This window comes from Brevundimonas sp. LjRoot202, from assembly GCF_964253355.1.
In the GTDB taxonomy this organism is placed as follows: Bacteria; Pseudomonadota; Alphaproteobacteria; order Caulobacterales; family Caulobacteraceae; genus Brevundimonas.
Genome location: NZ_CAXUQW020000001.1, coordinates 50,094 through 105,000, shown reverse-complemented (window position 1 = coordinate 105,000; position 54,907 = coordinate 50,094). Strand labels below are relative to the sequence as shown.

The 54,907-nt window shown below is 69.2% G+C and carries 54 protein-coding genes and 1 tRNA gene (2 of these 55 only partly in view); 27 read left to right on the top strand and 28 right to left on the bottom strand.

Annotation, left to right across the window (positions count from 1 at the left end; translation table 11 throughout):
* The 5 genes from ACSQ1L_RS00615 to ACSQ1L_RS00595 form a co-directional block, all read right to left on the bottom strand.
* Positions 1-646: the 5' portion of a carbohydrate ABC transporter permease gene (locus ACSQ1L_RS00615; protein ID WP_435990934.1), read on the bottom strand. The gene continues 314 nt to the left of window position 1, outside the view; the window shows 646 of its 960 coding nt (coding positions 1-646); it begins with the start codon at positions 644-646; the stop codon falls past the left edge of the window.
* Positions 646-1,917: a sugar ABC transporter substrate-binding protein gene (locus ACSQ1L_RS00610; RefSeq protein ID WP_435990932.1), complete on the bottom strand. Its 1,272-nt coding sequence runs from the start codon at positions 1,915-1,917 to the stop codon at positions 646-648. Before ACSQ1L_RS00610 ends, ACSQ1L_RS00615 begins: the two co-directional genes overlap by 1 nt.
* Positions 1,914-3,371: a glucoamylase family protein gene (locus ACSQ1L_RS00605; RefSeq protein ID WP_435990930.1), complete on the bottom strand. Its 1,458-nt coding sequence runs from the start codon at positions 3,369-3,371 to the stop codon at positions 1,914-1,916. The genes ACSQ1L_RS00610 and ACSQ1L_RS00605 overlap by 4 nt, the downstream gene beginning before the upstream one ends.
* Before the next feature lie 77 nt (positions 3,372-3,448).
* Positions 3,449-6,496 (bottom strand): TonB-dependent receptor, encoded by a 3,048-nt coding sequence (locus ACSQ1L_RS00600; protein ID WP_435990928.1) that lies wholly within the window; start codon positions 6,494-6,496, stop codon positions 3,449-3,451.
* The gene (locus tag ACSQ1L_RS00595) at positions 6,493-7,569 is read right to left on the bottom strand and encodes a LacI family DNA-binding transcriptional regulator (protein ID WP_435990926.1); all 1,077 of its coding nucleotides are present in this window, start codon (positions 7,567-7,569) and stop codon (positions 6,493-6,495) included. Before ACSQ1L_RS00595 ends, ACSQ1L_RS00600 begins: the two co-directional genes overlap by 4 nt.
* 257 nt (positions 7,570-7,826) lie before the next feature.
* Between ACSQ1L_RS00595 and ACSQ1L_RS00590 the strand changes: the two genes are divergently transcribed.
* Entirely contained in the window at positions 7,827-9,188 is a 1,362-nt protein-coding gene (locus ACSQ1L_RS00590; RefSeq protein WP_435990924.1) for a GH1 family beta-glucosidase, read from the top strand.
* A 4-nt stretch (positions 9,189-9,192) separates the two neighbouring features.
* Here the strand turns inward: ACSQ1L_RS00590 and ACSQ1L_RS00585 are convergent, their stop codons facing one another.
* Positions 9,193-10,713 carry a carboxylesterase/lipase family protein gene (locus ACSQ1L_RS00585; protein ID WP_435990914.1) on the bottom strand — a complete coding sequence of 507 codons (1,521 nt, stop codon included), beginning with the start codon at positions 10,711-10,713 and terminating at the stop codon, positions 9,193-9,195.
* A 124-nt stretch (positions 10,714-10,837) separates the two neighbouring features.
* Here ACSQ1L_RS00585 and ACSQ1L_RS00580 point away from each other — a divergent pair, with 124 nt between their 5' ends.
* On the top strand, positions 10,838-12,358 hold the full coding sequence (locus ACSQ1L_RS00580; protein WP_435990912.1) for an HWE histidine kinase domain-containing protein: 1,521 nt from the start codon (positions 10,838-10,840) through the stop codon (positions 12,356-12,358).
* Complete coding sequence (locus ACSQ1L_RS00575; RefSeq protein WP_435990910.1) at positions 12,355-12,729, top strand: response regulator; 375 nt, start codon at positions 12,355-12,357, stop codon at positions 12,727-12,729. The genes ACSQ1L_RS00580 and ACSQ1L_RS00575 overlap by 4 nt, the downstream gene beginning before the upstream one ends.
* Here the strand turns inward: ACSQ1L_RS00575 and ACSQ1L_RS00570 are convergent.
* The 3 genes from ACSQ1L_RS00570 to queF are packed head-to-tail and all read right to left on the bottom strand — an operon-like array spanning position 12,726 to position 15,746.
* Positions 12,726-14,315 (bottom strand): phytoene desaturase family protein, encoded by a 1,590-nt coding sequence (locus tag ACSQ1L_RS00570; protein WP_435990908.1) that lies wholly within the window; start codon positions 14,313-14,315, stop codon positions 12,726-12,728. The two genes, ACSQ1L_RS00575 and ACSQ1L_RS00570, sit on opposite strands and share 4 nt — an antisense overlap.
* Before the next feature lie 25 nt (positions 14,316-14,340).
* Positions 14,341-15,249 carry a DUF817 domain-containing protein gene (locus ACSQ1L_RS00565; protein WP_435990906.1) on the bottom strand — a complete coding sequence of 303 codons (909 nt, stop codon included), beginning with the start codon at positions 15,247-15,249 and terminating at the stop codon, positions 14,341-14,343.
* A gap of 35 nt (positions 15,250-15,284) precedes the next feature.
* Positions 15,285-15,746 carry a preQ(1) synthase gene (gene queF, locus ACSQ1L_RS00560; RefSeq protein ID WP_435990904.1) on the bottom strand — a complete coding sequence of 154 codons (462 nt, stop codon included), beginning with the start codon at positions 15,744-15,746 and terminating at the stop codon, positions 15,285-15,287.
* A gap of 130 nt (positions 15,747-15,876) precedes the next feature.
* Between queF and ACSQ1L_RS00555 the strand changes: the two genes are divergently transcribed.
* The 7 genes from ACSQ1L_RS00555 (at position 15,877) to ACSQ1L_RS00525 (ending at position 19,758) form a co-directional block, all read left to right on the top strand.
* A complete protein-coding gene (locus ACSQ1L_RS00555) occupies positions 15,877-16,803 on the top strand; it encodes an NAD(P)H-dependent flavin oxidoreductase (protein WP_435990902.1) in 927 nt (308 codons plus the stop codon).
* Positions 16,804-16,829: 26 nt separating this feature from the next.
* Positions 16,830-17,534 (top strand): TorF family putative porin, encoded by a 705-nt coding sequence (locus ACSQ1L_RS00550; protein ID WP_435990900.1) that lies wholly within the window; start codon positions 16,830-16,832, stop codon positions 17,532-17,534.
* 39 nt (positions 17,535-17,573) lie between these two features.
* Entirely contained in the window at positions 17,574-17,783 is a 210-nt protein-coding gene (locus ACSQ1L_RS00545) for a hypothetical protein (protein WP_435990898.1), read from the top strand.
* Between the two features lie 162 nt (positions 17,784-17,945).
* Positions 17,946-18,158, top strand: a complete 213-nt coding sequence (locus ACSQ1L_RS00540; protein WP_168049003.1) for a cold-shock protein — start codon at positions 17,946-17,948, stop codon at positions 18,156-18,158.
* Positions 18,159-18,365: 207 nt separating this feature from the next.
* Positions 18,366-18,983, top strand: a complete 618-nt coding sequence (locus tag ACSQ1L_RS00535; protein WP_435990896.1) for a fasciclin domain-containing protein — start codon at positions 18,366-18,368, stop codon at positions 18,981-18,983.
* A 225-nt stretch (positions 18,984-19,208) separates the two neighbouring features.
* On the top strand, positions 19,209-19,421 hold the full coding sequence (locus tag ACSQ1L_RS00530) for a cold-shock protein (protein ID WP_168049007.1): 213 nt from the start codon (positions 19,209-19,211) through the stop codon (positions 19,419-19,421).
* Positions 19,422-19,497: 76 nt separating this feature from the next.
* A complete protein-coding gene (locus tag ACSQ1L_RS00525; RefSeq protein WP_435990894.1) occupies positions 19,498-19,758 on the top strand; it encodes a hypothetical protein in 261 nt (86 codons plus the stop codon).
* A 70-nt stretch (positions 19,759-19,828) separates the two neighbouring features.
* Here the strand turns inward: ACSQ1L_RS00525 and ACSQ1L_RS00520 are convergent, their stop codons facing one another.
* The 4 genes from ACSQ1L_RS00520 to ACSQ1L_RS00505 form a co-directional block, all read right to left on the bottom strand.
* Complete coding sequence (locus ACSQ1L_RS00520) at positions 19,829-20,992, bottom strand: cystathionine gamma-synthase (protein ID WP_435990892.1); 1,164 nt, start codon at positions 20,990-20,992, stop codon at positions 19,829-19,831.
* Positions 20,989-21,747, bottom strand: a complete 759-nt coding sequence (locus tag ACSQ1L_RS00515; protein WP_435990890.1) for an alpha/beta hydrolase family protein — start codon at positions 21,745-21,747, stop codon at positions 20,989-20,991. The genes ACSQ1L_RS00520 and ACSQ1L_RS00515 overlap by 4 nt, the downstream gene beginning before the upstream one ends.
* Before the next feature lie 15 nt (positions 21,748-21,762).
* Entirely contained in the window at positions 21,763-23,166 is a 1,404-nt protein-coding gene (locus ACSQ1L_RS00510) for a pyridoxal-phosphate dependent enzyme (protein WP_435990888.1), read from the bottom strand.
* Between the two features lie 79 nt (positions 23,167-23,245).
* Complete coding sequence (locus ACSQ1L_RS00505) at positions 23,246-23,389, bottom strand: hypothetical protein (protein WP_435990887.1); 144 nt, start codon at positions 23,387-23,389, stop codon at positions 23,246-23,248.
* 127 nt (positions 23,390-23,516) lie between these two features.
* Here ACSQ1L_RS00505 and rnr point away from each other — a divergent pair, with 127 nt between their 5' ends.
* The 5 genes from rnr to ACSQ1L_RS00480 all read left to right on the top strand — a co-directional run bounded on the left by rnr (position 23,517) and on the right by ACSQ1L_RS00480 (position 29,782).
* Positions 23,517-25,844 carry a ribonuclease R gene (gene rnr / locus ACSQ1L_RS00500; RefSeq protein WP_435990885.1) on the top strand — a complete coding sequence of 776 codons (2,328 nt, stop codon included), beginning with the start codon at positions 23,517-23,519 and terminating at the stop codon, positions 25,842-25,844.
* The gene (locus tag ACSQ1L_RS00495; RefSeq protein ID WP_435990883.1) at positions 25,841-26,566 is read left to right on the top strand and encodes an NUDIX hydrolase; all 726 of its coding nucleotides are present in this window, start codon (positions 25,841-25,843) and stop codon (positions 26,564-26,566) included. Before rnr ends, ACSQ1L_RS00495 begins: the two co-directional genes overlap by 4 nt.
* A gap of 85 nt (positions 26,567-26,651) precedes the next feature.
* Positions 26,652-27,476 carry a hypothetical protein gene (locus tag ACSQ1L_RS00490; protein WP_435990881.1) on the top strand — a complete coding sequence of 275 codons (825 nt, stop codon included), beginning with the start codon at positions 26,652-26,654 and terminating at the stop codon, positions 27,474-27,476.
* A 14-nt stretch (positions 27,477-27,490) separates the two neighbouring features.
* On the top strand, positions 27,491-27,898 hold the full coding sequence (locus ACSQ1L_RS00485; RefSeq protein ID WP_435990879.1) for a DUF5990 family protein: 408 nt from the start codon (positions 27,491-27,493) through the stop codon (positions 27,896-27,898).
* Positions 27,899-27,943: 45 nt separating this feature from the next.
* The gene (locus ACSQ1L_RS00480) at positions 27,944-29,782 is read left to right on the top strand and encodes a sulfotransferase (protein WP_435990877.1); all 1,839 of its coding nucleotides are present in this window, start codon (positions 27,944-27,946) and stop codon (positions 29,780-29,782) included.
* Here ACSQ1L_RS00480 and ACSQ1L_RS00475 read toward each other — a convergent pair whose 3' ends face one another.
* Complete coding sequence (locus ACSQ1L_RS00475; protein ID WP_435990875.1) at positions 29,783-30,373, bottom strand: hypothetical protein; 591 nt, start codon at positions 30,371-30,373, stop codon at positions 29,783-29,785.
* A gap of 126 nt (positions 30,374-30,499) precedes the next feature.
* Between ACSQ1L_RS00475 and rpmG the strand changes: the two genes are divergently transcribed.
* Positions 30,500-30,667, top strand: a complete 168-nt coding sequence (gene rpmG / locus ACSQ1L_RS00470; RefSeq protein ID WP_003164451.1) for a 50S ribosomal protein L33 — start codon at positions 30,500-30,502, stop codon at positions 30,665-30,667.
* Between the two features lie 81 nt (positions 30,668-30,748).
* Positions 30,749-30,928, top strand: a complete 180-nt coding sequence (locus ACSQ1L_RS00465; RefSeq protein WP_435990873.1) for a hypothetical protein — start codon at positions 30,749-30,751, stop codon at positions 30,926-30,928.
* A 6-nt stretch (positions 30,929-30,934) separates the two neighbouring features.
* On the opposite strand, the gene ACSQ1L_RS00460 is transcribed toward ACSQ1L_RS00465, so the two are convergent.
* Both ACSQ1L_RS00460 and ACSQ1L_RS00455 read right to left on the bottom strand, forming a co-directional pair.
* Positions 30,935-32,296 carry a PleD family two-component system response regulator gene (locus tag ACSQ1L_RS00460; RefSeq protein ID WP_435990871.1) on the bottom strand — a complete coding sequence of 454 codons (1,362 nt, stop codon included), beginning with the start codon at positions 32,294-32,296 and terminating at the stop codon, positions 30,935-30,937.
* Positions 32,293-32,679, bottom strand: coding sequence for a response regulator (locus ACSQ1L_RS00455; RefSeq protein ID WP_435992475.1), 387 nt, complete (start codon positions 32,677-32,679; stop codon positions 32,293-32,295). The genes ACSQ1L_RS00460 and ACSQ1L_RS00455 overlap by 4 nt, the downstream gene beginning before the upstream one ends.
* A 218-nt stretch (positions 32,680-32,897) precedes the next feature.
* On the opposite strand from ACSQ1L_RS00455, the gene ACSQ1L_RS00450 reads away from it, so the two are divergent.
* From ACSQ1L_RS00450 to ACSQ1L_RS00440, 3 genes are all read left to right on the top strand, one after another.
* Positions 32,898-34,145, top strand: a complete 1,248-nt coding sequence (locus tag ACSQ1L_RS00450; protein ID WP_435990869.1) for a DNA polymerase IV — start codon at positions 32,898-32,900, stop codon at positions 34,143-34,145.
* Between the two features lie 812 nt (positions 34,146-34,957).
* A complete protein-coding gene (locus ACSQ1L_RS00445; protein WP_435990867.1) occupies positions 34,958-35,416 on the top strand; it encodes a RidA family protein in 459 nt (152 codons plus the stop codon).
* The gene (locus ACSQ1L_RS00440; RefSeq protein WP_435990865.1) at positions 35,413-36,564 is read left to right on the top strand and encodes a GNAT family N-acetyltransferase; all 1,152 of its coding nucleotides are present in this window, start codon (positions 35,413-35,415) and stop codon (positions 36,562-36,564) included. The genes ACSQ1L_RS00445 and ACSQ1L_RS00440 overlap by 4 nt, the downstream gene beginning before the upstream one ends.
* Before the next feature lies 1 nt (position 36,565).
* Here the strand turns inward: ACSQ1L_RS00440 and ACSQ1L_RS00435 are convergent, their stop codons facing one another.
* Positions 36,566-36,922, bottom strand: coding sequence for a phage holin family protein (locus ACSQ1L_RS00435; protein ID WP_435990863.1), 357 nt, complete (start codon positions 36,920-36,922; stop codon positions 36,566-36,568).
* A gap of 104 nt (positions 36,923-37,026) precedes the next feature.
* Between ACSQ1L_RS00435 and ACSQ1L_RS00430 the strand changes: the two genes are divergently transcribed.
* A complete protein-coding gene (locus tag ACSQ1L_RS00430; protein WP_435990861.1) occupies positions 37,027-37,464 on the top strand; it encodes an HIT family protein in 438 nt (145 codons plus the stop codon).
* Between the two features lie 44 nt (positions 37,465-37,508).
* Positions 37,509-37,584 (top strand) — tRNA-Thr (locus ACSQ1L_RS00425).
* A gap of 6 nt (positions 37,585-37,590) precedes the next feature.
* Here the strand turns inward: ACSQ1L_RS00425 and ACSQ1L_RS00420 are convergent.
* The 3 genes from ACSQ1L_RS00420 to ACSQ1L_RS00410 all read right to left on the bottom strand — a co-directional run bounded on the left by ACSQ1L_RS00420 (position 37,591) and on the right by ACSQ1L_RS00410 (position 40,358).
* Entirely contained in the window at positions 37,591-38,100 is a 510-nt protein-coding gene (locus ACSQ1L_RS00420; protein ID WP_435990859.1) for a hypothetical protein, read from the bottom strand.
* A 75-nt stretch (positions 38,101-38,175) separates the two neighbouring features.
* Positions 38,176-40,047, bottom strand: a complete 1,872-nt coding sequence (gene feoB / locus ACSQ1L_RS00415; RefSeq protein WP_435990857.1) for a ferrous iron transporter B — start codon at positions 40,045-40,047, stop codon at positions 38,176-38,178.
* Positions 40,047-40,358 carry a FeoA family protein gene (locus ACSQ1L_RS00410; protein WP_435990855.1) on the bottom strand — a complete coding sequence of 104 codons (312 nt, stop codon included), beginning with the start codon at positions 40,356-40,358 and terminating at the stop codon, positions 40,047-40,049. The genes feoB and ACSQ1L_RS00410 overlap by 1 nt, the downstream gene beginning before the upstream one ends.
* Before the next feature lie 139 nt (positions 40,359-40,497).
* On the opposite strand from ACSQ1L_RS00410, the gene ACSQ1L_RS00405 reads away from it, so the two are divergent.
* Entirely contained in the window at positions 40,498-40,989 is a 492-nt protein-coding gene (locus ACSQ1L_RS00405) for a c-type cytochrome (protein WP_435990853.1), read from the top strand.
* Position 40,990: 1 nt separating this feature from the next.
* Here the strand turns inward: ACSQ1L_RS00405 and ACSQ1L_RS00400 are convergent, their stop codons facing one another.
* From ACSQ1L_RS00400 to ACSQ1L_RS00385, 4 genes are all read right to left on the bottom strand, one after another.
* Positions 40,991-44,164, bottom strand: a complete 3,174-nt coding sequence (locus ACSQ1L_RS00400; RefSeq protein WP_435992473.1) for an efflux RND transporter permease subunit — start codon at positions 44,162-44,164, stop codon at positions 40,991-40,993.
* Positions 44,164-45,279 carry an efflux RND transporter periplasmic adaptor subunit gene (locus tag ACSQ1L_RS00395; protein WP_435990851.1) on the bottom strand — a complete coding sequence of 372 codons (1,116 nt, stop codon included), beginning with the start codon at positions 45,277-45,279 and terminating at the stop codon, positions 44,164-44,166. Before ACSQ1L_RS00395 ends, ACSQ1L_RS00400 begins: the two co-directional genes overlap by 1 nt.
* Before the next feature lie 124 nt (positions 45,280-45,403).
* Positions 45,404-46,180, bottom strand: a complete 777-nt coding sequence (locus ACSQ1L_RS00390) for a hypothetical protein (RefSeq protein ID WP_435990849.1) — start codon at positions 46,178-46,180, stop codon at positions 45,404-45,406.
* Entirely contained in the window at positions 46,177-46,941 is a 765-nt protein-coding gene (locus tag ACSQ1L_RS00385; protein WP_435990847.1) for a class II aldolase/adducin family protein, read from the bottom strand. Before ACSQ1L_RS00385 ends, ACSQ1L_RS00390 begins: the two co-directional genes overlap by 4 nt.
* 143 nt (positions 46,942-47,084) lie before the next feature.
* Between ACSQ1L_RS00385 and ACSQ1L_RS00380 the strand changes: the two genes are divergently transcribed.
* The 3 genes from ACSQ1L_RS00380 to ACSQ1L_RS00370 all read left to right on the top strand — a co-directional run bounded on the left by ACSQ1L_RS00380 (position 47,085) and on the right by ACSQ1L_RS00370 (position 49,542).
* A complete protein-coding gene (locus tag ACSQ1L_RS00380; RefSeq protein WP_435990846.1) occupies positions 47,085-48,179 on the top strand; it encodes a DUF2336 domain-containing protein in 1,095 nt (364 codons plus the stop codon).
* A 46-nt stretch (positions 48,180-48,225) separates the two neighbouring features.
* Positions 48,226-48,999: an NAD kinase gene (locus ACSQ1L_RS00375; protein ID WP_435990844.1), complete on the top strand. Its 774-nt coding sequence runs from the start codon at positions 48,226-48,228 to the stop codon at positions 48,997-48,999.
* A 66-nt stretch (positions 49,000-49,065) separates the two neighbouring features.
* Positions 49,066-49,542, top strand: coding sequence for an Hpt domain-containing protein (locus ACSQ1L_RS00370; protein WP_435990842.1), 477 nt, complete (start codon positions 49,066-49,068; stop codon positions 49,540-49,542).
* Positions 49,543-49,597: 55 nt separating this feature from the next.
* Here the strand turns inward: ACSQ1L_RS00370 and ACSQ1L_RS00365 are convergent, their stop codons facing one another.
* Both ACSQ1L_RS00365 and ACSQ1L_RS00360 read right to left on the bottom strand, forming a co-directional pair.
* The gene (locus ACSQ1L_RS00365; protein ID WP_435990840.1) at positions 49,598-50,740 is read right to left on the bottom strand and encodes a DUF2336 domain-containing protein; all 1,143 of its coding nucleotides are present in this window, start codon (positions 50,738-50,740) and stop codon (positions 49,598-49,600) included.
* A gap of 82 nt (positions 50,741-50,822) precedes the next feature.
* Positions 50,823-51,623, bottom strand: a complete 801-nt coding sequence (locus ACSQ1L_RS00360) for a transglycosylase SLT domain-containing protein (protein ID WP_435990838.1) — start codon at positions 51,621-51,623, stop codon at positions 50,823-50,825.
* A gap of 195 nt (positions 51,624-51,818) precedes the next feature.
* Here ACSQ1L_RS00360 and ACSQ1L_RS00355 point away from each other — a divergent pair, with 195 nt between their 5' ends.
* Positions 51,819-52,553: a TonB family protein gene (locus ACSQ1L_RS00355; RefSeq protein ID WP_435990836.1), complete on the top strand. Its 735-nt coding sequence runs from the start codon at positions 51,819-51,821 to the stop codon at positions 52,551-52,553.
* Here the strand turns inward: ACSQ1L_RS00355 and ACSQ1L_RS00350 are convergent.
* Both ACSQ1L_RS00350 and ACSQ1L_RS00345 read right to left on the bottom strand, forming a co-directional pair.
* The gene (locus ACSQ1L_RS00350; RefSeq protein WP_435990834.1) at positions 52,531-53,556 is read right to left on the bottom strand and encodes an NAD(P)/FAD-dependent oxidoreductase; all 1,026 of its coding nucleotides are present in this window, start codon (positions 53,554-53,556) and stop codon (positions 52,531-52,533) included. The genes ACSQ1L_RS00355 and ACSQ1L_RS00350 overlap by 23 nt on opposite strands.
* A gap of 38 nt (positions 53,557-53,594) precedes the next feature.
* Positions 53,595-54,907, bottom strand: partial view of a phosphoenolpyruvate carboxykinase (GTP) gene (locus ACSQ1L_RS00345; protein WP_435990832.1) — the 3' portion only. Its footprint extends 535 nt past the window's final position; 1,313 of the gene's 1,848 nt are visible here — the last part of the coding sequence; the start codon falls outside the window, past its right edge; its stop codon occupies positions 53,595-53,597.

Sequence of the window (54,907 nt, the reverse complement as noted above, 5' to 3'; positions counted from 1 at the left end):
CCTCGTACAGGTCGTCCGGCACCGTCTGAAGAACGGCCAGGAAGATCAGCATGTTGTAGCCGAAGATCTTCCAGACGACGAACATCAGGATGGCGGGGATGGAAGTCGACGGCTGGCCCAGCCAGTCGACCGGCGGCAGGCCGACGCTCGAGATGGCCCAGTTGATGACCCCGTAGCGGGTGTGCAGCAGGTAGTTCCACAGCACCGCGGTGGCGACCAGCGTGGTCACATACGGCGCGAAGAACATCACCCGCCACAGCGGCCGCCATTTCACCACCCGCGCATTCAGGATCACCGCCGCCGCCAGCGACGCGGCGATCGACAGCGGCACGCCCAGCACGGCGAACAGGCCGGTGTTCCTCATCGCCCCCCAGAACAGCGGATTGGCGAACAGCCGCTCGTAGTTTTGCAGGCCGATGAAGCGGACGTTGTTCAGGTCGGCCAGCGCATAGATGTCGAAATCGGTCAGGCTCAGCAGCAGGGCCGAGAACACCGGGATGGCGAAGAAGACGCCGATGGCGATCAGCGCCGGCGCCACGAAGCCCCAGGCGGCGCGTTCGCGGGCTCGTCCGGCCCGGCCGCCTGCCCAGGCCGTGCGGACGGCGGCGGGAACGGCGGTCTTGGCGGCGTCGAAGGCGACCGGCATCAGGCTCTCCCCCGCTCGATCATCCAGCGCCGCTTCTCGAGCAGCCGGTCGGCCCGGCGGTCGATCTCGGCCCCGGCCGCCTGTGGCGTATATTCACCGCGCACCATCCGCTCGGCCACGATCTGCATCTCGGTGACGATGCGCTCCCACTCCGGGACCTTGGGCACGGCCTCTGCCCGCGACAGCTGGCTCTTGAAGGCGGCGATGTAGGGATCGTTGGCCACCGCCGGCGCCGCCCAAGCGCTCTGCCGCGCCGGCAGGTCGCCGGTGATGACGTTGAAGCGCGCCTGCACTGCCGGATCCGACAGATAGCGGACCAGCTTCCACGCGGCCTCCTGTCGTGGCGACGAGCTATAGACCACCAGCGACGACCCGCCGGGCGCCGACGCCCCCGGCCCGTCCGGCCCCGGCACGCCCGACGTCATCCACCGCGTCTCCGGCTTCAGCCGGTTGCGGAACTCCCCGATCATCCACGGCCCCGAGAAGTAGAAGCTGAACCAGCCGCGCTCGAACTCGGTCCAGACGTTGGAAATCTGAGCCGCCGAGGCCACCGGGGCCAGCCCCTCGTCGAACAGGCTCTTGTAGAAGGCCAGCGCCGCCACGAACGACGGGCTTGAGAAATTGCCCCGTGTATCCTGATCCCGAAGCAGCGGTTCATCGCCTTGCAGGCCGAAGGTCAGCAGTTGCTCGAACTCGTTGAGCGGCAGCAGCACCGCATACTTGTCCTCTCCGGCCCTCCGCTTGACCGCCTGCATGGCCTGCTTCCAGCCCGCCCACGTCTGCGGCATGGACGCATACCCCGCCTGCTCCAGCAGGTCGCTGCGGTAGAACAGCAGCCGGGTGTCGACGTACCACGGCGTCGCCACGGGCCGCCCGCCGATGCGGTTGGTCTCCAGCACCGCCGGGAACTGGTCAGTCAGCAGGTCGGCCGCCGACGCCGGCAGCGGCGAGATGGCCCCGATGGCCTCCATCTCCGCCACCCAGGTGTTGCCCACCTGGCTGAGGTCCGGCAGCGAGTCCCCGGCGTAGGCGGTCAGCAGCTTCTGGTGCGCCGCCGTCCACGGCAGGGCCTGCACGTCGACCCGGATGCCGGGGTTCAGGCGTTCGAACTCCGGCAAAACCTGCGGGACGTTGGTCGCCTCGTTGCCCATGGCCCAGAAGGTCAGGCGGGTGACCCCGTCCTCGCGCCGCCCGCATCCGGCCAGTCCCGTCGCCGCGGCCCCGGCCAGAAGGCCGAGCGCCGCCCGCCGATCCGGCCGGGTCGGGGTCATGCGTTATCCAGCCAGCCGCCCGTGAAGCCGGCGACCCTCAGCCCGCGGATGATGTTCGGCTCCCGGCGCATGCGCCTCCAGACCGCGTCGGAGCGATGGTTCTCGGTCTGGATGACGATCGGCCCCTGGTCGATGCCGAGGTAGTCGCCATCGACCCAGCCCACGTTCGGCACGAGGCGGCCGTGACGCAAGGTCTTCTGGGTGGCCGCCAGCGTGGGATTGAAGGAATCGAGGAAACCGTACTCGGTGTAGATGCCGCCGCCGTAGCGCGCCTTCATGGCCTTCAGACAGGCGGTCACCTCGGCCGGAGCGAACGGCATGGAGCCCAGCGCGGCGGTCGGCGCGATGGTGCCGTCGTCCCGCTCGCCCGGGCCGCGCGCGGAATAGCTGAAGAACTGCCGCTCGCGACCGTCGATGACTTCCTTGAAGTCGCCCGGCCCGTCGCAGGCCGTCAGACCCCAGACGTCCGCCGAATAGCCCGCCCAGCCCATCGGGTTGCGGATGGCGTAGTTGCGCTGCGCCTGCACCGCCCGGACGCTGTTCTGGAAATAATCGAAGCCCGGGATTTCCGTCTGCTTGCCGCGCATGAAGGCGTCGCGGATGCCGCGGAAGTCGACGAACATGTGGCTGTACTGGTGCCCGAACATCGGCGCGAAATGCAGGTGGGCCGGACCCCATTCATCGGTCCAGCTCTGGTCATAGACCGAGCACCACTCCTCCCAGATCGCTCCGGGCAACGGATGGGTCGGGCTGCCCATGGCCAGCAGCAGGACCAGCATGCCCTCGTTATACTTGTTCCAGTCGGCGGCGATGAAGCCGCGCCCCGGCCGCCAGCCCATCGAGATGCGGTTAGGCCGCACCACGGCCCAGTCCCATTCGACACGTTCGTAGATGGCCTGGACCAGCCGGCGAATCTCGACCTCGTCCGGATGATCGCCGTCGAACCACTGCGCCGCATAGAGCATGCCGCCCAGCAGCAGGGTGGTGTCCACGGTCGAGAGCTCGGTGTCGGCGAACCGCAGACCCGTCTCCATATCGAGGAAGTGGTAGAAGAAGCCCTTGTGCCCGGCGACGCCGGTCGCTTCCGGCCCCTGCGGCGCGTCATGGAAGAAGCGGGCGGTGATCAGGGTGCGCTCGCGCGCCTCCTCCCGCGTCATCCAGCCCCGCTCGACCCCGATCGGCCAGCAGGTCAGGGCGAAGCCGACGGCGGCGATGGAGGCGAACGACTCCTTCGGCCAGCGGTCGGGCGTCAGGCCGTTGGCGCGATTGGTCGTGTCGACGAACCATCGGAAGGTCCGCTCCTGCAGCTCCTCCACCTCGGCGTCGAGAGCAGGGCCGCCGGCCCGGGGGGCGCCGCCCGGGACGCCGGCGCAGCCGGACAGTCCCAGGGCCGCAACGCCCGCGACGGTGGAGCTCATCAGGAAATGACGACGGTCCATGGCGGCCACTCTCATACTCATACTCCACACTAGTCAAAAAACAGGCCGCCCTCCGACCGGGATCGGAGGGCGGCTGTCAGCTCGGAACAGCGTCAGAAGCTGTAGCGCAGGCCGACCTGGAAGGTCCGGGTCGGGAACAGCACGGACGACGGATTGCCGAAGTTCGGGTTGGGGTTGGACGGATCGCCCGTGCCGCCGTCGAAGCCCGTGTAGTTGCTGAAGTTGAACACGTTGATGGCGTCGACGAAGAGCGACAGCTCCTGACCGTCGAAGATCTCGAAATTCTTGGTCAGGCGGAGATCCAGGTTCCGGTAGGCGAACGCGTTCGGGATGATGAAGTTGTGACCGTCCGGATAGCCGGCGTTGGGACGGAAGATGGTCCGCGGCCCGATGTCCTCGAAGATGTTGTACGGCGTGCCGGTGCCCAGCGTCAGGATGCCCGACAGCTGGAAGTCCCACGGCAGGTCGACGATGCCGTTGGCCACGACGCGGTGACGCTCGTCATTGCCGGACGGACGCGTCGGCGAAGTCTCGACCGAGAAGCAGTCGAAGCAGAAGTTGTCGTTGCCGCCGTTCTGCTCGGACTTCGAGATGGTGTAGGCGACGTGCAGTCCCCAGCCCGAGTCACGCGTGTAGGGCTTGTCCGCCTTCAGGTAGACGGCCCGGAAGTTGCGCTCCTTGTTGTGGTCCGACACCAGGTACGACCGGTACGGATTGGTCCCGCCCGGCCCGCAGAAGCCGCCGTTGTCGCCGTAGCCGTCCATATCGTTGCCGAAGAGCGGTTCGCGGCAACGGTTCAGGTACTGCCAGGTGAACTCGTTCTCGGTCTTGCCGTAGGCCAGCGTCGCCTCGGTCTGCCAGTCGCCGAAGCGCTGGCGGATGCCGAGGTTGAACTGGTCCGTCACGGGCGGCTCGAACTCGTTGGCCAGCAGGAAGGCCTCGCCCTTGGCCGGGATGTTGTCGAGGATCGCGTCCAGTCCCTCGGCCGTGAAGTACGAGTCCTGCCACAGGATCGGATCGCCGGCGTTGCCGGTGGCCACGCCGGGCGCGCCGCCGGTGGTGCTGAAGAAGAGGTTCTGGCGGAAGTCGAACGGCTTCACGATCTCGTCGAACGAGAAGTTGAACTGGACCCGGTCGTAGTAGCGGCCGGCGCCCCCGAAGATCACCGTCGAGCTGTCCCCGAAGACGTCGTACGAGAAGCCGACCCGCGGCTGGAACGCCTTGGCGAACGGATCGCGGTTGTCGCCCGTCGCGATATAGTCGTTGATGTCGAACCAGCTCGGCGCATAGCCGGCCGGCTTGCCGCCGTCGGTCGAGGCGATCCACTGGTTCAGTCCGTCGATGACCGACTGAGGCGTCACGTAGTCATTGTTGTTGGCGTTGTCCTCGTAGTCCCAGCGGATGCCGAGGTTCAGCTCCAGCTTGTCGGTGATCTGCCAGTCGTCCTGGATGTAGAGGCCGTAGACGTTGTTGGTCAGATCGACCTCGGGGAAGGCGTTGCCCAGTTCAACACGGTAGGGAACGGTCGTGCTGCCGGACAGCGCCGCATGGCCGTCCACGTCGAAGTAGAACAGCGGGTTGCGCCCGAACTCCTTGATCACCTGATAGTTCTGACGCGAGAACTTGGCGCCCATCTTGATGGTGTGGAAGCCGTTCCACTCGATCTCGTTGAACGTCAGGTCGTCCCGGAAGGTCAGGACCTCGTCGACGATGTCCTGGCGGCTGTCGGCGCCGCCCAGGTTGATGATGTTGGCGCCGCCGAACGGGTTGACCTGGAACCCGGGGGTGTTCGGGTCGGTGTCGTTCTCGTGGAAGCGGTAGGTCTGACCGAAGGTGGAGAAGTTCACCGGCTGCGGATTGTAGTTGTACTCGCGCTGGGTGACGGTCAGCTCGTTGACGAAGGCGTCGGTCTGCCACTGGTAGCGGCCGTTGATCGTCAGCGTGGTCTGGTTCAGTTCGGTCGCACGCTCGGCCGAGTTGGCCCCGCCGATGCCGCGGGTGTCGAACTCGTCACGCCAGGTGACGCTCACATCGACGAGGTGGCCGTCCCTCGGCTGCCAGCTCAGCTTGCCGAAATACAGGTCTTCCTCGAACGGCACGGCGAAGGTGCCGATGTACTGGCCGAACTGGTTGGTGAAGCGCGGCTCCTGGCGGCCCAGGTTGACCACCGCGGCGCGGCCTTCCTCCTTGCGCTCATAGGTGCCGAAGAAGTGCAGGCGATCCCGGATGATCGGCCCGCCCAGGGCGAAGCCGTACTGCAGCACCTCCAGGTCCGGCTTCTCGTCGCCGCGCTCCTCCGCGAACTCGTCCTGGGCGATGAAGCTCTGGTCGCGGTAGGTCCCGAAGACCTCGCCATGGAACTCGTTGGTGCCGGACTTGGTGACGGCCGTGATGATGGCCGACGAGGCCTGCTCGTATTCGGCCTTGAAGTTCTGGCTGACGACCCGGAACTCCTGGATGCCGGCCTGCGGGAACGGGTTGCCGCGGCTGTCGTCCTGACCGGCGATGCCGCCGTCGATGATGTTGGACTTCAGGCTGCCGCCGTCGATGAAGGCGTTGACCGATTCCGCCCGCTGACCGCCGGCGGTGATGGTCTGTTCCTGCGCGTTGGTCGACACCCGGACGCCCGGCGCCAGGGCGGCGAAGTTCAGGAAGTTGCGGTTGATCTGCGGCAGGGTCTCGATCTGCTGCGTCGTGACGTTGGTGGCGATCTCGGGCGTCCGCACCTCGACCAGGCGACGGCCGGTGATGACCACGTCGCCCAGGTCGGTGGTCATGGTTTCCGACACCACCTCGCCGCCGATCGTCAGATCGACCTCGCCGACCTGGCCGATGCCGATCGTGACGATTTCGCTCGTCGTCTGGCCGTCAGTGGTGGTGGCGGTGATCTCGTAGGTGCCCGGGCGCAGGCCCGACAGGACATAGCCGCCGTCGGCGTTGACGGTGGTCCGGTTGGTGAAGCCGGACGCCACATCGCGCGCCACGATGGTCGCCCCGGCCTCGGCCTGGGCTCCGTCCATCACCGAGCCGCGGATGGTCGAGGTCGAGACCTGCGCGTAGGCGCCGCCCGCCGCAGCCAGCGAGATGGCGACGGCGATGGCCGATGCGGCCCCCAGATATTGCTTGGACTTGCGGGTCATTGTGGGTTCTCCCCCTCCAGAGGTGATGGGCCGGCGGATTCCCGAGGGCGATCGCCGGATGTGGTTTGAGCGTGTGTCGCCGGGTCGCTGGACGGGCGTACGACCAATTCGGGTCGCACGACCTCGCAGGCGGTGTCGGCGACGGCTTCGCCCGCTGCGTTGATCAGGCGGACGAGGCGCTCGAGAGCGTTCCGTCCGGTTTCCGCGATATGGATTCTCAGGGTGGTCAGGCCCGGGCGCATCAGGCCGGCGATCGGCACGTCGTCGAAGCCGACCACGGCCACGTCGTCGGGCACGCCCAGTCCGGCGTCCTGCAGGGCCAGCATGGCGCCGACGGCCATCATGTCGTTGCCCGCGAAGATCGCGTCGGGGCGATCGGCGCGTCGGGCCAGTTCGGCCCCCGCGCCAAGGCCCGACGCCTGGTCGAAGGCGCCCTCGACGACGGTCGTCGGCAGGTTCGCCCGGGCCATGGCCTCGAGATAGCCCGCCAGCCGCGTCTCGGCCTCGAGGTTGCCGGTCGGGCCCGAGATGTGCGCGATGCGGCGCCGGCCGGTGGCGATCAGGTGTTCGACCGCCTGGACCGCGCCGCCGTGGTTGTCGACCATGATCGAGGGCCGCCCGGCCCCCGCGCCGCCGTTCATCAGCAGGATCGGCAATCGCCCGGCCAGGCTGGTCGCCAGATTGGCGGCGTCCAGATGGGGCGAAAGAACGATCAGGCCGTCGACCCGGCCGCGCATCGAGCGGATGGCGGCCGACGCCTCCTCGGCGTCGTCATGGGAACTGGAGACGATCAGGTGATAGCCCAGCGACCGCGCCGCCAGGTCCATGCCGCGGATCAGCTCGGAGAAGAACTCCCCGTACAGATCCGGCAGAATGACGCCGATCGTCTGGGTCTTGCTGGTCGACAGGCTGCGGGCGCCGGAATGGGGCACGTACTGCAGCGCCTCGACCGCCTCCATCACCTTGTCGCGGGTCGCCGGGGTGACGGGCCCGGCGCCGGTCAGGACTCGCGACACGGAGGCGACGGACACCTCGGCCCGCTCGGCCACGTCACGGATCGTGGCGGCCTTCATGCCGACCAATCCACATGGCTGATCCGGATGGCTCGTGACGCCAAAGTCGTTCTCCCTGAACAGTCCGCGATGCCAGCCCGCTTTACCGCGGGTCCGTTCGACAATTCCTGTAACCGTTTACATGACACACTAGCAATGTCGCCCGCAAGTGCCCTAGTTTGGTCACAGGAAGGTTGTGCTCACGGTGCTACACGCGTACCCGCCGTTGCTCGGCCTCGCCCGCATCAGTTGATTCAGCGTCCTCAAGAGTCTCACACATGACCACGGAAAACACCGGCAACTATCTGTTTCCTGAAGGTTTTCTGTGGGGCGCGGCGACCGCCGCCTACCAGATCGAAGGCTCGTCCATGGCCGATGGGGCGGGCGCCTCGATCTGGGACCGCTTCAGCCACACACCGGGCAATATGGCGGGCGGCGACACCGGCGACGTGGCCTGCGACCACTACAATCGCTGGCGCGAGGACATCCAGCTGATGAAGCGGCTGAACCTCCAGGCCTACCGATTCTCGGTCAGCTGGAGCCGGGTCATGCCGGAGGGTCGCGGCGCCATCAACGCCAGGGGGCTCGACTTCTACGACAAGCTGGTCGACGGCCTGCTCGAGGCGGGCATTGAGCCACTGTGCACCCTCTACCACTGGGACCTGCCGGCGGCGCTGGACGATCGCGGCGGCTGGCTCAACCCCGACATCGCCGACTGGTTCGCCGACTACGGCCAGGTCCTGTTCGACAAGTTCAAGGGCCGGGTGAAGACCTGGGCCACCATCAATGAGCCATGGGTCATCGTCGACGGGGGCTATCTGCACGGCGCCCTCGCCCCCGGCCACCGCTCGGCCTTCGAAGCCATGATCGCCGGCCACAACGTCCTGCGCGCCCACGGCGCCGCGGTGAAGCGCTTCCGTGAAGTGGGCGAGGGCCAGATCGGCATCGTCCTCAACATCGAGCCGAAATACCCCGCCTCCGACAAGCCCGAGGACGAGGCGGCGCGCCGCCGCGCCGAGGCCCAGATGAACCGCTGGTTCCTCGACCCGCTGATGGGCCGCGGCTATCCGGAGGAACTGAAGGACGTCTATGGCGAGGCCTACCGCGAATTCCCGCAGGAAGACTTCGATCTGATCGCCCAGCCGACCGACTGGATGGGCCTGAACTGGTATACCCGCGCCGTCCCGGAAAACGCGCCCGACGCCTGGCCGACCCGTTCACGGCCCGTGAAACAGGTCCAGCACGCCCACACCGAGACGGGCTGGGAGGTCTATCCCCCCGCCCTCACCGACACCCTGGTCTGGCTGCACGAGCAGACGGGCGGCAAGCTGCCGCTGATGGTCACCGAGAACGGCTCGGCCTGGTACGACCCGCCCCACGCCATCGACGGCCGAATCCACGATCCGATGCGGGTCGAGTATCTGAAGAACCACCTCAAGGCCCTGCACGACGCCATCGGCAAGGGCGTCGACGTGCGCGGCTACATGGCCTGGTCGCTGCTCGACAATCTCGAATGGTCGCTGGGCTATTCGAAGCGCTTCGGCATCACCCACGTCAATTTCCAGACGCAGGAGCGGACCATCAAGGATTCCGGCCTGCTCTACGCCGAGGTGATCAAGACGCACGGCGGCGTCCTCTGACGGGTCACCGCACCCGGCTGTAATACGCCTCGATCAGGTCCAGCCGCTCGGCGAAGGGCACGTCCTTCGCCACCGGCCCGTCGTTGGTGAACTCAAGCAGCCTGTCCGGCTCTGCCCCGAACTCCGGCCAGGCCTGGCGCATGCCGCCGTTCGGATCGCCTGAGGACGCGAAGGTCGTCCAGTAGCCCGCCATGGCGTCCGCCGCCCCCTGGTCCATCTCCGCCGTCGGCCACGGCGAGGCGGTCAGGGTGTCGAACACATATTGCCTCTCCGAGGCGTGGGTCGCGCCCTCGTGCGGTTCCGGCATCGCCGCCGAGACCACATCGAACCGGTAAAGATACGTCGGATGGCCGTTGCGGGCGTGCAGCCGGGCCAGATGCCGGGCCGGCTCGTTGAATACGAGGTCGCTCAGCACATAGGCGTCATAGCCGGCCTGCCCGCCATAGGCCGCCACGAACGCCACCCGCTCGACCTCCGTCATCGCATCGTCCAGAGCACCGTAGGGGCTCAGGTCCGACGGCTTCATCCACCAGAACTCGGCGCTGTTCGCGCCGATAATGAAGGGGACGGGCGCCTCGCGGCCGGAGGCGAAGGCCGCTTCGACCTCCTCCGTCACGTACAGCCCGTCCCGAACCAGCAAGTCGCCGCCATAGAAGTTCGGCGCGGGGCGCAGGAAGGTTTCGACGGGAATTGCCCGCAACTGTTCCGCCGTCTTCGCCCCATGTGTGTCCGCGAACGCCTCTCCCCGAGCCTGCATCGACGCCCCCCCGTCGCGTCTGGGCTGGTCCGGCGGAGTCCCTTCGTCGCGGCCCAGGCCCGACTGCACCACCGCCCGATGGAACAGCCCGCGAGCCGGTTCCGAGATCATCAGCCGGGTCACCAGCGCGCCGCCCGCGGACTCGCCGAACACCGTGACCTTGCCGGGATCGCCTCCGAACGCGACCGCATTCTCCCGCACCCATTCCAGCGCCGCGATCGCGTCCATCAAGCCATAGTTCACCGCGGGCTCGCCCGGCTCCCGTTCCGCCGCCAGCGCCGGATGATCGAAGAACCCCAGCCGCCCCAGCCGGTAGTTGATCGTCACCACCACCACGCCGCGCTTCGCAAGTCTGGCCCCGTCGTACAACGCCGCCGTCCCCGAGCCGTTGTTCAGACCGCCGCCGTGAATCCAGACCATCACCGGCAGCGGCCCCTCGCGGCCCGCCGGCGCCCAGACGTTCAGCGTCAGGCAGTCCTCGCTCATCGGGAGGGGTCCGACGCCGTTGTCGCCGTTGGCCGGGGGCTGGATGCAGATCGCCCCGACGGTTCCCGCATCGCGTTCGCCGTCCCATGGCTGCGCCGGCTGCGGCGCCCGCCAGCGCAACTCGCCGACCGGCGGCCGGGCGTAGGGCACGCCCTTGAAGCTGCGTATCCCGTCCGTCTCCCGCCCGACCAGCACCCCCTGCCCGACCGTGGCGCGCGGCGCGGGATGGTCGGGACCTGCCGCTGAGATCATCAGAACCGCCGCCGCCAGAAATGAAGCCATGGACATGCCCCAGACTAGCGGTCCCAGCCCTGATCACTCAAATCGCAAAGCGTGTAAGAACACCCACGCTCGGTGAACTGATGATCGCCAAGGGCGTTAAGGGACCGGTACGGCGGGGACGCGTTTGAAAGAACTGGTGAAATCGGGGGGGCTGGCGATTGATCTGGCGAGCGCGTTCGACGCCTCGCCCAATCCCTATGTGCTGCTTACGCCCGATCTGCGGATCGCCGGCGTCAACCAGGCCTATCTGGACATCACCAACAGCACGCGCGCCGCCATCGTCGGCCGCCCCCTGTTTGCGGCCTTCGACTCCGGTCCGGGGGAGGAGGCGCCGGAGAATGTTCGCCAGGTGCGCGCCTCGCTCGAGCGGGCTCGCGACACCTGTCAGCGCGACCACCTGGCCCTGGTTAAATTCTCCATGGCCCGCCGTCTCGACGACGGCCGCGAGGTGTTCGAGGACCGCTACTGGAGCGCCACCCATACGCCGATGCTGGACGACGACACGGGCGAGGTCATCTTCATCCTCCAGCACACCACCGACATCACCGAACTGCAGCGGCTGCGCGAGCGTTCCGCCGCGCCGGAGCGCGTCGGCGCCCTCGACGCCATGCTGGGCGGCGCGGTCCTGGGCCGGGCGGAACAGGTGCAGGAAGACAACCGCCGCCTCGAGAACGAGCGTAACCGCCTGATCGAGATGTTCATGCAGGCGCCCGGCTTCGTCGCGGTCATGAACGGGCCGGGCCACGTCTTCCAGATGCACAACCCGGCCTACGCCCAGCTGATCGGCCACCGCGACATCGCCGGCAAGCCGATCCGCGACGCGCTGCCGGAGCTGGTCGGACAGGGCTATTACGAGTTCCTGGACAGCGTCTACTCGACCGGCGAGCCGCACGAGGGCCGGGCCAGCAGGGTCCAGCTGCAGCGCACCCCCGGCGCGCCGCTGGAGAGCGTCTATCTGAACTTCGTCTACCAACCGATCCGCGACGCCTCGGGGAAGGTCATCGGCATCTTCGTCCAGGGCCACGACGTCACCGAGGCCATGCGCTCCGCCGAGCGGCAGAAGCTGATGATCGACGAGCTGAACCACCGCGTGAAGAACACCCTCGCCACCGTCCAGTCGATCGCCATGCAGACCGCGCGTTCGCACGCCGACCCGAAAACCTTCGCCGAGGGCTTCCAGGCACGCTTGTTGGCCCTGTCTCACACCCACGACCTCCTGACCCGCAGCCATTGGGAAGGGGCCGACCTGTCCGCCATCCTGCAGCACGAGACCGAGGCCCACGGCAGTCAGCGCGTCTCCGCCAACGGTCCGCTCGTCGCCCTGGCGCCGGCTGCCGCCCTGTCGCTGGGCATGATCTTTCACGAACTGGCCACCAACGCGGCCAAATACGGCTCCCTCTCCGCGCCCGACGGCCGGATTCTCGTCGACTGGGGCCTGGCCGATCAGACGCGGCCCCGGCTCGAACTGGCCTGGCGGGAAATCGACGGCCCGCCTGTGCAGCCGCCGAACCGGAGGGGGTTCGGCAGCCGTTTGATCGAACGCAGTGTGCGGCATGATCTGGCCGGAGAGGTCGAACTCGACTACGCACAAGACGGATTCGTCGCGACATTCTCAATTCCATTGGACACGGAGCAGGGCCGATGAGCCAGACGTTTGCAGGCCGCCGCGTACTGATCGTCGAGGACGAATCCCTGGTCGCCATGCTGCTGGAGACCATCCTCGAGGACATGGGGTGCCTCGCCGTCGGCCCGGCCGCGACGGTCGACGAGGGCCTGCGCATGGCCGCCGACGAGACCGTCGACGCCGCCCTGCTCGACGTCAACGTCGCCGGCCGCCAGGTCTTCCCGGTGGCCCAGGCCCTCAAGGACCGCGGCGTGCCCTTCATCTTCTCGACCGGCTACGGCGAGGGCGGCCTGCCCGACGAATGGCGCGGCCAGCCGACGCTGCAGAAGCCCTTCACCGAGGCGGCGGTGCGGGACGCGCTGATGACGGCCATGGGCCTCGCCGACGTCTAAACCCGGCGCCCGAGATCCTTCAGCACCGCCCGCGCCGCGTTATGCCCCGGCGCGCCGGTGACCCCGCCGCCCGGGTGCGCGCCCGAACCGCACAGGTAGAGCCCCGGAACCGGCATCCGGTGATCGGCGTGGCCCAGCACGGGCCGGGCGCTGAACAGCTGGTCCAGCGTCAGCCGTCCGTGGAAGATGTCGCCGCCGACCAGACCGAAGCGCCGCTCCAGATCGCGCGGCCCCAGCGCCAGCCGTCCCAGCACTGACGCCTTGAATCCCGGCGCGTGGGCGTCGACCGTGTCGATCATCAGGTCGGCCACGGTGTCCCGGTGCTCGTCTCCCAGCGCCGGATCGACGTGCTGGCAGAACAGGCTCGCCACGTGCTGTCCGGGCGGCGCCAGGCTGTCGTCCAGCGTCGACGGGATCAGCATCTCCACGATCGGCTTCGACGACCAGCCGGTCAGCCGCGCCTCGGCGTGGGCCCGGTCCATATAGGCCAGCGACGGCGCCATGATGATCCCCGCCGTCAGGTGATCCCCCGGCCCCGGCAGGGCCGTGAAGTCCGGCAGCTCCGACAGCGCCACGTTCATCCGGAAGGTCCCCGAGCCTGACTGGTAGTTCCCGATCCGCTCGCGGAAATCGGCCGGCACGACCGTGTCGTCCACGAACCGCTCGAACAGCAGCCGCGGGTGCAGATTCGAGACCACCGCCCGCGCCCGCACCACATCGCCCGCCTCGGTCACCGCCCCGACCGCGCGGCCCTTCCCGGTCAGCACCTCGGCCACCGGAGCCTCAAGCCGCACCTCCACGCCCTGCTCGGCGCACGCGGCGGCCATCGCCTGGGTGATGGCCCCCATGCCCCCCAGCGCGTGGCCCCACACGCCCTTGCGCCCGTTCACCTCGCCGAAGACATGGTGCAACAGCACATAGGCCGAGCCGGGCGTGTACGGACTGGCGTAGTTGCCCACCACGCTGTCGAAACCGAACAGGGCCTTGATCGGATCGCTCTCGAACCAGCCGTCCAGCCAATCCCCCGCCGACTTGGCGAACAGGTCCAGCAGGTCGCGCCGCCCCTGCACGTCCAGTCCCGCCGCCTGCCGCCCCAGCCCGCCGGCCTTCAGCAGCTCCGGCAGCATGGCCATCCACCCGCCCTCGACGACATTGGGCGGCGCCTTGAGGATCCAGTCGCGCAGGATCGCCGCCACGACCTCCAGCCGCCGCTCGTATTCCGGAAGCCGCTCCGCATCCCGGGCCGAGAATTTCGCCACCTCTCCCTGCGTCCGCCCCTCGCCCGCCAGGAAATGGCGACCGTCCTCGAGCGGCAGGAAGTTGGAGACCTTGCGCTCGACCACGGTCAGCCCGTGCCGGGCCAGATCCATGTCGGCGATCACCTTCGGATTGAGCAGGCTGACCGTGTAGCTGGCGGTCGAGTTGCGGAACCCCGGATGGAATTCCTCCGTCACCGCCGCCCCGCCGACGACATGCCGCCGCTCCAGCACCGTCACCTTCAGCCCGGCCTTCGCCAGATAGAAGGCGCAGACGAGGCCGTTATGGCCCCCGCCGAGGATGACGACGTCGGTGGTGGTGGTTGTCATGCGGCCTCCCGTATCGGGCGGTCTATCACGCGCCGGGCGAAGGGGAAGGCTCCGCCTCCGGCCGATGCACCAGCGACACCAGCACCACACTGATCATCATCAGCAGGAACCAGCTGCCCAGCTTGGCCAGCGAGACCGGCTCCCAGCCGTCCTCCTGCCCCGGATAGGCCCACGCCTGCGCCCAGGTCCCGAGGTTCTCCGCGAACCAGATGAACAGGGCCACCAGCAGGAATCCCAGCAGAAAGGGCATCGACCGCCGCCGCCGGTCCGGCGTGAAATAGAACCAGCCCCGCCCGAACAGCAGCGCGGTCGCCGCGAACAGCCCCAGCCGCACGTCCGGCAGCCAGTGATGGGCGAAAAAGTTGACGTAGATCGCCGCCGCCAGGACCCATGTCGTCCACAGCGGCGGATAGTGGCGGAAGCGGATGTCGAAGATGCGCCAGACGCGGGCGATATAGCTGCCCACCGCCGCATACATGAAGCCCGAGAACAGCGGCACCATGCCGATGCGCAACACGCTGTCCTCCGGATAGATCCACGACCCGTGCGCGGTCTTGAACAACTCCATGATCGTCCCGACCACGTGGAAGACGAGGATGACCCTCGCCTCCTCCCAGCTTTCCAGCTTCAGCGCCAACATGGCGGCCTGGATGGTCAGCGCCCCGAGCACGAGGAAGTCGTAGCGCGCGACCGGCGCCCCCTCGGGCCACCACAGTCCCGTCGCCAGCAACAGCGCCAGCATCGCCCCGCCGAACAGACAGGCCCACCCCTGCTTGATCCCGAACATCAGGAACTCGAAGGCGTAGCGGCTCCATCCGCGCCGGTCGGACCAGACCTGCAGCCGGCCGAGCCAATGGCGGCCCCAGGTTTCGAGCGGAAGGCGGCGCGGTTCGGTCATGGCCGTCACCTTGGCCGCAACTGCGACGCTACGCATGAGCAAATTCTGAGGATTTGCCGCGAGCCTGTGTTTCAACCTCGTCCGCGATACGTTGGCACGCCCTGGTCCGGCAGCCACAGCCCTTCCGGCGCAACACCCGTCTGCCAGAAGACGTCGATCGGGATGCCGCCGCGCGGATACCAGTATCCGCCGATGCGCAGCCATTTCGGCGCCAGCAGTTCGGCCAGTCGCTTGCCGATGGCCACGGTGCAGTCCTCGTGGAAGGCCCCGTGATTGCGGAAGCTGGTCAGGTACAGCTTCAGGCTCTTGGACTCGACCAGCCACTCGCCCGGCGCATAGTCGATGACGATGTGAGCGAAGTCCGGCTGGCCCGTCACCGGGCACAGGCTGGTGAACTCCGGCGCCGTGAACCGGGTCAGGTACAGGGTGTCCGCGTGCGGGTTCGGCACGCGCTCCAGCTCAGCCGTTTCCGGACTGGTCGGCGCGGCGGTCATGTGGCCCAGCTGGTGCAGGCCCGAGGTGTCGGTGGTCATGGAGGCGATGTAGCCTGTCCGCCCCACGCCGTCATCCTCGGGTCAAGCCGGGGAATGACGTCGGTGAGAGTATTTGCCTTCCCCCGCGACACCCCGCTATCCGTAGCGAAAGACAACGGGGGTATCCGCCATGGCCATTCCGGCATCGCTGCAAAAGGGACTGAAGCTGCCGGTCATCGCCGCGCCGATGTTCCTCGTCTCGGGTCCGGATCTCGTCGTCGAGTGCTGCAACGCCGGGGCCATCGGAACCTTCCCGTCGCTGAATCAGCGCACCACCGAGGGCTACCGGGAGTGGCTGCACGACATCAAGGCGCGCCTGACCCCCGACGCCGCCGCCTTCGGGGTCAACCATATCGTCCACCCGACCAACCCGCGGCTGATGGCCGACGTGATGGTCTCGGTCGAGGAGCAGGTGCCGCTGATCATCACCTCGCTCGGCGCGGTCCGCGACCTGGTGGACGCGGTGCACGGCTACGGCGGGGTGGTCTTCCACGACATCGCCAACGTCCGCCACGCCCGCAAGGCCGCCCAGGCCGGCGTCGACGGCCTGATCCTGGTGGCCAACGGCGCGGGCGGCCACGCCGGCGTGGTCAATCCCTTCGCCCTCGTCGAGGAGGTGCGGACCTTCTTCGACGGAACCATCATCCTGTCCGGTTGCCTGTCGACCGGCCGGGACGTCGCCGCCGCGACGATGATGGGAGCCGACTTCGCCTACATGGGCACCCGCTTCATCTCGACGACGGAGTCCCAGGCCCAGCCCGAATACAAGCAGATGATCGTCGACGCCGGCGCCTCGGACATCACCTACACGCCGGCCGTCTCGGGCATCCCGGCCAACTTCCTGACCCCGTCGCTGATCGCCAACGGCATCGATCCGAAGAGCCTGCCCGAGCACAAGCTCGACATGGGCGAGGAGGCCCGGGCGTGGAAGACCGTGTGGTCGGCGGGCCAGGGCGCCGGCGCGGTCCACGACATCCTGCCCGCCGCCCGGCTTGTTGATCGCCTTCGGGACGAATATGCGGAGGCCTGCGCCGTTTTCGACAAGAATCGGTTCTAGACGGCCGCGTCCAACCGAGGCTTCCAATGATCCGCACCCTGACGACCGCCGCCGCGACCGCCCTGCTCGCCTGCGCTTCGACCGCCGCCGCCCAGGACGTTCCCCAGGACACGCCTTCCGGCTCGTGGTCCATCGCTGTCGGCGCCGCCACCGACAACCGCTCCAAGGCTGCGTCCAAGTCGGAAGGCGACCCCTTCGTCTGGGGTCAGGCCCAGTGGGAGAGCGCTTCGGGCCTGTTCTACGCCGGCGCGGGCGCCGAGACGATCAAGAGCGCCGGCTCCGAGCTTGAGGCCGAGATCAACGCCGGCTTCCGGCCGCAGGTCGCCGGCTTCGACGTCACGCTGGAGGCCGCTCACAAGTGGCAGGTCGACGCCGACCCGGGCGCGGACGCCGAGGCCTGGGAGTTCACCGCCGACGTCTCGCGCTCGATCGGTCCCGCCAGCGGCCGCGTCCGCCTGCAGTATTCCCCCGACGGCACGGGCGCGACCGAAGCCTGGACCTGGGCCGAGGCCCGCGTCGGCTGGGCCTTCACCGACAAGCTGGAAGCCACGGCCGCGATCGGCCGGCGCGAACAGGACAACAGCATCGACTACACGGGCTGGAACGCCGGCTTCACCTACGCCCTGACGCGCAATGTCGAGGCCGATCTGCGCTATTACGCCACCGACGCAGAGGTTCCCGGCGAAAAGTACGACGACGCCCTGGTCGCCGGCCTCAGCTTCGCCTTCTGAGGCCTCGCAATCCGGGCCGGTCGTGCCTACCTTGAGGTCATGACTCACAGACCCACCACGCTCGAACGCGCCTACGAACTCGCCCAGGAGGGCCGCTGCCGCACGGTCAGCGACATCAAGCAGGCTCTCTCGGCCGAGGGTTTCGACCGCATCCAGGATTCCCTCTACGGCCCGACGCTGAGCGCGGCCCTGCGCAAGCTCTGCCAGGCCAACTATGTGGCGCCCGCCGAGGACGAAACGGCCGAGTAAGGTCCGCCTTGCTTTCGCCGCTGGGACAGTCCACAAATGCCCTGTCGATCTCTCTGCGAAACGCCACCCTCTGCTTTCGCACTGAGGTCTAGCCGCTCCTTTTAGACCCGACAGGCCTCCAGGGGCTCTTCCCTGAGGCCAACGCCAAACGGAGGTCTAAACATGGCTACCGGCACTGTGAAATGGTTCAACGGCACCAAGGGCTACGGCTTCATCCAGCCTGACGACGGCGGCAAGGACGTTTTCGTCCACATCTCGGCCGTCGAGCAAGCGGGCCTGCGCGGCCTGGATGAAAACCAGAAGGTTTCCTACGAAATCGAGCGCGACAAGCGTTCGGGCAAGGAATCCGCTGGTCAGCTGAAGACCGAGGGCTGAGTTCAGGCGCCGGTCTCCGGCGCATGAGTTTTCCGGCGGCGGCGGATGCGAAAGCGTCCGCCGCCGTTTTGCTGTCCGGGGCGCGCCTTACGCGCGAAACCCGCGTCCGGATGCCCCTTGCGGCCAGTAGCCGCAAGGATGATCCGACGGCCTCCTGACATCGTCTACATCCCGAGCCGCAACGACGGCTGCTCAGGAGAGACAAGCATGACCTTCATCGCCACCCGAACCGCCCTCGCCGCCGGCGTCGCCGCCTGCGCCGTCCTGGCCGGCGCCTGCTCCCCCGCCGGCAGCGCCGAAGCCCCCGCTGCCGCTGAGACCGCCGAAGCTTCCGGCGCGCAGCAGACTCCCATGGTCGGCGGGGCTCCCATGTACCCGAACAAGACCATCGTCGAGAACGCCGCAAACTCGGCCGACCACACCACGCTGGTGGCGGCCGTGACCGCCGCCGGCCTGGCGGAGACCCTGTCCGGTCCGGGCCCCTTCACGGTCTTCGCCCCCACCGACGCGGCCTTCGCCAAACTCCCCGCCGGCACGGTCGAGAGCCTGACCCAGCCCGCCAACAAGGCGACCCTGACCAAAATCCTGACCTATCACGTCGTGCCCGGCCGGGTGGCGGCGGCGGACCTGATGCAGCAGATCCAGGCGGGTGGCGGCAGCGCGCGGCTGACCACGGTCGAGGGCGGAACCCTGACCGCATCGCTGCGCGGAGACGCGGTCATCCTGACCGACGAAAAGGGCGGCGAGGCCACCGTCACCCAGGCCGATGTGTTCCAGTCCAACGGCGTCATCCACGTCACCGACACGGTCTCCATGCCGGACTAGCGGAGACCAGTCCCGGGCCGACGTCCCTCCCCCGCGGCCCGGGGCGTTTCCACCCCGCCCTTGCTATTGGCCCGGAAAGGGCCCACCTGAGGCCTCGTCGATCTCTCTGCGAAACGCTGCTGCCCCTTTGCATCGCGCACCGAGGTCCAAAGCCGATCCCATTCAGACCCGACAGGCCGACCCGGAACCTCTTCCGGCGGTCAACTGCTAGCGGAGGTCCTGAAAATGGCTACCGGCACTGTGAAATGGTACAACTCCACCAAGGGCTACGGCTTCATCGCCCCCGATGACGGCGGCAAGGACGTGTTCGTCCACGCTTCGGCCGTCGAGGTCTCGGACCTGGGTTCGCTCAACGAAAACCAGAAGGTCTCCTACGAGATCGAGCGCGACTCGCGCTCGGGCAAGGAATCGGCCGGTCGCCTGAAGGCCGCCGAATAGTTTCCGACTGACGGAAGGGCCGGCCGCCGATCACGGCGGCCGGCCCGACCACCGTATCTTGCCCCAGGAGACTGTAATGACCCCGCTTGCCGACATGATCCCCGCCATGAGCGATCCCGACCTCAAGGCCCTGCGCGCCAACGCCGCCCGCCTGTCGGAATCCGGCTCCGCGGTTCAGATGAACACCGCCGCCGAAATCCTCCCCCTGATCGACGCCGAGACCGCCCGCCGCGCCGCCGCCCCGTCCACGACGGTCAAGAAGCCCCGCGCCCCGGCGAAGAAGAAGGTCGTCCCCGCCAGCGGCCACCAGACCGCGCTGCCGACCAAGGCCGCCTAGGCTCCCACCCTCACCCCCCGTCCTCCTCGGGCCTGACCCGAAGATGGCGGCGACAGGATGCGGGCCACCCCTAGCCCAGCGCCTGATCCAGGTCGGCGATCAGGTCCTCGACCTCCTCCACGCCCACCGACAGCCGGATCAGGTTCTCCGTCACCCCGCCCGCCTCGCGCACCTCTTTCGGCACGCTGGCGTGGGTCATGATGGCCGGGTGGTTGACCAGGCTTTCCACGCCGCCCAGCGACTCCGCCAGAGTGAACACCTGCACCCGCTCCAGCACCTGTTTGGTGCGCGCCAGGTCGCCGTCGATGATCGCCGTGACCATGCCGCCGAACCGCCCGTTCATCTGCTTCGCCGCCAGCTCGTGCTGCGGATGGCTGATCAGGCCCGGATAGATCACCCTGGCGATCCCCTTCCGCTCCTCCAGCCAGCGCGCCACCGCCAGGGCGTTCTCGTTATGCGCCTTCATGCGCAGGCCCAGCGTCTTCAGGCCCCGGTTGGCCAGGAAGGCGTCGAACGGCCCCATCACCCCGCCCACCGAATTCTGGAGAAACTTGATCTCCTTCGCCAGCTCCGGGTCCGCCGTCACCAGCGCCCCGCCGATGATGTCAGAGTGGCCGTTCAGGTATTTGGTCGCCGAATGCATGACGATGTCCGCCCCCAGCTTCAGCGGCTGCTGGCTCCACGGCGTCGCGAAGGTGTTGTCGACCACCAGTTTGAGGCCATGCGCCCTGGCGATCTTCGACAGGGCGGCGATGTCGGCCAGCTTCATGAGCGGATTGGTCGGCGTCTCGACCCACAGCATCTTCGTCTTCGGCGTGATCGCCGCCTCGACCGCTCTGAGATCGCTCAGATCGACATAGGCGAAGTCGAGCCCCATCGAGCGCCGCCGCACCCGCTCGAACAGCCGCCACGAGCCGCCGTACAGGTCGTCGCCGGTGACGATGTGCGACCCGGCGTCCAGCAGCTCCAGCGCGGTTGAGGTGGCCGCCATGCCGCTGGCGAAGCCGAAGCCGTGCGTGCCGCCTTCAAGGTCGGCCAGGCAGGCCTCGAACGCCTCCCGCGTCGGGTTCTTGCCCCGGGCGTATTCATAGCCCTTGTTCACGCCCGGGCTTTCCTGGGCGTAGGTCGAGGTGGCGTAGATCGGCGTCATCACCGCGCCCGTGGTCGGGTCGGGCCGCTGACCGGCGTGGATGGCGCGGGTCGAGAAACCCTGGCTGTTCTTCAGCGAGCTCATGCGGTGTCCTGATCGATGCGGCCGATGTTGCCGCTGTAAAACTCGGCCGAGCGCGCGAAGATCTCGGCCCACTCGGGGGGTCTGAACAGATGGCCGGCGCCGGCGATCACTTCAACCCGCACGTTGACGTCGTGATCTCGCAGGAAGCGCACCCAGGTCTCCGTATTGCGCGGCAGCACATGGGTGTCGTTCTCCGCCCGGAGGATCAACACCGGAATACGCCGCCGGGGCGGGCGCGGCGTGTAGACGTCCACCCCGCCCGCCAATCCGATCGCCGCCGCCGCCCGGCTATTGCCCAGCGCCCCGTCGACGGCGACGTAGGACCCCAGCGAATAACCGAACATCGCCGTCCGCCGCCGGTCCAGGCCCCGGTCGATGAACCAGTCGACGGCGTGCTCGCCCACGTCGCGCCACGCCTCCATCATCCGCTCGGGTCGGACGCCGTCGTCCGGATAGGCGTCCGTGTAGAGCGGCGTCAGCACCTGATAGCCGTCGCCCGCGAACCGCATCGCCAGCTCATGCCACGGCCCGGCGTTGCGGATGCGCCCGCCAGAGCCGTGCATCATCACGATCGCCGCCCGCCGCCCCTCGCCCGCGGGCTGGTAGTGTATGGCGCGGATCACCCTGCCGTGACTCTCGAAGGGCGCTTCCCCGTAGGTCGGCGCGGGCGGCCCGGCCTGCGCCGCGGCGCTCGCGGGCGTCCCGACCACCATGGCGACGGCGCCCAGCAGTCCCTGGCGACGGTCCAGCCTCATCCCGCGGCCCGATCCCTACCGGTTCAGGCTCAGGTGGTTGATCAGGTCGCTGCGGGTGATCAGGCCGACGAATTTCTCGCCGTCCAGCACGATGGCCACCCGGTCGCGGTCGAACAGCGGGATCAGCGCCTCCAGCGGCTCGCCCACCTGCACCGTGTCCAGATCGCGCGTCATCACCGAGCCGACCGGCTTCCTGAACCGCGCCTCGCGGGTGATCTCGTCGGTGTTCATCACATGGACGATGTCGCTCTCGTCGACGATGCCGACCAGCCGCCCGTCCTGAATCACCGGCAGCTGGGACACATCCGCCCCCTTCATCCGCTTGAAGGCGGTGTCGAGCGTGTCGTCCGGACCGATGACGACCACGTCCCCGTCCTCGTATTTGCGGGTGATCAGGTCCGACAGGTCGCCGTGCATCGGCTCGTCGCCCAGTCCCTGCTCGGCCAGCCAGGCGTCGTTGTAGACCTTGGACAGGTATTTGGCCCCGGTGTCGCAGACGAAGCTCACCACCCGCTTCGGCTCGGTCTGCGTCCGGCACCAGCGCAGGGCCGCGGCGATCAGCGTCCCGGACGACGACCCGGCCAGCACCCCCTCCTTCAGCAGCAGCTCGCGCACCGTGGCGATCGCCTCGGCGTCGGGGATCGAATAGGCGCAATCGATCAGGCTCATGTCGGCCGTGTCCGGCACGAAATTCTGCCCGATGCCCTCGACCGTGTAGCTGCCCTCCGGCCCCGGCACGCCCTCGTTGACGATCCCGGCCAAGGTCGAGCCGACCGGATCGGCCAGGATTACCGTGGCGTCCGAGCCGACGCTCTTCAGGAAGCGGGCGATGCCCGTGATCGTCCCGCCCGAGCCGATGCCGGCGACGACGGCGTCGACCTGGTGGTCCATCTGCTCCCAGATCTCCGGACCGGTGGTCTTGAAGTGGGCCTCAGAATTGGCGTCGTTGGCGAACTGGTTGACGTAGAACCCGCCCGGGATCTGCTGCGCCAGCCGCTCGGCCATATCGGTGTAGTATTCCGGATGCCCGTGCGGCACGTCCGAACGTGTCAAGCGAACATCCGCGCCCATCGCTCTGAGATGCTGAATCTTTTCCTTGGACATCTTGTCCGGGATGACCAGCAGCACCTTATAGCCCTTGGCCTGCCCCACCAGCGTCAGCGCCAGCCCGGTGTTGCCCGCCGTCGCCTCCACGATGGTCCCGCCGGGCTTCAGGAATCCTTCCCGCTCGGCCGCCGCGATCATCGACAGGGCGATGCGGTCCTTGATCGACCCGCCCGGGTTCTGCGATTCCAGCTTCAGGAACAGCCGGCATTTGCCGGTGTCCATCCGGGTGACCTCCACCATCGGCGTCCGTCCGATCAGGTCCAGCAGGGACGCGGTGGGGCCGGTCAGGACCGGGACGGCGGCGAGGGACATTCGGGGATTCTCCACGGGCGGTTCTGGGCCGGAAGCTGGGCGCGGGGGCCAATCAGGTCAAGCGCGGGTCACCGGCCGGTCAGCCGCCGGTGGCGGCCCTCAGTGTGAACAGCACGCCCAGCCCGGCGACGTAGCGCACCAGCCAGGTTCCCGCGAACCACACGGCCGCGGCGACGAAAACCGACGCGGCCGTGAAGAGATTTGCGCCGATCCAGTCGGCCATGCCGCGTCCCGTCCCTGCGGTTGCTCAGACCCTGATCGCCTGCCCGCCCGGACGTTCCGGAGACCGCAGGCAACCATCATCCGCGCAGCGTGTCCTTTGGGACAAACGCGCGTTATCAAGGACTCAAATGACAAGATCCCCCAAGAGGCCGCCCGCCGGCCTGCCCGACAAAGACACCCTCCTCGCCTTCCTGCGCGAAGCCGGATCGGCCGAGAAGACCGACATCGCCCGCCACTTCGGCCTCAAGGGCGGCGACCGCCGCGCCCTGCGCGAAATGATCCGCGAGCTCGAGGCCGAGGGCAAACTCGGCAAGCGCGGCCGCAAGGGCTTTTCCGAAGCCGGCGCCCTGCCCCCTGTCGGCGTCGCCGACGTGGTCGAACGCGATGTCGACGGCGAGCTCTATGTGCGCCTCGTCGAAGCCTCGCCCGACGCCCCGCGCGCCATCCTCGTGGCCGACAACGACCGGCCCGGTTCCGCGCCCGGCCTCGGCGACCGGGTGCTGGCCAAGTTCTCCCGCGGCGTCGACGGCTGGGAAGCCCGGCTGATCAAGAAGCTGGACACCGAGACCAACCGCGTCCTCGGCGTCATCCGCAAGTCCAACAAGGAGATCCGGGTCGAGCCCGTCGACCGCCGCTCGAAGGACGTCCTGCTGGTGCCGCACGCCCAGGGCGCCGACCTGCGCGACGGCGACCTTGTACTGGCCGCCATCGAGCGCGGCGAGCAGCGCTACGGTCCCAAGCGCGGCAAGATCCTCGAGACCATCGGCCGCGAGGACGACCCCCGCGCCGCCTCCCTGATCGCCATCGCCGCCCACAACGTGCCGATGGGCTTCTCGGAGAAGGTTCAGCAGGAGGCCCAGGACCAGGAGCTGCCCTCGCTCAAGGGCCGCGAGGACCTGCGCGACCTGCCGCTGATCACCATCGACCCGGCCGACGCCCGCGACCACGACGACGCCGTCTTCGCCCAGCGCGACGAGGATCCGAAGAACCCCGGCGGCTGGATCGTCTGGGTCGCCATCGCCGACGTCGCCGCCTACGTCCGCCCCGGCACGACCCTCGACCGCGAGGCGCGCGAGAAGGGCAACTCCACCTACTTCCCCGACCGCGTCGAGCCGATGCTGCCCGAGATCCTGTCCAACGGTCTGTGCAGCCTCAAGCACGGCGAGAACCGCGCCTGCCTCGCCGTCCGCATGATCTTCGACAAGGACGGTCGCAAGACCGGCCACAAGTTCCTGCGCGGCCTGATGCGCTCTCACGCCAGCCTCAGCTACGAACAGGCCCAGGCCGCGATCGACGGCCCGGAAAACGGCGGCGGGACCGACGAGGTCACCGGTCCGATCATGGACCTGATCCTCTACCCGCTGTGGAACGCCTATCGCGCCATGCTCAAGGGCCGCCTCAAGCGCAGCCCGCTGGCCATCGAGAGTCCCGAGCGCAAGGTGCTGATGGACCCCGGCGGCGGCATCGGCACGATCGAGCCGCGCAAGTCGCTGGAGGCGCATCGCCTGATCGAGGAGATGATGATCCAGGCCAACGTCTGCGCCGCCGAGACGCTGGAGCAGAAGAAGACGCCCCTGCTCTACCGGGTCCACGACGCGCCCAGCCAGGAGAAGTTGTTCAACCTCGGCGACTTCCTGCAGACCATCGGCAAGCCGTGGAACAAGGGTGAGCCGGCCACGACGAAGCGGTTCAACAAGCTGCTCGACGAGACCCGCGACACGCCGCACGCCGAGGTCGTCAACGAGGTCGTCCTGCGCACCCAGATGCAGGCCGTCTACAGCCCCGAGAACGTCGGCCACTTCGGCCTCAACCTCGACCGCTACGCCCACTTCACCTCGCCGATCCGGCGCTATTCCGACCTGATCGTCCACCGCGGCCTGATCCGCGGCCTCGGCCTCGGCAAGGACGGGCTGACGGACCGCGAGATCGCCGAGCTGCCGGCCATCGCCGAACAGGTCACCATGACCGAGCGCCGCTCCATGGCCGCCGAACGCGCCGCCATGGACCGCTACATGGCCGCCTTCCTGTCCGAGCGGGTCGGCGCGACCTTCACGGGCCGCATCACCGGCGTCACCCGTTTCGGCCTGTTCGTCCGGCTGGACGAGACCGGCGCCGATGGCCTGGTGCCCGTCTCCACCCTGGGCGGGGAATATTTCCACCACGACGACCGCACCCACGCCCTCGTCGGCGAGCGCAGCGGCCAGCGCTGGACCCTGGGCCGCACCGTCGAGGTCAAGTTGGTCGAGGCCACCCCGGTCACCGGCGGGCTGGTCTTCGAAATGCTCTCCGACCCCGCCCCGCGCGACCCCAACGCGCCCGCCGCCCGCCTCGGGGTGCGTGGCCGGGGCGGCGACGGCTTCCCGAAGCGCGGCGGCGGGCGTCCGGGCGGTCCGAAGCCGCGCGGCGGCAAACCCTCCGGCGGTCTGAAGGGCGTCCGCAAGGGCAAGAGGCGGTGACGGCGCGGCCACACCCCTTCGACGCCGCCCAGGACCTGAAGGACGCGCCCCGCACCGGCGATCGCCAGCGCCCGAAGGACGCCGCCACCCTGATCCTGACCCGGGTCCGGAAAGGCTCGGCCGAGGTGCTGATGGGCCGACGCGCGCCGGGCCACGTCTTCATGGCCTCCAAATGGGTCTTCCCCGGCGGCCGCGTCGAGCGCACCGACGCCGGCGCCGCCTCGGCGACCGAATTGCCGCCTCGCGACGCCGCCCGTCTGGCCCGCGAGGTCACGCCCCGCCGCGCCCGCGCCCTCGCCCTCGCCGCCGTGCGCGAGACCTTCGAGGAGACCGGCCTGCTGCTGGCCGAACCCGCCCCGCCCGCCCCCGTCGCCGGCGGATGGCGCGAGTTCCGCGCCCTCGGCGCCCTGCCCGATCTGGCGGCGCTCCGCTATATCGCCCGCGCCATCACCCCGCCGGGACGCAGCCGCCGCTTCGACGCCCGCTTCTTCATGGCCGATGCCGCCGCCCTGCTGCATCCGGAGCCCACCGCCGGCTCAGGCGAACTGGACGAGATCGCCTGGCTGCCGCTGGACGAGGCCCGCGCCGTGGACCTCCCGGCCATCACCCGCTTCGTCCTCGCCGAGGTCGCGGAACGCCTGACCGTTCCGGATCGGCCTTTGCCTTTCGTGCGCATGGTCCGCGGCCGCCACGCCGTCGACTATCAGGACGAGCCGGCCTGACCGTCCCTGACGAACCTCCGACCCCGGGTTGCTCCGCACGGCCAGTCTGCGCTCTATTCGGCGCCAGGGAAGAGGGAGGGATGGAATGCGCGGTCTCATCATCGGTGCGGCGGCTCTGCTCGCCAGCTGCGCCGCCCAGGCCTTGCCGCAACAGGCGCCCGCCGTGGCCAACGGCCCGCCCGACAAGGTCGAGGTGGTCTATCACCCGGGCACGATGTTCTTCTCGGTCGAGGACGGTGGCGAGGGCCGCTTCAAGACGGGCGAGGACGAGGACTACACCTTCCCCGTCACCCATGCCGATTACGTCCGCATCCGCGACCTGCTGGCGCCCTATCGCGAGACCGGCCTGATCTGCGGCAGGAAGGAGCAGTGGGAGCACAACGGCTATCTGGTCTGGCGCGAACACGGCGCGGAGATCCGCCGCCCGCACGAGTCCATCTGCTACGCCGATGGCCACCACGAAGCCGATCGCGGCATCAGCCGCGCCTACTACGCCGTCGAACAGATGGCGGAGGAACGCTGGGTCCCGCCGCCCCTGCCGATCCTGCCCGATCCCGACCGCCTGACCCTGACCTCGCTCTACTGGGGCCGGGTGACGCAGGAGTGGACCATCCCCCGCGGCGGCGAGGGCCGCTGGAGCCAGGCCGACGGCAAGACAGAGGCCTTCCCGGTCTCGGAGGCCGACTTCGACCGCCTGCGCGAGCTGTTCCGACCCTACGAAGGCGTTCGCTTCGAGTGCGAGCGGGTCATCGCCGACGGTCCCTACGGCCGCCTGACCTGGTCGCAGACGGGCCACGGGGACCAGCAGCTCAACTGGGACGCCGGCTGCGTCAGCGGCGACGCCGCCGACGTCTTCCAGCGGTGGGACCAGGCCGAGGCCCTGCTCAAGACCCTGCGGGACGGCGGCTGACACGGGAGGGAGGCATGGCCGATACGCCGATCACCCTGCGCCTGACGATCGCCGACCCGGTTCCGGGCGTCCGCTACAGCCTGCAGAAGGACGACGCGCCGTTCGAGCCCGTCACCGCGGCCGGGGCCCTTTCGTTCGACGTGCCGGTCCGCCTGTCCGACGACAACCGCTTCCTCGGCCCCTTCGTCCGCCGCGAGGGCCCGGCGCGGCGCTTCGTCTACATCCGCATCGGCCAGTCCGCCGGAGACCACGGCTCATGCTGGACCCGCCGCGCCAAGATCGACATCCACGACATCCCGCCCGCCCTGCTGGAGCGGGCCCGCGCCGGGCGCACGCTGGAGGCGGTCCTGCCCGGTCGCGGCAAGGACGGCTCGCCGACCTGCGCCACCGTCCGGCCGGTCTCGCCGTGGCGCGCGCTCTGAGGCCGCCGCTTTGACCCCGGCCGCGCCCGCCGGTATGCCGACGGCATGAAACTCGAGGCGCCGTTCATCAAGCTGCCGTTCCGGTTCGACGCCGCGCGCCTGCAGGAGGAGATCGCGGCCCTGCCCGCCGAGGCGTGGGTGCGCCACCCGAACAACCTCGACGGCAACAGCGCCCTGCGCCTGATCACCGTCGGCGGCGGCGAGAACGACGACGTCGCCGGCCCCATGGCCATGACGCCGCACCTGAAGGCCTCGCCCTACCTGCAGCAGGTCCTGGCCCATTTCGGCGTGGTCTGGAGCCGCTCGCGCCTGATGAAGCTCGGGCCCGGCGCCACCGTGCCGATGCACACCGACATCAACTACCACTGGTATCACCGGGTCCGGCTGCACATCCCGATCGTGACGACGCCGGAGGTCAAATTCTTCTGCGACGACCAGGTCGTGAACATGGCCGAGGGGGAGGCTTGGATCTTCGACAACTGGCGCGTCCACAAGGTCGAGAACAACTCGGCCGTCGAGCGCATCCACCTCGTCGCCGACACCACCGGCAACAGCCGCTTCTGGGAGATGGCCCACGCCGCCGCGACCCGGGACCTCCCGCCGCAAACGGCGCCGTACCAGCCCGGCGCCCGCGTCGGCATCGCCACCGAGCAGTACAACGTCTACCGCGTCATGCCTCCGTCCGAGGTCGACGACCTGTTGCGCGACCTGGTCGAAGAGACGATCTCGCTCAAGCCCGACGAGGCCGGCCGCGAGGAGATGGATCGCTACCAACGCCTCCTCTACGGCTTCCGTCAGGACTGGCGCCAGCTCTGGTCCCTGTTCGCCGACGGCGACAAGGGCGTCCCCCACTATCGCAAGCGGCTGGAGATGCTGCTGCAGCAGGTCCAGGCCCTCGGCGACGACCTGCGCGTCCGGACCAACCAGATGCCGGTGCTGCGCGTCATCGGCCAGCGCATCGGCACCTATGCGGTCAACCCGGAGGTCGGGGCGATGGGCGGGCCGGCTTCCGGCGGGGTCGCCGCACCCGCCGCCCGGCCGGTCGTCCGCACCCCCGACTACGACCGCCCGGTCATCATCGTCGCCGCCCCGCGCTCCGGCAGCACCGCCCTGTTCGAGACCCTCGCCGTCACCCCCCAGCTGCACAATCCCGGCGGCGAGGCCCACTGGCTGGTCGAGGGCTTCCGGATGTTCCTGCCCGGCGCGCCCGGCGTCGACTCCAACCGCCTGACCGCCGACCGCCTGACGCCCGAGATCGCCCTGGCGATGAAGTCGCGCCTGGCCGAAAAGCTGGTCGACGCCTCGGGCGAGCGCGCCGACGCCGACTCTGTCCGCCTGCTCGAGAAGACGCCCAAGAACGCCCTGCGCATCCCCTTCTTCGACGCCCTCTTCCCCGACGCCCGCTTCGTCTTCCTGTGGCGCGAGCCGGAAGAGAACATTTCCAGCATCATCGACGCCTGGCGCGCCGGCGGCTGGGTCACCTATCCGAACCTGCCCGGCTGGGACGGTCCGTGGTCGATGCTGCTGCCGCCCGGCTGGAAGGCCCTCAAGGGCAGGCCCGTGCCCGAGATCGCGGCCTACCAGTGGGCCACCACCAACCAGACCATCATGGACGATCTGGAACAGCTCCCGGCCGAGCGCCGCCACGTAGTCCGCTACAGCGACTTCCTCGCCGATCCCGCCGCCGTCATCCGGGGCGTCTGCGACTTCGCCGGGCTCGAGTTCGACGCGGCTCTGGCCGAGCGCACCGGCGCCGCCCTGCCTGTCTCGCGCCACACCCTGACCCCGCCCGAGGCCGGCAAATGGAAGAAGAACGCCGCCGAGATCGAGCCGCTGGTCCCCGACCTCGCGCCCGTGCTCGAGCGCCTGCGCGCCTTCCGGTGACTATTCGGCCACCGGCCGCGTCAGGTCGAACTCCACCCGCATGAACCGGCCTTCCGGCCGGCGCAGCTCATAGGCGAACATCCGCCCCGGATGCACCTCGACGGCCCAGACGTTGGTCGTCGACACCGTCGCGCCGCCGGCGACGAACTGGTCGATCGACTCCCGGTCGACCGGGAATTCCTGCCTCCCGGCCGTGCCCGGCCCCGCCGTATCGCCGCCATACATGTGATAGCCGTGGATCACGCCCTCCGGATCCCGGTGATCGTGCTTGAGCCGCAGGCCCTCACCGGTCCGCGTCACGACCCAGCGGCGCGACCGGTCCTCGCCCACCGCGAACGGAATCCCAACCTCGTCCGCCGAGCAGTCGCGCACATGCATCAGCAGCCGGTTGTCGCGGAAGTCGGCGTCGGCCGGGTCATCCGTCACCACCCGCCCCACGAACCGCTGTCCGCACAGGGCGTTCAGCCGCGCCATGAAGGCGGCCTGCGGATCGGCCGTCTCGCCTGGCGCAAAACCGGGCGCGCTTGCGCAACCGGCCAGAAGCGGCGACAGGGACAGGGCCGCGACGGCGGCGAGGGCGAGGCTTTTCATGCCGTCACCGTGACCCGCTCCGGCCGCCGGCTCAATGCGCCTTTCGCCCGGTTGACTTCCGGACGCGCCTGAGTATGTTCCGCGCCTCTCATTTCAGCGGCTTTCGCCGTCGCAAAGGTAATTCCGATGGCCAAGCCGGCTTCCATCAAGATCCGCCTGAACTCGACCGCCGACACCGGCTTCTTCTACGTCACCAAGAAGAACGCCCGGACGATGACCGAGAAGATGGTCGTCAAGAAGTACGACCCGGTCGTGCGCAAGCACGTCGAGTTCAAGGAAGGCAAGATCAAGTAAGGGTTCACCCCTGCTGGATTTTCAGACGCCCGGTCAGTGATGGCCGGGCGTTTTTCATTGTCGGGCGTGCTAGGCTGCGGAATGACCGATCGCGATGACAACCAGCCGGATGCGTCCCCCGAGACGCCCATCCAGCGCGCCCTCCGCCTGAAGCGGGCCATCATCGACGCGCGGCCCAAACCGCCCCGCGGCGGGCGCTTCCAGCGCGAGCAGGCGGCCAGCATCGCGACGGGCAAGTCGAAGCCCTGGATGAGCCGCTAGGGTTGGTTACGCCGCCCGCGCGATGACCTGGTTCCGCCCGCGCGACTTCGCGTCGTAGACCCCCTCGTCGCCCCGCTTCAGCAGGGCTTCCGGCGTGTCCCCGGCGACGCTCGCCGCCACCCCGATCGAGACCGTGATGGTCAGCCCCTCGGCCCCGCCCATGATCGGGAAGGGCTGGGCCTCGATATCGCGGCGGATGCGGTCGGCCACCCGCGCGGCGTCTTCCAGGCTGGCGCCTGGCATCACCACCACGAACTCCTCGCCGCCCAGCCGGCACGGCAGGTCGATGGCCCGCACATTGGTCGCCAGCCGCACCGCGAACTCGCGCAGCACCTCGTCGCCGGCGTCATGGCCGAAGCCGTCGTTGACCGCCTTGAAGTGGTCGATGTCCATGACCAGCACCGCGACCGGATCGCCGCCCTGCCCGGCCCGACTGACCATCGCCTGCAGCTGGCCGGCCATGTAGCGCCGGTTGTGCAGGCCCGTCAGCGCGTCGGTCACCGCCATCTCGAGGCTGTAGTCCAGCTTCTCCTTGAGGAAGTCGGCGTAGCGCTTGCGCTTGATCTGGGTGCGCGCCCGCGCCATCAACTCCTCGGGATCGACCGGGCGCGGCAGGATGTCGTTGACGCCCAGCTCCAGCGCTTTCAGCAGGCGCGGCCGGTCCGAGGATTCGACCACGGCCAGGATCGGCGTCCGCCGCGAGGCCTCGCTCGACCGCACCTGGGCCACGAAGCGCAGCCCGTCGAAGCCGGCGCTCGACACATTCACGATCATCAGATCGACGGGCCCGCGCGCGGCGATCAGGGCGGCGGCGGGATCCGTCTCGGCCACCGGCCGGTGCTCCCGGGCCAGGTGCTCGATCATCTTGGTGGTCTGCAGTTCGCTGTCGTCGACGATCAGCACTCGGCCGCCCGAGCCGCGCAGCCGGCCCGCTCCGTCCGAATCGACGCCCATGCGACGCCCGGTCTCCTCGCGTTCGCGCAGTTCGTCCATCACCGCCTTGAGCCGCACCAGCGACTTGACCCGGGCGAACAGGATGACGTCGTCGATCGGCTTGGTGACGAAGTCGTCGGCCCCGACGTCCAGTCCCTTGATCTTGTCCTCGCGGCCGTCCAGCGCCGTGACCAGCACCACCGGGATATGCCGCGTCACCGGATCGGCCTTCAGCCGCCGGCAGGTCTCGAACCCGTCCATCCCGGGCATCATCACGTCCAGCAGGATGATGTCGGGCCGCTCGGCCGCGGCGATCTCCAGCGCCGTGGCGCCGTCCATGGCCGTCAGCACCTCATAGTATTCGATCGTCAGCTTGGCCTCGAGCAGGCGCACGTTCGGCTCGACGTCGTCGACGACCAGGATGCGCGCGGTCATGGGACCAGCGCCTCGACCGGGCCGAGGTGTTTGCGGACCACCTCGAGGAAATGCATCACCGAGATCGGCTTGGAGATATAGGCCTCGCAGCCGCCTTGCCGGATCCGCTCCTCGTCGCCCTTCATGGCGAAGGCGGTCACCGCCACCACCGGTATGTGGCTCAGCTCCTCGTCGTCCTTCAGCCATTTGGTGACTTCCAGGCCGCTGATCTCGGGCAGCTGGATGTCCATCAGGATCAGGTCAGGGCGATGCTGCCGCGCCAGGGCGAGCGCCTGCAGGCCCTCGCGGGTTTGCAGGGTGCTGTACCCCTGGGACTCGAGCAGATCATGAAAAAGCTTCATGTTCAGCTCGTTATCCTCGACGATGAGGACCGTCTTAGACATCATCACCCGGTCTGTTGCCCCGTTGGAAAGCGCGGTTCGCGCGGAGGCTTGCTCGCCTTCTTCACCGGCAGTCTATGCCGCCGTTCTCTTAAGTTGACGTGAAGCGAAGAAGCCGCGCCGTGCAAGCGGTGCAGCCGCGCGACCGGAAGATAGCGATAGCGGTGTGGCAAATCGCGCGGATGACAGATAATGCGCCGCCGACAGGACTCGTCCACCGCATGAAAGTCATCTGCCGCGACTGCCTCTGGACCGCCGACCATCGGGCCGAGCGCTGCGGCGCCTGCGATTCGCGCCGGGTGATCTTTCACGAGGAGCTCGCCCGCCTGACCATCGCTCACCTCGACTGCGACGCCTTCTACGCCTCGGTGGAGAAGCGCGACCGGCCCGAGCTGCGCGACGTCCCGGTCATCGTCGGCGGCGGCAAGCGCGGCGTCGTCACGACCTGCTGCTACATCGCCCGCCTGTATGGCGTCCATTCGGCCATGCCGATGTTCAAGGCCCTCAAGGCCTGTCCGGACGCTGTCGTCATCAAGCCGGACTTCGCCAAATACCGCGCCGCCAGCGACGCCATCTTCGGCGCCGTCCGCCGCCTGACCCCGCTGGTCCAGACCCTGTCGCTCGACGAGGCATGGATCGATCTGGCCGGCACCGAGCGCCTCAACGACGGCCCGCCGGCCCTGCAGCTGATCCGGCTGCAGCAGCAGATCGAGGCCGAGGTCGGCCTGACCGTCTCGATCGGCCTCGCCGCCAACCGCTTCCTCGCCAAGGTCGCCTCCGAGCTCGACAAACCTCGCGGCTTCTCGGTCATCGGGGCCGAGGCCCAAGCCCTGCTCGCCCCCAAGCCGGTTGGGGTCTTGCCCGGAGTCGGGCCGGTGTTCCGCAAGACCCTGCAGAGCGACGGCTTCGCCACCGTCGGCGATCTCGCCGCCGCCGACCCGCGCGACCTGATCAGGCGCTACGGCGAGACCGGCCTGCGCCTGCACGACCTCGCCCACGGCCGCGACGCCCGCCTGGTCAATCCGGGGCACGAGCGGAAGGGCATGAGCGCCGAGACCACCTTCAACGACGACCTGACCACGGCCGAGGACCTCGAGGCCGAGCTCTGGCCCCTGTGCGAGAAGCTGGCCTCCAAGGCCCGCCGCGACGGCGTCGCCAGCCGCGTCGTCATGCTCAAGCTGCGCCGGACGGACTTCAAGATCGTCACCCGCCGCGTCACCCTGCCCGAGCCGGTCCAGACCGCCCGCGCCCTGTTCGCCGCCGGCCGCGAGTTGATGGTCCCCGAGCTCGGCCGCCCCTACCGCCTGATCGGCATCGGCATGGGCGACGTCCAGGACGCCGTCGACGCCCCCTCCGCCCTGTTCGAATCCACCGAGGCCCGAGCCCTCAAGACCGAAACCGCCATCGACCGCCTGCGCGCGAAATTCGGCGCGGGCGCCGTGGTGGCGGGACGCGCGCTGAAGGGGTAGGCGCCCCTCCTTTCGTCATCCCGGAGGTCGCGCCGCCTCACCCCCGCTCCTGCTTTCGTCATCCTCCGGCGAGCGCAGCGAGACCGGGGGATCCAGCGGCGCCGAAGGCGATCTGTTCAGGCAGGCTGATGTGAACAGCGACGCTCCCGACAGGGTCGCGCTCGCGCGCGCCGCTGGGTCCCCCGGCCTCCCCTCGCTTTCGCGAGGGTCGCCGGAGGATGACGAAAGCGAAATTGCTGCGCTGCAAGTTCATGCGCAGGCATCATAATCCGAACCGCCAACGCCTTGTTTTCCCGACACATCGCCTCCGTGTCAGCGTCCTGAACCCGCCGCAGGAAGAACCCGCCGTAGACTCCTGCCCATCCCGTCGGACGGGGAGGGCGTCGGATCCACGTTCTCGATGACGGCGGGCTGTGGTCGAGCGATGAAGCCCGGGCGGAGGAGAGCCCGGGGGTCCTCGTCGGAGGTCGATGGATGGCCTCCGCTTGCTCGCCGCGCGCCTTCGGATGGAACCGCTACATTGACTGAACACGGTCAGCACGTTCCGCCTTCCGGCCTTCCCGCAAGGGGCGGTCCGGGACGCCGGTGAGGCCCGAGAAGGGCCGCCAGCCGGCGGGGCGAGTGGATAACGGCCACGCGGGGCGTCCACCTCGTCGAAACGGTAACACTACAACAGCACCGGGCGAGGCCCGGCCGCCCTGCACCCTCCCCACACCGCTTCGGAAGTAGCGGCGAAGAGTCATGCGTCGAATCCGGTGACGCCGCCCCTCCCCCGCGCTAAACCGCCCCCACATCCCCATCAGGAGCTTCTCATGACCGTCGCCGCCCGCCTCGCCGAACTCGGCATCGCCCTGCCGGAACCCGCCAAGGCGGTCGCCAACTACGTGCCGTACGTGCAGACCGGAAACCTGGTCCACATCTCGGGCCAGCTGTCCAACGACGCCTCGGGCGGCGTGAAGGGCACGGTCGGCGCAGACGTCTCTCCCGAACAGGCCCAGGCCGCGGCCCGCATGTGCGGCGTCAACCTGCTGGCCCAGATGAGCGCCGCCCTCGACGGCGACCTCGAGCGCGTCGTCCGCGTCGTCAAACTGGGCGGCTTCGTCCAGGCCGCCGGCGACTTCGAAGCCATTCCCGCCGTCATCAACGGCTGCTCGGACCTGATGGTCGAGGTGTTCGGCGACAAGGGCCGCCACGCCCGCTCGGCCGTCGGCGTCTACAAACTCCCGCTCGGCTTCGCCGTCGAGGTGGACGCCATCGTCGAGGTGCGGTGACCTTCACCCTCCGCGTCAACGATCGGGTCGCCGATATCGGCCGGGAGGCGTGGGACGCCTGCGCCTCCCCCTCCGGCGACCCCTTCGTCTCGTACGACTTCCTCGACGCCTGCGAGGCCTCCGGCAGCGCGGTTCCGCGCGAGGGCTGGGCCGGCCGCCATCTCTCCCTCGCCGACGAGACCGGCCGCGTCATCGGCGTCATGCCCCTCTGGCTCAAGGGACACAGCCAGGGCGAATACGTCTTCGACCACAGCTGGGCCGACGCCTACGAGCGCGCCGGCGGCCGCTACTATCCCAAGCTGCTGGCCGCCGTGCCCTTCACCCCCGTCACCGGCCCGCGCTTCCTCGCCCATCCCGACGCCGACGCGGCGACCGTGCGCGAGGCCCTGCTGCAGGGCGCCCTGGCCCTGACCGGGCGGCTCGGCGTCTCCTCGCTGCACGTCAACTTCCCCACCCATGACGAATGGCGCGCCCTCGGCGATGCGGGCCTGCTGCAACGCCAGGACATGCAGTACGTCTGGAAGAACGGCGGCTACGAAACCTTCGACGACTTCCTCTCGGCCCTGTCCTCCAGCCGCCGCAAGACCATTCGCCGCGAACGCCGCGAGGCGCAGACGGGGCTCGACATCCGCGTCCTCACCGGCGCCGATATCGAGGAGAGGCATTGGGACGCCTTCTTCGCCTTCTACATGGACACCGGCTCGCGAAAGTGGGGCCGCCCCTACCTGACCCGCGACTTCTTCAGCCGCATCGGCCGGACCATGGCCGACCGCATCGCCCTGATCATGGCCTTCCGCGACGGGATTCCGATCGCCGGGGCCCTCAACCTGATCGGCCGCGACACCCTCTACGGCCGCCAGTGGGGCGCGCTGGAGGAGGTCCCCTTCCTCCATTTCGAGCTCTGCTATTACCGGGCCATCGAGTTCGCCATCGAGCGCGGTCTCGCCCGCGTCGAGGCCGGGGCCCAGGGCGAGCACAAGATCGCCCGCGGCTACCTGCCGTCGCCCGTCTACTCGGCCCACTTCATCGCCGACCCGGCCCTGCGCAGCCCGGTGGCCGACTACCTCGAGCGCGAGCGCCCCGCGGTCGATGCGGAGATCAACGCCCTCACCGACGAGCTGTCGCCCTTCCGCAGGGACCTCGGATGACTCAGGCGCGTCGCGCGTCGCCGCCGATGAACCAGCCGGCGATCCAGCTGACCACGCCGGTGACGATGGCCGCGCCGATCCCGGCCCACAGGCCGTCGACCATGAAGCCGCCCAGCAGCGCCGCCACCAGGCCGATCACCGCCGCGTTCACCACCAGCAGGAACAGGCCGAAGGTGATGATCGTCAGCGGAAAGGTCAGCACGGTCAGGATCGGCCGCACCACGGCGTTGGCGATCCCCAGCAGCACGGCCGCCAGCAGCAGCGTGGTCGTGTCGCTGAACGCCACCCCGGGGACGATCTGCGCCGCCAGCCACAGGGCCAGGCAGGTGACGAGAAACTGGACGATGAAACGCAGCATGGCCGACTCCCTTTGGAGCTTGACCATAGCACCCGAACGCGGTCGGGGCTCCCCTCCCCGCGCCGTCGTTGCTAGCCTCGCCTGAACAAACCCAGAGAGCCCCGATGCCCCTCCAGGCCCCCTACGACCCCGACAACATCTTCGCCAGGATCCTGCGCGGCGAGATTCCGGCCGTAAGGGTCTGGGAGGACGAGCACGTGCTCGCCTTCATGGATGTCTTCCCCCAGTCCGAGGGCCATGTGCTGATCGTGTCGAAAACCTCGACCGCGCGGAACCTGCTCGACGTCGAACCGGAGGCCTTGGCCCGGCTGATCGCCGCCACACAGCGCACCGCCCGAGCCGTCGTGAAAGCCCTCGCCCCCGAAGGCTTCCAGATCATGCAGTTCAACGGCGAGGCCGGCGGCCAGACCGTCTTCCACCTGCACTTCCACATCGTTCCGCGCTGGCCGGACCGCCCCATGAAGGGCCACGGCCACGCCCCGATGGCCGAACCCGAAGCCCTTCGCGCCCTGGCCGACCGCATCGCCGCCGCCCTCGATTGACCGCGGCCCGCCCCGCCAGCATAAGGACCGCCGTCACGACGGACGCCGGTTTAGCTCAGCTGGTAGAGCAGCGGTTTTGTAAACCGAAGGTCGCGGGTTCGATTCCTGCAACCGGCACCAGTCCCGTCAGGCGGCGTTCCCGGGCCTCAGCGACAGAGCCACCCGGGCCTGATGCAGGCGGGCGAAATGTCCGGCCGCGTCCGCGCCGAACAGCACCGGCTCAGCCGAGTGCGCATCCTCGATCAGGGCGAGCACGCCGTCGATCGCCTCTTCCCGCGTCGGCCGGGCGCCCTCGACCAGTCGGTCCAGCCAGCCCAGCAGCGTCTCCCGGCGTTCCCGCGCCTGCGCCTTCAGCGCCTTGGCGCCCGGCCGGAGCATGCCCGGCGACCGGAGCGGCCGGAGCGGCCGGAGTCTCCGATCGTCGAAATCGATGAAAACCCCCTCGGGCGGGATGAAGCTGGGCAAGGCGCCCGGCGCGGGCGTCGAGGCCCGTTCAACGACGCCCTTCGCCCTGCCCGAAACCTCGACCGCCTCGGCGGCCCGGTGCTTGCCGCAACGACGGCATCGCTCCGAGAGGTGGCGCTCGGACCAGTAGAAGTCATGTCTGCACAGGAGCGGCTTTAGCGGCGACAACATGGTGAATTTCCTGGACCCGACACGAATCGCCGGATCAGGAGGGGTTTGTCAACCACTGTTCTCTCTACGGGAGAGTCAACCGCCGCCGAGTGTGACCGCCACGCGATAGGTGATCAGGGCCGCCAGATAGGCCAGGCCGAACATGTAGGCGACCATCACCCACATCCACTTCCAGGAGTTGGTCTCGCGCTTGACCACGCCCAGCGTCGCCACGCACTGCGGCGCAAAGACGTACCAGGCCAGGAAGGCCAGCCCCGTCGCCAGCGACCACTGCCCCGCCAGGGTCGTGGCCAGCACGGCGGTCGCGGTCTCGGGATCGGCCACGGCGTAGACGGTGCCGAGGGCGGCCACCGCCACCTCCCGCGCCGCCATGCCGGGGATCAGGGCGATGACCATCTGCCAGTTGAAGCCGATGGGCGCGAAGAGCGGCTCCAGCGCCTTCCCGAGCATGCCGGCGAAACTGTAGTCGATGGCCGGCGCCGTCGCCCCCTCCGGCGGATACGGGAAGGTCGACAGGGCCCAGATCAGCACCATCAGCGGCAGGATGATCCGCCCGGCCCGCTCGAGGAAGATTCTCGCCCGGAGCCAGAGGTTGAACAGCACGCTGCGCAGGTCCGGCGTCTTGTAGGCGGGCAGCTCCATCATGAACGGCTCGACCGCGCCTCGCCAGAAGATGCGCCGGATCACGAACGACACCGCCAGCGCGCTGAGGATGCCCGTCGCATAGAGGCCGAACATGACCAGCCCCTGCTGATTGGCGAAGCCCCACACGGTCCTGTTCGGGATGAAGGCGGCGATGATCAGGGTGTAGACCGGAATCCGCGCCGAACAGGTCATCAGCGGGGCGACCATGATGGTGGTCAGGCGATCCCGCTTCGAGTCGATCACTCGCGCGGCCATGACGCCGGGGATGGCGCAGGCGAAGCTGGACAGCAGCGGGATGAAGGCCCGGCCGTGCAGGCCGGCGCCGCCCATGATCCTGTCCATCAGGAAGGCCGCCCGCGCCATGTAGCCGAAGTCTTCGAGCATGATTATGAACAGGAACAGGATCAGGATCTGCGGCAGGAAGACCAGCACGCTGCCGACGCCGGAGATCAGGCCGTCGACGATCAGGCTCTGCCAGACGCCGTCGGGAATGACCGCCGCGACCCCCGTCCCCAGCAGGCCGAGGCTGGCCTCGATGCCATCCATCAAGGGCGTGGCCCAGGTGAACACCGCCTGGAACATCACGAACAGCAGGGCCAGGAGGATGACCAGGCCGCCGACCGGATGCAGCAGCACCGAGTCGACACGGCCGGTCAGCGTATCCGGCCGCTCGGGCGGCTGGACGCACGCCTTCATGATCCGTTCGGCCTCGCGCGCAGCGCCGCGCAGGGCGGTGACGTCGGGCGGCGTCCACGCCATCTCGGCGGTCGCGGACAGCGTGCCCGCCGCGGCCTCGATCGCTGCGACCAGGTTCTCGATGCCGCGCCGACGGGTGGCGGTCGTGGTGACGACCGGAACGGCGAGTTCAGCCGACAGCCGCTCCAGATCGATCCGCAACCCCTGACGCTGGGCGATGTCGTACATGTTCAGGGCCAACACCATCGGCCGCCCGACCGCCTTCAACTCCAGCACCAGCCGCAGCACCAGACGCAGGTTGGTGGCGTCGGCCACGCAGACGATGACGTCGGGCGGAGTCTCACCCGAAAGTCGCCCCAGAACCGCGTCGCGGGTGACTTCCTCGTCCGGACTGCGGGCGCGCAGCGAATAGGTGCCCGGCAGGTCAAGCAGCGACATGGTCCGGCCGTCGCCGGTGCGGATCAGCCCCTCCTTGCGCTCGACGGTGACGCCCGCGTAGTTCGCCACCTTCTGGTGCGCGCCGGTCAGGGCGTTGAACAGCGCCGTCTTGCCGCTGTTGGGATTGCCAACGAGCGCGACCCGCGCGCTCCGAACCGCCATATCCATCAGGCGGGAACCTGCTCGGCAGCGACGGGCGCGGCGACCGTGGCGGGCGCCGGCTCTATGCGGACGATCAGGCCGGCGGCTTCATGCCGGCGCAACGCCACGCGCATGTCGTCCACCTTCATGGCGATGGGGTCACGACCCAGAAGACCCTCGTGCAGAAGTTCGACGCGCGCACCCTCGACGAAGCCCAGTTCCAGAAACCGGCGCTCCAGCTCCAGTGCGTGCTCATCGTGATGGCAATGGTCGCCGACCTGGACGATGACGCCCCGGTCGCCGCGCCGGGCCTGGCTGAGTCGGATGGTATCGGACATGACGCTCACACAGCGGCGCGGCTGACGCGCCTATATGACAGTGATTATCAGGTGCGATAGCCGTCCGTCCACCCTGTCGAAGCGTCGCAGCCCGTTGTTCCGGCCCGGTGTTGCGCTATCACTGGACCATGGAGGCCGCATGAACCGTTCCCTTCTGATCGCCCTTGCCGGGCTTGGTCTCGCGTCCTGTAGTCAAGGCGGAGAGAGCAAGAACGCCGCCGCCGCCGCGCCGACGCGCTCGGGGCCGACGCCCGCCGAGAAGGCGGCGCTGCTTGCCGCGCTGCCGCCCCCCTACAACGCCGGCGATCTCGAGAACGGCCGGCGCGTCTTCGCCCGCTGCCGTTCATGCCACACCCTCACCGAGGGCGGTCCGAACATGACCGGCCCGAATCTGTACGGCGTCTTCGGACGTCCAGCCGGCGGTCACCCGGACTACAACTATTCAACCGCCGTCAAACAGGCGGGCTTCACCTGGAACGCCGAACGGCTCGACCACTGGCTGGAGAACCCGCGCACCTTCCTGAAGGGCACCAAGATGAGCTTCGCCGGCATCCCGGACGCCGAGGACCGCCGCGACGTCATCGCCTTCCTGAAGGTCGAAACCGGCTACGCGCCGCCCGCCCGGCCCTGACCTATTCGGCGGCCACGCCAACGGCGTCGTTGGCCGTGCTCTCCTGGGCCTCCCACTCCTCGATCTTGCGGGCCGTGTACTCAGGCGACTTGGTGAAGCGCGCCAGCACGCCGTAGATCACCGGCACCACGAACAGGGTCAGCAGGGTCGCGAACATGGCCCCGGCGAAGATGACCACGCCGATGGTCTGGCGGCTCCCCGCCCCCGCTCCCTGCCACAGCACCAGCGGCAAGGCGCCGAAGGCGGTGGCGATGGAGGTCATGATGATCGGCCGCAGGCGCAGCGTCGAAGCCTCGATTATGGCGTCATGGATCGACCGGCCCTGGTCGCGCAGCTGGTTGGCGAACTCGACGATCAGGATGCCGTTCTTGGCGGCCACCCCGATCAGGATGATCAGGCCGATCTGGCTGTAGATGTTGAGACTGGAGCCGGCCATGACCAGGCCGAACAACCCGCCGGCGGCGGCCAGCGGCACCGTCAGCATGATCACCGCCGGCGTGATCCAGCTCTCGAACTGGGCCGCGAGCACCAGGAAGACCAGCAGCAGGGCGAGGCCGAACGCCCAGCCGACGGCGCTCCCGGCCTCCTGCTGGTCGCGCGCCGCGCCGCCCCACTGGATCGTGGCCACGCCCGAGGGCTGGTTGGCGGCTTCTTCGGTCAGGAAGTTCACGGCGTCGGCCAGGGTGGTCCCGGGATTCAGGTCGGCGCTCAGGGTGATGCTGCGCTGGCGGTCGAGGCGTCGGCGGTCCGGCGTGTCGCCGGAGGTCTCCGTCGTGACCACCGAGGACAGCGGCACCAGTTGGCCGCTGCCGGTGGAGACATACAGGGCCTCGAGATCACCGACCGAGCGCCGGTTCGCCAGTTCGGTCTGCAGGATGACATCGTACTCCTGACCGCCACGGATATAGGTCGTCGCCCGGCGTGACCCGAACATGGTCTGCAGGGTCCGGCCGATCTCCTGCGAGGACACGCCGAGACCCGCCGCCTTTTGCGGATCGACGTCGACCAGCAGTCGCGGGGCGTTGGGCTCGTAGTCGAGCCTGGGCCGGGAGAATCCGGGGTTCTGCTGAGCCGCCGCCATGATCGGCTGGACCCATTCGAACATGTCCTCGTACTCGGCCCCGGTCATGACCATTTCGATCGAGTTGGAGTTGCCGCCGCCGCGCTGGAAGGCGCCGGGCACGCTGACGTTGACCTGGGCGTCGGTCTGGCTGCGCAGCTTCTGGTTCAGCTCCTGGGCGATCTCGTCAGCGGACCGGTCGCGCTCCGACCAGTCCTTCAGCGTCAGGACGGCGTTGCCGGAGTTGAAGCTGCCGCCGCCGAACCCGGGCGCCGAGATCAGGTAGCTCTCGATCTCGCCGGACTCCATGTACTCGGCGAGGATCGGCTCCAGCCCCAACATGATGCGTCGCGTATAGTCGAAGCCCGCGCCCTCAGGGCCCTGGACGCGGCCCGAGATGCGGCCGCGATCCTCGGGCGGCACCAGTTCGCTGGGCAGGGTGAGGAACATGGCGCCGGCGCCCGCGGCGACCAGCACGATCAGGCCGACCACGCCACCCACCGCCGCCCGCCGGCCCAGAAGGGCGGTCAGGGAATTGCGGTAGGAATTCTTCAGTGCGTCCATGCCCCGGTCGACGCGCCGGGCCAGCCAGCCCGATCCGGAGGCCGGGCGCAGTATCTTGGACGCCAGCATCGGCGACAGGCTGAGGGCGAGGAAGGCCGAGAAGGCCACCGCCGCGGCGATGGTCGCCGCCAGTTCGACGAACAGTCGCCCGACATAGCCCGGCAGGAACAGCAGCGGCGCGAACACCGACAGCAGCACCACGGTGGTGGCGACGACAGCGAAGAACACCTGCCGCGCCCCGCGCTCGGCCGCCACCAGCGGAGGCTCGCCGTGATCGATGCGGCGCTGGATGTTCTCGGTCACCACGATGGCGTCGTCGACCACCAGGCCGATGGACAGCACCAGCGCCAGCAGGGTCAGCAGGTTCAGCGAAAAGCCCAGCGGGGCCAGGATGATGAAGGTCGACAGCAGGCAGATCGGAGCCACGATCGACGGAATGAACGCCGCCCTCAGGGTGCCGAGGAAGACGAAGTTGACGAAGGCCACCAGCGCCAGCGAGATGCCGATGGTGATCCACACCTCGTCGATGGCGTGCGAGGTGAACACCGAATTGTCCGAGCCGACGACCAACTCCGTCCCGGCCGGCAGGCTGGGCTGAACCTGCTCCAGCATGTCGCGCACGCCCTCGGAGATGGCGAGGTCGTTGGACTGGGCCTGACGCGTGATGGCGAGGCCGATCTGGTCGAGCCCGTTGCCGCGGAACAGCCGGCGCTCCTCTTCCGGCGCCTCCTCGACGCGCGCGATGTCGCCCAGCCGGGTGACGTAGGCCGTCTGGCCCTGCAGCGCTCCGCTGGTCGGGCCGGCGGCGCCGCCGCCGCCGATCGGCAGCTGGCGGAAATCCTCGGCCAGCGCGTAGTTCCGGGCCACCCGGACGGTGTAGTTCTTCTCGCCGGAATCCAGCGCGCCCGCCGGCAGTTCGACGTTCTGGCTGGTCAAGGCGGACTCGACATCCGTCACCGTCAGCCCCCGCGCGGCGAGGGCGGCGGGGTCCAGCCAAACCCGCATCGAATAGCGCTGCTCGCCGTAGATCTGCACCTGGGCCACGCCCGGGACCGTCGCCAGCCGGTCGAGCAGGTACCGGTCCGCATAGTCCGTCAGCGCCAGGCGATCCATCTCGCTGGACCGCAGGAACAGGATCATGATCGGCTGGCTGTTGGTGTCCGCCTTGGCCACCTCCGGCGGGTCGGCCTGGTCCGGCAGATTGCCGAGCACCCGCGAGATGCGGTCGCGCACGTCGTTGGCGGCGCTGTCGATGTCGCGGTCGAGGGAGAATTCTATGCGGACGCTGGAGCGGCCGTCGCGGCTGCTCGAGTTGATGCGCTCGACGCCCTGGATGCCGGCGATGCGTTGTTCGATCGGCTCGGTGATCCGGCTCTCGATCACCTCGGCCGAGGCCCCGGCGTAGGTGGTGTTGACCGAGACGATGGGCGGATCGACGTCCGGCAGTTCGCGCACCGGCAGGAAGAAGAAGGCCGCCGCCCCGATCACGCACAGGACGATGGCCGCCACCGCCGCGAAGACGGGGCGCCGGACCGAGAGGTCGGAGAGCATCATCGGGCCGCGCCCGTCCGCGCCGCCGTCGGCGCGCCCGCCACCCGCACCGGCGATCCGGGTTGAATCCGGTTAAGGCCGGTGGCGACCACGCGGTCGCCCGCGTTGAGGCCGGACAGTATCTCGACGAAGCCGTTCTCGACCGAGCCGGCGTCGACGCCGATGCGCTGAGCGGTCAGGCCGCGCTCGCCGGGCGCGATGCGGAACACATAGGCGCTGTCGCCCTCGTACTGCACCGCCGCCTCGGGCACGGCCAGGCTCTGGCGCACGCCCTGCCTGACGGCGACGCGCATCATCATGCCGGGCCGGATACGCCCGCCCGGATTGGGAATCTCGGCCCGGGCCGTGGCGGCGCGGCTCTGCTCGTTCACCCGCGTGTCGATCAGGGCGATGCGGCCGGCGAAGGACTCGCCGCCGAACGCGTCCGCCGTGGCGACGATCGGCACGCCCGATCGCAGTACCGCGAGATAGCGTTCCGGCACCGGGAAATCGACGCGGACCACGCTGATGTCGTCCAGGGTGGTGATCACCGCGCCGGGGCTGATCAGGGTGCCCGCCGTCACGGTCGACAGCCCCAGCACGCCCGCGAACGGCGCCCGGATCAGCCGGTCGCCGCGCCGCGCCTGGGCCGCGGCCAGGCCGGCCTGCGCGGCTTCGAGCGCGGTCTCGGCGTTCTCGGCGGTGACGCGCGGCGCGACGCCGCGTTCGGCCAGTTCGCGATAGCGGTCGTACTCGCGCTGGGCCTGGCCCACGCGCGAGCGCGCCTCGATGATGTCGGCGTCCTCTTCGCGCGCCTGCAGCTCGACCAGCGGCGTCCCGGCGGCGACCCGCTGCCCGTCGCTGAACAGGACGCGGGTGATCAGTTCGCTGGTCGACGAGGTGATGTTGACCGACCGGCGCCCCCGCGCGACGCCGAGGACGCGAATCTCGTCGGTGAACTCGCGGGGAGTCACGACGGCCTGCGACACGGCCTGGGCGCGGCCTCCGGCGCCGCCCGGTCCACCCCGCCCTCCGGCCTTCTCATCGCCGGCGAACGCGATACGGAGGATCACAGCGACGACCATGAGGCCGAGCAGAACGGCGGCGGCTGCGAGGAAGAAGTGGCGCTTGATCACGCGGTGACAGGCTCCGGGGAGGGACGAGCCGACTTAGCGGCTCCCGCCGTCGACGCAACTAAAGTCTCTGCAACGTTCGGTGTTTCGAAATCCGTCGCGGGGCGAGGCGGTTCTGTGGCGCGCTCTAGAACCGCCGCCAGAGGCCAATGACAGGCCCACTCGCCTGTGGAGTTTCCCGGCCCGCGATCGTCTGTCGCCAACCCGCCTGCACGCTCCAGTCGCCGAAGTCGCGCACCACCGTGGTTTCCACAGACAGCCACCGCGCTCCGCCGTCGTCCGCCTGCCCGCCGAAGGCCTGGGCCAGCACCATCCAGTCGTCCCCCAGCCGGGTCCCGGCGGTGAGGTCGACGCGAACCTCATCCGGCAGGCCTTCGCGCATCCGGCGGGCCGCCTGGACCTCGAAGAAGGTGCGGGGCGGGATCGGTCCCCACCCGGCCTCGAACGACCGGCCGGCCGACGCCCGCACCTCCCAGTCCTGTTCGCCCTGTCCGGGCAAGGCGTAGCCGGCGTTGCGGCCCTCGCCGCCGCGGGCGTAGCCGACGTAGAGGCTGAGCGCCGTCTGGTCGTCCCGCCACGCCTGCCAGGTGACGCCAAATTCGACCGGCCCCCGCCCCTCGAAGTCGACGAAGGCGTCCTCGCCCGACTGCCAGTCGCCCTTGAACTGCAGCGTCAGGCGGTCGGTGAGGCCGTACTCCGCGAAGACGCCGACGGTCGTGTCCCGCCGCTCGGCCGGCAGGTCGGCCAGCACGCCGTCGGGGTCGAACCCCCGCTCCGCCCGCATTTCATCGTACTTGAGGATGACCTGCGTCTTGCCCTTGGGCTGGGTCCAGGCCCCGGCGACGGCCGGCGTGGCGAGAACCGCCGCCGCCAACCCGATCAGCGCCCCCCCGGCGCGCGTCACACGTCGTAGCCTGGCGACCTTCGATCGAGCATTCGAAGCGCGCCCGGCCAGGCCAGGGCCGAGACGAAGCCGATTCCCTTGCCCTGTTCCCGGGTCTCGGCCTGGGCCGCCTCGGGCGCCATCAGCACATGGTCGCGCCCGCCGGAGAGCGCCGCCACCTGCTGGGCGCAGGCGCGCTCGAGGAAATACATGCCGATCCAGGCCTGGGCCGCCGTCTGACCGACCGCGAGGGTCCCGTGATTGCGCAACAGCATCAGCGGCTTGTCGCCGAGATCAGCCACCAGCCGTTCGCGTTCATCGTGGTTCAGCGCCAGCCCCTCATAGCCGTGATAGGCGATCTGGTGCTGCAGCAGACAGGCGTTCTGGCCGAGCGGCAGCAGGCCCTCCTGCTGCGCCGCCACCCCGACGCCGGCGACGGTGTGCAGGTGGATGACGAAATGGGCGTCCTCGCGCGCGGCGTGGATGGCCGAATGGATGGTGAAGCCGGCCGGATTGATGAAGCTGGTCGTCTCCTGGACGACGTTGCCCTCCAGATCGACCTTGACCAGGCACGAGGCGGTCATCTCCTCGAAATACCAGCCGTACGGATTGATGAGGAAATGATGCTCCGGCCCCGGCACGCGGGCCGAAATGTGGGTGAAGATCATGTCGTCCCAGCCGTGCAGCGCCACCAGACGGTAGAGCGCAGCCAGCTCCACCCGGACGTTCCATTCGGCTTCCGAAACGCGGGATTTCAGCGAGGCGGTCGTTCCATCGGCCATGGTTCGTATCCTTAAGGCTGTATGCCGCGGCGCACGCTCGCGCCGGGGGAGGTCGCCGTCAAGATTCAGCTTCGGTTAACCCCGTCTTAGCGGCCTGCGGCTACGCTTACACGAGCCGAATCGCCGGCGCGCCGGAGACGCCCTTGACCGTCGCTCAGTTACGCTCCTCTCCGCCGGCCTATCCGGATCTGCTGGCGCTGGCGCGCAATCCCAGCCCCGGCTCGCGCGAACGTCTGCTGCTCGGCGTCGTGGCCTTGTGCGACGCCCGGCCGCCCTCGGGCGAACTGTCGCCGGTGCTGGGCGAAATCTTCCTGACCCTGGCGCGGCAGGCCGAGCGTGATGTGCGCAAGATCCTTTCCGAGCGTCTGGCCCGGGCCGACTGGGCGCCGCCCGCGCTGATCAACCTCCTCGCCCTGGACGAGATCGAAATCGCCCGCCCCGTCCTCGCGGCCAGCCCCGTCCTGCAGGACGACGATCTTCTGCGCGTATTGGTCGAGGCGACCCTCGAGCACCAGATTGAGGTCGCCCGCAGACCCCACCTGGGCGGCCGTGTCGCCGACGCCATCATTGAGCGCGGCGAGCCCGCGACCCTGACCGCCCTCGCCTTTAACCGCACCGCCGAGATCAGTCTGGACGGCATTCGGCGGATGGTCGAACAGTCGCGCCGGATCGCCGCCCTCCGCGGCCCGCTGACGCGCCACCCCCGGCTCACCGAACAACTGGCCGAGCAGATGTACCAGTGGGTCGGCGCGGCCTTGCGGCAATCCATCTGCGCCCGCTTCCAGATCGACGAGGGCAGGCTGGCTCCGCTGATCGACCAGTCCGTCTATGACGCCCGTTCGGGAACCATGACGCCCGTACCGGCCGACGACCCGGACCGTGACGAGATGGAGCGGCGGCTCGTCGCCAAGCTCCAGTCCGCCGGCCAGCTACGCGCGGGCTATCTGATTCGGGCGGCGCGGGAGCGCCGGCTGGGCCTGTTCGTACACGCCCTCGCCACTCTCGGCGGGTTCAGCGTCGCCCAGGTGCGCGAGGCTCTGGCGGCCAACAGCCCGGAAGCCTTGTTCTACGCCTGCGCCTCGGTCGGCGTCGACCGGGCGGTGTTTCCGGCCCTGCTGGCCGAAATCCGCCTGCTCAACGAAGGCGTCCCCGGTGATGTGGGGGACCGGATCTGGCTGCGGGGCGCCATCTCGGCCGCCTCGGCGGCGCGCTCGTTCCGGGCGCTGGTCAAGGGCTGAGCACGGCCCGTTTGACTTCGCCTTCCCGCTCGGCTTGCGTAGGCGCGTGACCCAGCCCGAGCTTCGCATCGCCTTCGCCGCCTCTGACCGCCCCGAGGCGGCGGCGGCGCGCGACCGCCTGGTCGACCTGTACGGCTCCGCGGATCCCGCCACGGCGGACGTCATCGTCGCGCTCGGCGGCGATGGATTCATGCTCGAGACGCTGCACGCCAACCTGCAGCGGCGCACGCCCGTGTTCGGCATGAACCGCGGCTCCGTCGGCTTTCTGATGAACGACTACACGGAGGAGGGCCTGCCGGAGCGGCTGGCCACCGCCGGGCGGGCCGTCATCCACCCCCTGCAGATGGATGCTTGGACCGAGGCCGGCCCGGTGCAGAGCGGCCTCGCCATCAATGAGGTGTCGCTGCTGCGGCAGACGCGGCAGAGCGCCAAGCTGCGCATCACCGTCGACGACAAGGTCCGGCTGGAGGAACTCTCCTGCGACGGCTGCATGGTGGCCACGGCGGCGGGGTCGACGGCCTACAATCTGTCGGCGCATGGGCCGATCATTCCGCTGGACGCCCGCGTGCTGGCTCTGACGCCGATCAGCGCCTTCCGCCCACGCCGCTGGCGCGGCGCCCTGCTGCCGCACACCGCCAGGGTCTGTTTCGAGATTCTGGAGCCGGACAAGCGCCCGGTCAGCGCCACGGCCGACAGCTTCGAGGTTCGCCGGGTCGCCCGCGTCGAGGTCTTGGAGCGCCGCGACATCGCCCTGACCATGTTGTTCGACGCCGGCCGCTCGTTCGAGGAGCGCGTGTTGGCGGAGCAGTTCGCCTCTTGATGGCGTGCACCGGTTCTTAAGTGTGCCCTGCCACCATGGGGCAGGTTCGTCTTCAGGAGCTCGCCCGTGAGCAATTCCGCCCAGGTCATTCGTCCGCCCAACACCCTCCGGCTCAAGGTCGGCGGCGCCTTCGGCGGTATCGACGCGAGTGCGATCGCCAAGGCCGAAGAAGCCCTGAAGGCGATGTCCTCCCAATTCGGTCAATGGCTGCAGGACGAGATCGTCAAGCTCGACAAGGCCCAGGCCGACATCCGCACCCAAGGCTACAACGCCCAGACCGCCGAGGCCCTGTATTTCCGCGCCCATGACCTAAAGGGGCTGGGCGCGACCTATCAGTATCCGCTGGTCACCCGGCTGGCCGGATCGCTGTGCAAGATGATGGACGACCCGGCCAAGCGGATGGCGGCGCCGCGGGTGCTGATCGACGCCCATATCGACGCCATCAAGGCCGTGGTGCGGGACCAGATCCAGACCGACGACCACCCCATTGGCCGGGCGCTGGCCGAGAGCCTCGAGGCGGGCGTCGCCGACCACCTGGGCTGACCGACAGGCGCAGCCGCCCGAAGCGCCCGCCGATCGGCGGGCGTTTTCAATTGGATCAGGCGGCCGCGCCGACCACCGCCCGGGCCGGCGCCGGTTCCTGGTCCAGCCGCTCCATCAGATAGGCCAGATCCTCGCGCGGGGCGTTCGGACGCTGGGTCAGGAAGCGTTGCAGCATCTGCTGGCGGAAATTGTCCGCCGCGGTGTCGGCGCCCTCGGCCTGGAGCGCCCGCCAGGTGTCCACGCCGGCCCGGAAGGCCTGGAACAGCCGGGGCGGCAGGCCGGCCCGGTCGTAGATCGCCTTCAGCCCCAGCGTGCCCGCGTCATGGATCATCAGCCAGGCGCGTGAATGGGGCGTCCCGGCCAGCTCGGCCAAACCGTATTCGAACAGCGCCATCTGCCCTCGCGCCAACGCCCGCAGCAACAGCGACCCGGTCAGGGCGCGGCGGGCGTTGAGACCAGCCGTGAAGGCGGCCAGGTCGGCGTGGCTCGACGCCTCGTCAACCAGATCGACCGTCGCCCGCTCACGGGCGAAGGTGGCGAGGCGGATGGCGGTTTCCGGAGCCACGGCGTGACGGGTGACCAGATGCTCCCGCACGGCCTCCGAGGCCAGTTCGACCAGCCGCTCCGTCACCGACAGCGGCAGGACCTGACGATAGGCGATCGCCGCCACGATCTCGGGCGAGGCGCCGAACCGGTCCACGCACCGGCCCAGCGCGGCCTCGGCGATGTCCGCATTGTCATTGGCCGAGAGCGTGCGAACAGCCTGTTCACAGCCCGTCTCGGCCACAGCCGCGGCCACGTCGCGCCCGACCACGGGACGGCCGGCGACCGCGACCTGGCGCAGGGCGGACCCCGCGTGGACGATCTCGATCAGGTCTTCATCGGTGAAGGCCGGCGAAAAACTGATCAGCGGCAGGGCCACGCTGTCGACATCGGCCGCCAGCCGCCGGGCGACGTCGCGCGGAATCAGGTCCGACGACTTCAGCGTCACGGCCATGGCCCGGCGCACCAGTTCGGCGGCGTCGTGGGCCAGCATGCGCAGGATCTTCTCCGCCGCCTCCCGCTCCTCCCCCGTCAGCGCCACCTTCTCCATGTTGCGGCACAGTTTGTGGGCGGCGGCGGCGCGCTCGTCATCGTCCGTAGCCTTGATCAGGCGGCGGATGTCGGTTTCGGTGAGGCGGGCGCGGTAGGCGGTCATGGTCGGCGCTCTGGATCAAGCTTTGCCGTTCAGCTTTGAACGGTCATCCCTAACGGGCCGTTTACCATCGCCGGATTCGCGGTCAGACGCTCGAACTGCCTTCGGGTGCGAAGGCGCCGCCGAAGCCGCCGTCTTTTCCGTCACCGTCCTGTCCCAGCAGCAAGGCCAGCAGGCTCTGGTCCTGCTTCAGCCGGTCCAGCCGCGCGGCCAGCATCTGGTCGCGCTCCGAAAGGGCGGGAATTTTCTCGGCCGGTGAGCCGGCCGACGCCGCCGGCGCGCCCTCGCCCGCGCTGCGCTGCAGGTTGGCATGGACCTCCGCGACCGTGGCGGGGCGGCCGTCGCGGTAGAAGATCGAGCGGTTGGCGGACGCGGCTTCCGGAAAGATCGAGGCCGCGCTCAGGCCCGGCCGTCGGTCCATGGCTTCCATCAGCTTGGCGGCGCCGGCGGGACCGAGGAAGTGGGCCGCATACAGGTCGCCCGCGCCCGGCTCGCGTCCGGTCCGGCCCCGGAGATAGGCGGCGTTGGAGGCGGTCAGCTCGGCCGCCATGGTCGAGGCCGCCTGAGGGTCGAAACGCAGGTCCAGAACCACGTTCCGCGCCGAACCGTCGACCCGCCAGCGCCCGTCGGAGCCCCGGTGGATGAGGTCCGCGTACTGGCCGTAGCCGTGCTTGGCTCCATGGGCCTTCACCGTGCCCAGCCAGGTCTGCTCGATGAACTGGAACAGCCCGGCCGCCGACGAGGTCCGCGCCCGCGCCGCCGGGTTCATCGCGCTCTCGCGCCGCGCCGTCTTGATCAAAAAGTCCGCGTCCACGCCAGTGGCGCTCGAGGCGCGCCGGATGGCCGCCTCGACTCCTCCAGACGATGGAATCGGTCCGATACTCATGCGTATGACGCTGCGGGGCCGTGGTTAATCAAATCCTAATAACGCCTTTGCCGTCCACAGAACCTTAACCCTTGCCTTAACGAACCTCGGTCCGTGTCGGTTTCATGGCGCCGCTCGCCCCAAACTCGCCCAAACGGGAGCGCGAAACTTGGCCGTGGGACGCTGCGGGGGCGGCTAAGGCAGGGATGAACGGTCATGATGATCAGAACCGCGGGCAGCCCAGGACTGGTGAGCCCTTTCGACTACAACGAGCGCAAGACGCCGCGTTTCTCCCGAACGACCTGGATCGCGCTGGCGGTCGTCGCCACAGGCCATGTCGGGCTGGGAGCGGCCCTCTATCACCAGCGGTTCGAGATGGAGCCGCCGGCAATCGAGGAGCCGCCCGTCACGGTTGTTGAGCTGATCCCCCTGCCCAAGCCAAAACCGCCGGAACCGGTCCCGGCTCCGGAACAGCCGGCGCCGCCGAACACCCGGACCAACGATTTGCCCACCCGGCCGACGACACCGGACAGCGTGCCCGTGACGCAGGGCGAGACCGTGGCTGAAGGCTCAACCATCACGGTCATCGATACGGTCCGGGAACCGGTCAAGGACGCGCCGCCGGTCCGCGCCACGCCGCAGCCTCCCTCCGTGATCACCAATCCGCGCTGGGAGCGCCAGCCGTCGGCCGAGCAGCTGATGCGGGCCTACCCCAATCGGGCTCTGGAGGCCGGAATGGGAGGACGGGCGTCGCTGAACTGTCTGGTCCAGCCCAATGGCCGGGTCGCCGACTGCAATCTGACCAGTGAAACGCCGGGCGGCTACGGCTTCGGACGGGCGGCGCAGGGGCTGACGCGGCATTTCCAGATCAGCCCACGCACCGTCGACGGCGCGGCCGTGGGGTCGCGGGTGAACATCGCCATCCGGTTCAATCCGCCGCCGGCGAACTGAACCTGAGCGGGTCGAGGGCGGCGGCGTCGGGCGGCGGCTGCCGACCCTCGACGCCGTCGGCCACGATCGCGGCGATCAGCGGGCCCAGCAGCCAGCCGTTGCGGCGCGGCGCGAGGGCGAGGTGCAGGCCGGGCTCGCCGGACGGACCAGCGAGCGGCAGGCCATCGGGGACGGCGCCGCGGATGCCGACGCGGGTCTGCCCCGCCTCGCCCGGCAGACCCAGCAGCGCCAGGCCCGCCTCCGTCCGCGCCCGCGCCTCTTCGGGGTCGGGCTCGAGGTCGCGGCGGCCCGGCTCCATGGTCGCGCCGATCACAGCGCCGCCGGCCGTCGGGGCGACATAGAGGCCGGGGGCCCGCACGACGCGGCGGGGCGGATCGACGGTGATCTGGGTCAGCTGGCCGCGGATCGGCTGGATCGAGTCCACGAGCGCCGCGATCCGGTCGGGCAGACCGGAAATGGCCGCGGCCGCGCCGGTGGCGAGCACGACCGTCGGCGCGAACCAGGTGCGGCCGTCATCGGCCTCGACCCGCCAGCGGCGGGCGTCGCCGATCAGGCGCGTGACCCGGCCCCGAACCGGCGTGACGCCGGCGGTTCGCACGAGCGACGCCAGCACCGTAGCGGGTTCGATGCGCCAGTCGTCAGCAGTGGTCAGACCCGCTCTGGTCACCCTGGCCTCGAAGCCGAGAGCCTGCAGCCGGGCCACGGCGGCGGCGGCGTCCGGTCCGCGCCACTCCGCGCCCTCGCGGTGCAGGGTCAGGCCATGCGCTTCGGCGAAGGCGGGCCACAGATCGCGGGCTCGCTTCAGAAGCGCGGCGCGATCGGGTGGCAGGTCGTCGAGCAGGGATTCCAGCGCCGGGGCGAGCATGCCGGCGGCGATCGAGGAGGCGTTGACGCCGCCGGGATCGACCACGGTCACGGCATGGCCCCGCCCCGCCAGTTCGGCGGCGCTGCACAGGCCGAGCACGCCGGCGCCGATGACGATCACATCCGGGGAAGAGGTCACGGGCGATCAGATCGACCGCCCGCGGCCGGAATGCAAGCTTACTCCGCGGCGATGGCGGCGGCGCGGCTCTGTTCGATGCGGGCCGTCAGGGCCGCGTGCTGGCTCCACAGGGCCTGCGGCAGGCGGTCGCCGAACTTCTCGTAGAAGCCGGGGATCAGCGCGGCCTCCTCGGCCCAGACGTCGGGATCGACGTCAAGCAGGGTCGACAGGTCGGCGTCGGACAGGCTGAGGCCCGACAGGTCCAGCGACTCGCGGGTCGGAACCCGGCCGACCGGCGTGTCGACCGCTTCGGCCTCGCCATCGAGCCGTTCGGCGATCCACTTGAGGACGCGGGCGTTGTCGCCGAAGCCCGGCCAGACGAACTTGCCTTCGTCGTTCTTGCGGAACCAGTTGACGAAGTAGAGCCGCGGCAGCCTCGAGGCGGCCGTGCGGTCCTTCATCGACAGCCAGTGGGCGAAATAATCGCCCATGTTGTAGCCGCAGAAGGGCAGCATGGCGAAGGGATCGCGGCGCAGCTCGCCGACCTTGTTCTCGGCGGCGGCGGTGCCTTCCGAGGCGACCGACGAGCCCATGAACACGCCGTGGTCCCAGTCATAGGCCTCGGTGACCAGCGGCACCGCCGAGGCGCGGCGGCCGCCGAACAGGATGGCGGAGATCGGCACGCCCTTGGGGTCTTCCCATTCCGGCGCGATGATCGGGCATTGCGAGGCCGGGGCGGCGAAGCGCGAATTGGGGTGGGCGGCCGGCTCGCCCGAGGCGGGGTCGTGCGGCCGGCCCTTCCAGTTGGTCAGACCCTCGGGCGCTTCCTTGGTCAGGCCTTCCCACCAGACGTCGCCGTCGGCGGTCAGGGCGGTGTTGGTGAAGACGGTGTTGCTGGCCATCGTCGCCAGGGCGTTGCCGTTGGTGTTGCGGCTGGTGCCCGGCGCGACGCCGAAGAAGCCGGCCTCGGGGTTCACCGCGTAGAGGCGGCCGTCGTCGCCGATGCGCATCCAGGCGATGTCGTCGCCGATGGTCTCGGCCTTCCAGCCCGGCAGCGTCGGCTGGAGCATGGCGAGGTTGGTCTTGCCGCAGGCCGAGGGGAAGGCGGCGGCGACGTATTTGGCGCGGCCCTTCGGGTCGGTCAGCTTGAGGATCAGCATGTGCTCGGCCAGCCAGCCCTCGTCGCGGGCCATGACCGAGGCGATGCGCAGGGCGTAGCATTTCTTGCCCAACAGGGCGTTGCCGCCGTAGCCCGAGCCGTAGGACCAGATCTCGCGGCTCTCGGGGAAGTGGACGATCCACTTCTCGTCGTTGCAGGGCCAGGGCACGTCGGCCTGGCCGTCGGCGAGCGGGGCGCCCAGGGTGTGGACGG

Excerpts from the sequence above, each read along its gene's own strand:
- ACSQ1L_RS00430 (WP_435990861.1), top strand. The coding sequence starts at position 37,027 with ATGCCCCTCCAGGCCCCCTACGACCCCGACAACATCTTCGCCAGGATC.
- ACSQ1L_RS00455 (WP_435992475.1), bottom strand. The coding sequence starts at position 32,679 with ATGTCTAAGACGGTCCTCATCGTCGAGGATAACGAGCTGAACATGAAG.
- ACSQ1L_RS00545 (WP_435990898.1), top strand. The coding sequence starts at position 17,574 with ATGACTCACAGACCCACCACGCTCGAACGCGCCTACGAACTCGCCCAG.
- ACSQ1L_RS00480 (WP_435990877.1), top strand. The coding sequence starts at position 27,944 with ATGAAACTCGAGGCGCCGTTCATCAAGCTGCCGTTCCGGTTCGACGCC.
- ACSQ1L_RS00360 (WP_435990838.1), bottom strand. The coding sequence starts at position 51,623 with ATGAGTATCGGACCGATTCCATCGTCTGGAGGAGTCGAGGCGGCCATC.
- ACSQ1L_RS00525 (WP_435990894.1), top strand. The coding sequence starts at position 19,498 with ATGACCCCGCTTGCCGACATGATCCCCGCCATGAGCGATCCCGACCTC.
- ACSQ1L_RS00550 (WP_435990900.1), top strand. The coding sequence starts at position 16,830 with ATGATCCGCACCCTGACGACCGCCGCCGCGACCGCCCTGCTCGCCTGC.
- ACSQ1L_RS00610 (WP_435990932.1), bottom strand. The coding sequence starts at position 1,917 with ATGACCCCGACCCGGCCGGATCGGCGGGCGGCGCTCGGCCTTCTGGCC.
- ACSQ1L_RS00450 (WP_435990869.1), top strand. The coding sequence starts at position 32,898 with ATGAAAGTCATCTGCCGCGACTGCCTCTGGACCGCCGACCATCGGGCC.
- ACSQ1L_RS00490 (WP_435990881.1), top strand. The coding sequence starts at position 26,652 with ATGCGCGGTCTCATCATCGGTGCGGCGGCTCTGCTCGCCAGCTGCGCC.
- ACSQ1L_RS00570 (WP_435990908.1), bottom strand. The coding sequence starts at position 14,315 with ATGACAACCACCACCACCGACGTCGTCATCCTCGGCGGGGGCCATAAC.
- ACSQ1L_RS00565 (WP_435990906.1), bottom strand. The coding sequence starts at position 15,249 with ATGCGTAGCGTCGCAGTTGCGGCCAAGGTGACGGCCATGACCGAACCG.
- ACSQ1L_RS00605 (WP_435990930.1), bottom strand. The coding sequence starts at position 3,371 with ATGAGAGTGGCCGCCATGGACCGTCGTCATTTCCTGATGAGCTCCACC.
- ACSQ1L_RS00540 (WP_168049003.1), top strand. The coding sequence starts at position 17,946 with ATGGCTACCGGCACTGTGAAATGGTTCAACGGCACCAAGGGCTACGGC.
- ACSQ1L_RS00410 (WP_435990855.1), bottom strand. The coding sequence starts at position 40,358 with ATGTCCGATACCATCCGACTCAGCCAGGCCCGGCGCGGCGACCGGGGC.
- queF (WP_435990904.1), bottom strand. The coding sequence starts at position 15,746 with ATGACCACCGACACCTCGGGCCTGCACCAGCTGGGCCACATGACCGCC.
- ACSQ1L_RS00555 (WP_435990902.1), top strand. The coding sequence starts at position 15,877 with ATGGCCATTCCGGCATCGCTGCAAAAGGGACTGAAGCTGCCGGTCATC.
- ACSQ1L_RS00485 (WP_435990879.1), top strand. The coding sequence starts at position 27,491 with ATGGCCGATACGCCGATCACCCTGCGCCTGACGATCGCCGACCCGGTT.
- ACSQ1L_RS00585 (WP_435990914.1), bottom strand. The coding sequence starts at position 10,713 with ATGGCTTCATTTCTGGCGGCGGCGGTTCTGATGATCTCAGCGGCAGGT.
- ACSQ1L_RS00600 (WP_435990928.1), bottom strand. The coding sequence starts at position 6,496 with ATGACCCGCAAGTCCAAGCAATATCTGGGGGCCGCATCGGCCATCGCC.
- ACSQ1L_RS00460 (WP_435990871.1), bottom strand. The coding sequence starts at position 32,296 with ATGACCGCGCGCATCCTGGTCGTCGACGACGTCGAGCCGAACGTGCGC.
- ACSQ1L_RS00420 (WP_435990859.1), bottom strand. The coding sequence starts at position 38,100 with ATGTTGTCGCCGCTAAAGCCGCTCCTGTGCAGACATGACTTCTACTGG.
- rnr (WP_435990885.1), top strand. The coding sequence starts at position 23,517 with ATGACAAGATCCCCCAAGAGGCCGCCCGCCGGCCTGCCCGACAAAGAC.
- ACSQ1L_RS00595 (WP_435990926.1), bottom strand. The coding sequence starts at position 7,569 with ATGAAGGCCGCCACGATCCGTGACGTGGCCGAGCGGGCCGAGGTGTCC.
- ACSQ1L_RS00365 (WP_435990840.1), bottom strand. The coding sequence starts at position 50,740 with ATGACCGCCTACCGCGCCCGCCTCACCGAAACCGACATCCGCCGCCTG.
- ACSQ1L_RS00515 (WP_435990890.1), bottom strand. The coding sequence starts at position 21,747 with ATGAGGCTGGACCGTCGCCAGGGACTGCTGGGCGCCGTCGCCATGGTG.
- ACSQ1L_RS00445 (WP_435990867.1), top strand. The coding sequence starts at position 34,958 with ATGACCGTCGCCGCCCGCCTCGCCGAACTCGGCATCGCCCTGCCGGAA.
- ACSQ1L_RS00535 (WP_435990896.1), top strand. The coding sequence starts at position 18,366 with ATGACCTTCATCGCCACCCGAACCGCCCTCGCCGCCGGCGTCGCCGCC.
- ACSQ1L_RS00405 (WP_435990853.1), top strand. The coding sequence starts at position 40,498 with ATGAACCGTTCCCTTCTGATCGCCCTTGCCGGGCTTGGTCTCGCGTCC.
- ACSQ1L_RS00465 (WP_435990873.1), top strand. The coding sequence starts at position 30,749 with ATGACCGATCGCGATGACAACCAGCCGGATGCGTCCCCCGAGACGCCC.
- ACSQ1L_RS00520 (WP_435990892.1), bottom strand. The coding sequence starts at position 20,992 with ATGAGCTCGCTGAAGAACAGCCAGGGTTTCTCGACCCGCGCCATCCAC.
- ACSQ1L_RS00575 (WP_435990910.1), top strand. The coding sequence starts at position 12,355 with ATGAGCCAGACGTTTGCAGGCCGCCGCGTACTGATCGTCGAGGACGAA.
- ACSQ1L_RS00590 (WP_435990924.1), top strand. The coding sequence starts at position 7,827 with ATGACCACGGAAAACACCGGCAACTATCTGTTTCCTGAAGGTTTTCTG.
- ACSQ1L_RS00530 (WP_168049007.1), top strand. The coding sequence starts at position 19,209 with ATGGCTACCGGCACTGTGAAATGGTACAACTCCACCAAGGGCTACGGC.
- feoB (WP_435990857.1), bottom strand. The coding sequence starts at position 40,047 with ATGGATATGGCGGTTCGGAGCGCGCGGGTCGCGCTCGTTGGCAATCCC.
- ACSQ1L_RS00505 (WP_435990887.1), bottom strand. The coding sequence starts at position 23,389 with ATGGCCGACTGGATCGGCGCAAATCTCTTCACGGCCGCGTCGGTTTTC.
- ACSQ1L_RS00385 (WP_435990847.1), bottom strand. The coding sequence starts at position 46,941 with ATGGCCGATGGAACGACCGCCTCGCTGAAATCCCGCGTTTCGGAAGCC.
- ACSQ1L_RS00400 (WP_435992473.1), bottom strand. The coding sequence starts at position 44,164 with ATGCTCTCCGACCTCTCGGTCCGGCGCCCCGTCTTCGCGGCGGTGGCG.
- ACSQ1L_RS00435 (WP_435990863.1), bottom strand. The coding sequence starts at position 36,922 with ATGCTGCGTTTCATCGTCCAGTTTCTCGTCACCTGCCTGGCCCTGTGG.
- ACSQ1L_RS00510 (WP_435990888.1), bottom strand. The coding sequence starts at position 23,166 with ATGTCCCTCGCCGCCGTCCCGGTCCTGACCGGCCCCACCGCGTCCCTG.
- rpmG (WP_003164451.1), top strand. The coding sequence starts at position 30,500 with ATGGCCAAGCCGGCTTCCATCAAGATCCGCCTGAACTCGACCGCCGAC.
- ACSQ1L_RS00475 (WP_435990875.1), bottom strand. The coding sequence starts at position 30,373 with ATGAAAAGCCTCGCCCTCGCCGCCGTCGCGGCCCTGTCCCTGTCGCCG.
- ACSQ1L_RS00355 (WP_435990836.1), top strand. The coding sequence starts at position 51,819 with ATGATGATCAGAACCGCGGGCAGCCCAGGACTGGTGAGCCCTTTCGAC.